Annotated in this window: 49 protein-coding genes, 2 tRNA genes and 1 pseudogene (1 of these 52 cut by a window edge); 32 read left to right on the top strand and 20 right to left on the bottom strand. The window is 73.7% G+C overall.

What is annotated here, in order from left to right:
- Both FB476_RS05025 and FB476_RS05020 read left to right on the top strand, forming a co-directional pair.
- A protein-coding gene (locus tag FB476_RS05025) for an ABC transporter ATP-binding protein (RefSeq protein WP_141817807.1) crosses the window boundary here: on the top strand, positions 1–221 show its final stretch. 514 nt of this gene lie to the left of the window's left edge; 221 of the gene's 735 nt are visible here — the last part of the coding sequence; its start codon lies beyond the left edge, outside the window; it ends in the stop codon at positions 219–221.
- 102 nt (positions 222–323) lie between these two features.
- Positions 324–764: a VOC family protein gene (locus tag FB476_RS05020; RefSeq protein WP_141817806.1), complete on the top strand. Its 441-nt coding sequence runs from the start codon at positions 324–326 to the stop codon at positions 762–764.
- Positions 765–770: 6 nt separating this feature from the next.
- On the opposite strand, the gene FB476_RS05015 is transcribed toward FB476_RS05020, so the two are convergent.
- Together FB476_RS05015 and ileS are read right to left on the bottom strand one after the other, a co-directional pair.
- Positions 771–2249, bottom strand: coding sequence for a bifunctional folylpolyglutamate synthase/dihydrofolate synthase (locus tag FB476_RS05015; protein WP_141817805.1), 1479 nt, complete (start codon positions 2247–2249; stop codon positions 771–773).
- Positions 2246–5611, bottom strand: a complete 3366-nt coding sequence (ileS, locus tag FB476_RS05010) for an isoleucine--tRNA ligase (RefSeq protein ID WP_141817804.1) — start codon at positions 5609–5611, stop codon at positions 2246–2248. Before ileS ends, FB476_RS05015 begins: the two co-directional genes overlap by 4 nt.
- Positions 5612–5984: 373 nt before the next feature.
- Between ileS and FB476_RS05005 the strand changes: the two genes are divergently transcribed.
- The 8 genes from FB476_RS05005 (at position 5985) to FB476_RS04970 (ending at position 15759) form a co-directional block, all read left to right on the top strand.
- Positions 5985–7352 (top strand): FAD-binding oxidoreductase, encoded by a 1368-nt coding sequence (locus FB476_RS05005; protein ID WP_141817803.1) that lies wholly within the window; start codon positions 5985–5987, stop codon positions 7350–7352.
- Between the two features lie 249 nt (positions 7353–7601).
- Positions 7602–8570, top strand: a complete 969-nt coding sequence (locus FB476_RS05000; protein ID WP_170233525.1) for a DUF559 domain-containing protein — start codon at positions 7602–7604, stop codon at positions 8568–8570.
- Between the two features lie 213 nt (positions 8571–8783).
- The gene (gene valS, locus FB476_RS04995; protein WP_141817801.1) at positions 8784–11486 is read left to right on the top strand and encodes a valine--tRNA ligase; all 2703 of its coding nucleotides are present in this window, start codon (positions 8784–8786) and stop codon (positions 11484–11486) included.
- A 10-nt stretch (positions 11487–11496) separates the two neighbouring features.
- Positions 11497–12273 (top strand): DUF4129 domain-containing protein, encoded by a 777-nt coding sequence (locus tag FB476_RS04990; RefSeq protein WP_141817800.1) that lies wholly within the window; start codon positions 11497–11499, stop codon positions 12271–12273.
- Positions 12270–12842, top strand: a complete 573-nt coding sequence (locus FB476_RS04985; RefSeq protein WP_141817799.1) for a hypothetical protein — start codon at positions 12270–12272, stop codon at positions 12840–12842. Before FB476_RS04990 ends, FB476_RS04985 begins: the two co-directional genes overlap by 4 nt.
- Positions 12839–13843: an AAA family ATPase gene (locus FB476_RS04980; RefSeq protein WP_141817798.1), complete on the top strand. Its 1005-nt coding sequence runs from the start codon at positions 12839–12841 to the stop codon at positions 13841–13843. Before FB476_RS04985 ends, FB476_RS04980 begins: the two co-directional genes overlap by 4 nt.
- A gap of 9 nt (positions 13844–13852) precedes the next feature.
- Complete coding sequence (locus tag FB476_RS04975) at positions 13853–15223, top strand: DUF58 domain-containing protein (RefSeq protein ID WP_141817797.1); 1371 nt, start codon at positions 13853–13855, stop codon at positions 15221–15223.
- Positions 15220–15759: a hypothetical protein gene (locus tag FB476_RS04970; protein ID WP_141817796.1), complete on the top strand. Its 540-nt coding sequence runs from the start codon at positions 15220–15222 to the stop codon at positions 15757–15759. Before FB476_RS04975 ends, FB476_RS04970 begins: the two co-directional genes overlap by 4 nt.
- Before the next feature lie 137 nt (positions 15760–15896).
- Here FB476_RS04970 and clpX read toward each other — a convergent pair whose 3' ends face one another.
- The 4 genes from clpX to FB476_RS04950 all read right to left on the bottom strand — a co-directional run bounded on the left by clpX (position 15897) and on the right by FB476_RS04950 (position 20262).
- Positions 15897–17171, bottom strand: a complete 1275-nt coding sequence (clpX, locus tag FB476_RS04965) for an ATP-dependent Clp protease ATP-binding subunit ClpX (RefSeq protein WP_141817795.1) — start codon at positions 17169–17171, stop codon at positions 15897–15899.
- Complete coding sequence (locus FB476_RS04960; RefSeq protein ID WP_141817794.1) at positions 17155–18825, bottom strand: hypothetical protein; 1671 nt, start codon at positions 18823–18825, stop codon at positions 17155–17157. The genes clpX and FB476_RS04960 overlap by 17 nt, the downstream gene beginning before the upstream one ends.
- Before the next feature lie 121 nt (positions 18826–18946).
- Positions 18947–19594 (bottom strand): ATP-dependent Clp protease proteolytic subunit, encoded by a 648-nt coding sequence (locus FB476_RS04955; protein ID WP_141819883.1) that lies wholly within the window; start codon positions 19592–19594, stop codon positions 18947–18949.
- A gap of 62 nt (positions 19595–19656) precedes the next feature.
- A complete protein-coding gene (locus tag FB476_RS04950) occupies positions 19657–20262 on the bottom strand; it encodes an ATP-dependent Clp protease proteolytic subunit (protein WP_141817793.1) in 606 nt (201 codons plus the stop codon).
- Positions 20263–20433: 171 nt separating this feature from the next.
- On the opposite strand from FB476_RS04950, the gene FB476_RS04945 reads away from it, so the two are divergent.
- A complete protein-coding gene (locus FB476_RS04945; RefSeq protein ID WP_238329554.1) occupies positions 20434–21366 on the top strand; it encodes a DMT family transporter in 933 nt (310 codons plus the stop codon).
- A 148-nt stretch (positions 21367–21514) separates the two neighbouring features.
- A complete protein-coding gene (locus FB476_RS04940; RefSeq protein ID WP_141817792.1) occupies positions 21515–21970 on the top strand; it encodes a hypothetical protein in 456 nt (151 codons plus the stop codon).
- Positions 21971–22043: 73 nt separating this feature from the next.
- Here the strand turns inward: FB476_RS04940 and tig are convergent, their stop codons facing one another.
- Positions 22044–23396 carry a trigger factor gene (tig, locus tag FB476_RS04935; RefSeq protein ID WP_141817791.1) on the bottom strand — a complete coding sequence of 451 codons (1353 nt, stop codon included), beginning with the start codon at positions 23394–23396 and terminating at the stop codon, positions 22044–22046.
- An 83-nt stretch (positions 23397–23479) separates the two neighbouring features.
- A tRNA-Pro gene (locus FB476_RS04930) sits at positions 23480–23556 on the bottom strand.
- Between the two features lie 93 nt (positions 23557–23649).
- Between FB476_RS04930 and FB476_RS04925 the strand changes: the two genes are divergently transcribed.
- The 3 genes from FB476_RS04925 (at position 23650) to FB476_RS04915 (ending at position 24751) form a co-directional block, all read left to right on the top strand.
- Positions 23650–23723: transfer RNA gene (locus FB476_RS04925), tRNA-Gly, on the top strand.
- 58 nt (positions 23724–23781) lie between these two features.
- Positions 23782–24414, top strand: coding sequence for an SIMPL domain-containing protein (locus FB476_RS04920; protein WP_141817790.1), 633 nt, complete (start codon positions 23782–23784; stop codon positions 24412–24414).
- A 97-nt stretch (positions 24415–24511) separates the two neighbouring features.
- Positions 24512–24751 carry an antitoxin gene (locus FB476_RS04915; protein ID WP_202876904.1) on the top strand — a complete coding sequence of 80 codons (240 nt, stop codon included), beginning with the start codon at positions 24512–24514 and terminating at the stop codon, positions 24749–24751.
- 60 nt (positions 24752–24811) lie between these two features.
- On the opposite strand, the gene mgtE is transcribed toward FB476_RS04915, so the two are convergent.
- From mgtE to FB476_RS04900, 3 genes are all read right to left on the bottom strand, one after another.
- Entirely contained in the window at positions 24812–26188 is a 1377-nt protein-coding gene (gene mgtE / locus FB476_RS04910) for a magnesium transporter (protein ID WP_141817789.1), read from the bottom strand.
- A complete protein-coding gene (locus FB476_RS04905; protein ID WP_141817788.1) occupies positions 26185–26652 on the bottom strand; it encodes a ribose-5-phosphate isomerase in 468 nt (155 codons plus the stop codon). The genes mgtE and FB476_RS04905 overlap by 4 nt, the downstream gene beginning before the upstream one ends.
- Positions 26653–26791: 139 nt before the next feature.
- Positions 26792–27433 (bottom strand): mycothiol-dependent nitroreductase Rv2466c family protein, encoded by a 642-nt coding sequence (locus tag FB476_RS04900; RefSeq protein ID WP_141817787.1) that lies wholly within the window; start codon positions 27431–27433, stop codon positions 26792–26794.
- Positions 27434–27522: 89 nt separating this feature from the next.
- On the opposite strand from FB476_RS04900, the gene pepN reads away from it, so the two are divergent.
- On the top strand, positions 27523–30093 hold the full coding sequence (pepN, locus tag FB476_RS04895; protein WP_141817786.1) for an aminopeptidase N: 2571 nt from the start codon (positions 27523–27525) through the stop codon (positions 30091–30093).
- A 626-nt stretch (positions 30094–30719) separates the two neighbouring features.
- Positions 30720–31382 carry a GNAT family N-acetyltransferase gene (locus FB476_RS04890; protein ID WP_141817785.1) on the top strand — a complete coding sequence of 221 codons (663 nt, stop codon included), beginning with the start codon at positions 30720–30722 and terminating at the stop codon, positions 31380–31382.
- Here FB476_RS04890 and malQ read toward each other — a convergent pair.
- On the bottom strand, positions 31366–33495 hold the full coding sequence (gene malQ / locus FB476_RS04885) for a 4-alpha-glucanotransferase (RefSeq protein WP_141817784.1): 2130 nt from the start codon (positions 33493–33495) through the stop codon (positions 31366–31368). The two genes, FB476_RS04890 and malQ, sit on opposite strands and share 17 nt — an antisense overlap.
- A gap of 133 nt (positions 33496–33628) precedes the next feature.
- On the opposite strand from malQ, the gene FB476_RS04880 reads away from it, so the two are divergent.
- From FB476_RS04880 to FB476_RS04845, 8 genes and pseudogenes are all read left to right on the top strand, one after another.
- Positions 33629–34528: a mechanosensitive ion channel family protein gene (locus tag FB476_RS04880; protein WP_141817783.1), complete on the top strand. Its 900-nt coding sequence runs from the start codon at positions 33629–33631 to the stop codon at positions 34526–34528.
- A 45-nt stretch (positions 34529–34573) separates the two neighbouring features.
- Positions 34574–34882, top strand: a complete 309-nt coding sequence (locus FB476_RS04875; protein ID WP_141817782.1) for a sigma factor — start codon at positions 34574–34576, stop codon at positions 34880–34882.
- A 12-nt stretch (positions 34883–34894) separates the two neighbouring features.
- Positions 34895–35080, top strand: a pseudogene (locus FB476_RS04870) (sigma factor-like helix-turn-helix DNA-binding protein); the annotation flags it as partial.
- Positions 35080–36639, top strand: a complete 1560-nt coding sequence (locus tag FB476_RS04865; RefSeq protein WP_141817780.1) for a hypothetical protein — start codon at positions 35080–35082, stop codon at positions 36637–36639. The pseudogene FB476_RS04870 and the gene FB476_RS04865, both read left to right, overlap by 1 nt.
- A gap of 52 nt (positions 36640–36691) precedes the next feature.
- Positions 36692–39034: a sigma-70 family RNA polymerase sigma factor gene (locus FB476_RS04860; RefSeq protein WP_141817779.1), complete on the top strand. Its 2343-nt coding sequence runs from the start codon at positions 36692–36694 to the stop codon at positions 39032–39034.
- Between the two features lie 74 nt (positions 39035–39108).
- Positions 39109–41526, top strand: coding sequence for a sigma-70 RNA polymerase sigma factor region 4 domain-containing protein (locus FB476_RS04855; protein ID WP_141817778.1), 2418 nt, complete (start codon positions 39109–39111; stop codon positions 41524–41526).
- Between the two features lie 12 nt (positions 41527–41538).
- Positions 41539–41964: a globin gene (locus FB476_RS04850; RefSeq protein WP_141817777.1), complete on the top strand. Its 426-nt coding sequence runs from the start codon at positions 41539–41541 to the stop codon at positions 41962–41964.
- Positions 41965–42012: 48 nt separating this feature from the next.
- Positions 42013–43743 carry a glycoside hydrolase family 13 protein gene (locus FB476_RS04845; RefSeq protein ID WP_141817776.1) on the top strand — a complete coding sequence of 577 codons (1731 nt, stop codon included), beginning with the start codon at positions 42013–42015 and terminating at the stop codon, positions 43741–43743.
- A gap of 3 nt (positions 43744–43746) precedes the next feature.
- Here FB476_RS04845 and FB476_RS04840 read toward each other — a convergent pair whose 3' ends face one another.
- Entirely contained in the window at positions 43747–45075 is a 1329-nt protein-coding gene (locus FB476_RS04840; protein ID WP_141817775.1) for a hemolysin family protein, read from the bottom strand.
- Positions 45076–45091: 16 nt separating this feature from the next.
- On the bottom strand, positions 45092–46420 hold the full coding sequence (locus FB476_RS04835; protein ID WP_141817774.1) for an MFS transporter: 1329 nt from the start codon (positions 46418–46420) through the stop codon (positions 45092–45094).
- A gap of 59 nt (positions 46421–46479) precedes the next feature.
- On the opposite strand from FB476_RS04835, the gene FB476_RS04830 reads away from it, so the two are divergent.
- On the top strand, positions 46480–47076 hold the full coding sequence (locus tag FB476_RS04830; RefSeq protein ID WP_141817773.1) for a winged helix-turn-helix domain-containing protein: 597 nt from the start codon (positions 46480–46482) through the stop codon (positions 47074–47076).
- A 15-nt stretch (positions 47077–47091) separates the two neighbouring features.
- Here the strand turns inward: FB476_RS04830 and FB476_RS04825 are convergent, their stop codons facing one another.
- Positions 47092–47757: a DUF8185 domain-containing protein gene (locus FB476_RS04825; protein ID WP_238329553.1), complete on the bottom strand. Its 666-nt coding sequence runs from the start codon at positions 47755–47757 to the stop codon at positions 47092–47094.
- The gene (locus FB476_RS04820) at positions 47754–48254 is read right to left on the bottom strand and encodes an acyl-CoA thioesterase (protein ID WP_141817772.1); all 501 of its coding nucleotides are present in this window, start codon (positions 48252–48254) and stop codon (positions 47754–47756) included. The genes FB476_RS04825 and FB476_RS04820 overlap by 4 nt, the downstream gene beginning before the upstream one ends.
- Before the next feature lie 63 nt (positions 48255–48317).
- Between FB476_RS04820 and FB476_RS04815 the strand changes: the two genes are divergently transcribed.
- Genes FB476_RS04815 through FB476_RS04800 form a run of 4 tightly spaced genes read left to right on the top strand, consistent with a single transcriptional unit; the run spans position 48318 to position 52134 of the window.
- A complete protein-coding gene (locus FB476_RS04815; protein WP_141817771.1) occupies positions 48318–49067 on the top strand; it encodes a (Fe-S)-binding protein in 750 nt (249 codons plus the stop codon).
- On the top strand, positions 49064–50530 hold the full coding sequence (locus FB476_RS04810; protein ID WP_141817770.1) for a LutB/LldF family L-lactate oxidation iron-sulfur protein: 1467 nt from the start codon (positions 49064–49066) through the stop codon (positions 50528–50530). Before FB476_RS04815 ends, FB476_RS04810 begins: the two co-directional genes overlap by 4 nt.
- Positions 50527–51171, top strand: coding sequence for a LutC/YkgG family protein (locus FB476_RS04805; protein WP_141817769.1), 645 nt, complete (start codon positions 50527–50529; stop codon positions 51169–51171). The genes FB476_RS04810 and FB476_RS04805 overlap by 4 nt, the downstream gene beginning before the upstream one ends.
- 9 nt (positions 51172–51180) lie before the next feature.
- A complete protein-coding gene (locus tag FB476_RS04800; RefSeq protein ID WP_141817768.1) occupies positions 51181–52134 on the top strand; it encodes an acyl-CoA thioesterase in 954 nt (317 codons plus the stop codon).
- Positions 52135–52146: 12 nt separating this feature from the next.
- On the opposite strand, the gene FB476_RS04795 is transcribed toward FB476_RS04800, so the two are convergent.
- The 3 genes from FB476_RS04795 to FB476_RS04785 form a co-directional block, all read right to left on the bottom strand.
- Positions 52147–52881 carry a VOC family protein gene (locus FB476_RS04795; protein WP_141817767.1) on the bottom strand — a complete coding sequence of 245 codons (735 nt, stop codon included), beginning with the start codon at positions 52879–52881 and terminating at the stop codon, positions 52147–52149.
- A 20-nt stretch (positions 52882–52901) separates the two neighbouring features.
- A complete protein-coding gene (locus tag FB476_RS04790) occupies positions 52902–53735 on the bottom strand; it encodes an MBL fold metallo-hydrolase (RefSeq protein ID WP_141817766.1) in 834 nt (277 codons plus the stop codon).
- An 86-nt stretch (positions 53736–53821) separates the two neighbouring features.
- Positions 53822–54394 carry a uracil-DNA glycosylase family protein gene (locus tag FB476_RS04785; RefSeq protein WP_238329552.1) on the bottom strand — a complete coding sequence of 191 codons (573 nt, stop codon included), beginning with the start codon at positions 54392–54394 and terminating at the stop codon, positions 53822–53824.
- 122 nt (positions 54395–54516) lie between these two features.
- On the opposite strand from FB476_RS04785, the gene FB476_RS04780 reads away from it, so the two are divergent.
- Positions 54517–54738 carry a hypothetical protein gene (locus FB476_RS04780; protein ID WP_141817765.1) on the top strand — a complete coding sequence of 74 codons (222 nt, stop codon included), beginning with the start codon at positions 54517–54519 and terminating at the stop codon, positions 54736–54738.
- Positions 54739–54766: 28 nt separating this feature from the next.
- Here FB476_RS04780 and FB476_RS04775 read toward each other — a convergent pair whose 3' ends face one another.
- Entirely contained in the window at positions 54767–56995 is a 2229-nt protein-coding gene (locus tag FB476_RS04775; protein WP_141817764.1) for a DEAD/DEAH box helicase, read from the bottom strand.
- Positions 56996–57259: 264 nt separating this feature from the next.
- Between FB476_RS04775 and FB476_RS04770 the strand changes: the two genes are divergently transcribed.
- On the top strand, positions 57260–57649 hold the full coding sequence (locus FB476_RS04770; RefSeq protein WP_141817763.1) for an OsmC family protein: 390 nt from the start codon (positions 57260–57262) through the stop codon (positions 57647–57649).
- Positions 57650–57671 lie beyond the last annotated feature (22 nt).

Raw genomic sequence — 57671 nt, 5'->3', positions numbered from 1 at the left:
TCGGCATCGCCCGCGGCCTGGCCAACCACCCGGGCCTGCTGCTCGTGGACGAGCCGACCGCGGCGCTCGACCGTCAGCGCAGCCAGGACATCGTGGCGCTGCTCGCCGCGCAGGCCAAGGAGCGCGGGGTCGCGACCGTCATGGTCACCCACGACCACGACGTCCTGCACCACGTCGACCGCGTCATGGAGATGGTCGACGGCCGGCTCGGCCCGGCCTGATCCGCCCACCTGGCACGACAGCCGCCCGGGCGCACCTCGCGGCCGGGCGGCTGTCCTGTTCTCGCGCACCCGCGGGTCCCCTCCCTTCGCTACGGTGGAGCGATGGCCATCCGCCTGGACAACGTCGGCATCGCGGTCGAGGACCTGGACGCGGCGATCGCCTTCTTCACCGACCTGGGGCTGAGCCTCGTCGCGCAGACCGAGGTCAGCGGGGAGTGGGCGGAGACCGCGGTGGGGCTCGACGGCAACCACGCCAGGGTGGCGATGCTCGAGACGCCGGGCGGGCAGGCGCGGGTGGAGATGTTCGAGTACCTCTCCCCCGACGCCATAGCCACGGCCCCGACGCTGCCGAACGAGATCGGCATGCACCGCATCGCCTTCCAGGTCGACGACCTCGAGGCCGCGCTGGAGATCGCCGCGCGGCACGGCTGCCACCCGCTCAGGGGGGTCGCCAACTACGAGGACGTCTACCTGCTGACCTACGTGCGGGGTCCGAGCGGCATCATCGTCATGCTCGCCGAGGACCTCACCCGGCGCGGCTGAGCGACGTCAGGTCGTGGTGACGCCGAGCAGCTGACGCACCTCGGCCGCCGTGGTGACCGACCCGGTCGCCAGCACACCACCGCCCACGCCGCCCTCGTCGGCCAGCCCGGCTGCCGTGTCGAGCGCGTCCGGCAGGGCGTCGACGACCGTGACGCGGTCCTCGCCGAAGTACTCCGCGACCAGCTCGCCCAGCCGCGCCGGGCGGATCGCCCGCGGCGAGGTCGTGCGGGTCACGACGACGTGGTCGAGCACCGGCTCCAGCGCCTGGATCATGTGCTCGGCGTCCTTGTCCTCGAGCACCGCGAGGACGCCGACCACCCGGGTGAAGGTGAACGACTCGCGCATGGCCTCGACCAGAGCCTGCACCCCGGCGGGGTTGTGCGCGGCGTCGACGAGCACGGTGGGCGAGCGCCGGACGATCTCCAGCCGCCCGGGCGAGGTCACACCCTCCAGGCCCGCGCGCAGCACCGCCTCGTCGATGGGCTGCTCGCCGCCGCCGACGAAGGCCTCCACGGCCGCGACGGCGAGGGCCGCGTTGTGCGCCTGGTGCTCTCCGAAGAGCGGCAGGAAGAGGTCCGGGTAGTCACCCGCCAGGCCGCGCAGCGAGACCTGCTGGCCGCCGACGCCCACCTCGCGCGCGAGCACACCGAAGCTGACGCCCTCGGAGTGCAGCGTGGCGCCGACCTCCTCGGCGCGGTCCGCGAGGATCTCCTGGACGCCGGGCTCCTGCACGCCGACGACCGCGATGGAGCCGGCCTTGACGATCCCGGCCTTCTCGGTGGCGATCTCCTCGACCGTGCCGCCGAGCAGGCGGGTGTGGTCGAGCGAGACCGGCGTGACGACCGCGACGCTGCCGTCGGCGACCGAGGTGGCGTCCCAGACGCCGCCCAGGCCCACCTCGACGACGGCCACGTCGACCGGCGCGTCCGCGAAGGCGGCGTAGGCCAGGCACACGACGACCTCGAAGTAGGTCATCCGCACACGACGCTGGGGGTCCTCGTCGGCCATGCTCTCCGTGTCGACCATCTGCACGAACGGCAGGACGTCCTCGTAAGCGGCGAGGAAGGACTCGATCGAGATCGGCTCGCCGTCCAGGCTGATGCGCTCGCGCATGTCGTGCAGGTGCGGGCTGGTGAACCGCCCGGTCCGCAGCCCCATCTCGCGCAGGATGCGCTCGACGATGCGGGTGGTCGAGGTCTTCCCGTTGGTGCCGGTCAGGTGGATCATCGGGAACGCCCGCTGCGGGTCGCCCATGAGCTCCATGACCCGGGCGACGCGGTGCAGCGTCGGCTCGGGCATGTGCTCGGGGGTGCGCGCGAGGATCTCCTCGACCACCTCGGCGTAGCGGGCCGCGAGCGCCGGGTCGACCGGCTCCGGGCCGCCGCGCCGGCCGGCACGCCCCGGGACCGCGGCCCCGGTCTCGACGGGCAGCTCCGGGCCGTCGTCCAGCGGCAGCTCGTTGCCGTCGAAGAACTGGTCGCTCACTTGGCCTCCACCTTGGTGATCAGCAGCTCCACCGTACGGCCGCCGTCCAGGGTCGCGCTCGTCGTGTAGGACGTGATGCGCGGCTGGGTGCCGCCGTCCGGGTCGGTGCCGCCGCCCAGGCCGTGGCGCGGGCCCTTCGGCAGCGGCACGCCGGCGCCCGCGGCGCCGAACTGCACGGCGAGGGTCTCGTCCATGACGAGCTTCTGGTGCTCGGTCGCGGCCTGCCAGACGTCGTCGTCACCGACGACCGTGAGGCTGATGCGGTCGGTGATGTCGAGGCCGGCGTCCTTGCGCGCGCCCTGGACGGCGCGCACGAGGTCGCGGGCCAGGCCCTCGCGGGCGAGGTCCTCGGTCACCTCGGTGTCGAGCACGACGAAACCGCCGCCCTGCCCGCGCAGCATCGCGGTGGCCCGCGAGCCCTCACCGGCGTCGGCGACGACGGTCTCGAGGGAGTACTCGCCCTCCTGGAGCACCAGGCCGCCGGAGGTCACGGTGCCGTCCTCGGCGACCGACCAGTCGCCGGTCTTGGAGCCCTTGATCGCGGTCTGCACGTCGCGGCCGAGACGCGGGCCGGCCGCCCGGGCGTTGACCGTGAGCTTCTGCTCGACCCCGAAGTCGGAGGCCGAGGCGTCGGCCAGGTCGAGCACGACGACCTCCCGGACGTTGACCTCGTCGCGGACGATCCCCGCGAGCGCCTCGAGACCCTGAGGGTGGGCCGTAGCGACGGTCAGCGACTGCAGCGGCAGGCGCACACGCAGCTGCTCGGCCTTGCGCAGGCCCAGCGTCGCGGAGCAGACCTCGCGGACGGCGTCCATCGCGGCCACCAGCTCGGCGTCCTCCGGCAGGTCGGAGACCTCCGGCCAGTCGGTGAGGTGCACGGACTCGCCGCCGGTGAGCCCACGCCATACCTCCTCGGTGGTGAGGGGCAGCAGCGGGGCGGCGACGCGGCAGAGGACCTCGAGCACGGTGTAGAGCGTGTCGAAGGCGTCGTGGTCCTCGGCCCAGAACCGGTCGCGGGAGCGGCGGATGTACCAGTTGGTCAGCACGTCGACGAAGGTGCGCACGCCGTCGCAGGCGCCCGCGATGTCGAAGCGGTCCTGCGCCTCCTGGACCTCGGTGACGAAGTCACGGGTCTTGGCCAGGATGTAGCGGTCCATCGGGTCCGTCGACGCGGTGGACCACTTCGCCTCGTAGCCGGAGGCGTTGGCGTAGAGGCCGAAGAAGTACCAGGCGTTCCACAGCGGGATGAGCACCTGGCGCACGCCGTCGCGGATGCCCTGCTCGGTGACGATGAGGTTGCCGCCGCGCAGGATCGGGCTCGACATGAGGAACCAGCGCATCGCGTCGGCGCCGTCACGGTCGAAGACCTCGCGCACGTCGGGGTAGTTGCGCAGCGACTTGGACATCTTCTGCCCGTCGTTGCCCAGCACGATGCCGTGGCTGATGCAGGTCTCGAACGCCGGCCGGTCGAAGAGCGCCGCCGCGAGGATGTGCATCGTGTAGAACCAGCCGCGGGTCTGCCCGATGTACTCGACGATGAAGTCGGCCGGGTAGTGCTGGTCGAACCACTCGGTGTTCTCGAACGGGTAGTGCCACTGCGCGAACGGCATCGAGCCGGAGTCGAACCACACGTCGAGGACGTCCTCGACGCGGCGCATCGTGCTCTTCCCGGTCGGGTCGTCGGGGTTCGGGCGGGTCAGCTCGTCGACGAACGGGCGGTGCAGGTCGATCTCGCCGTCGCGGTTGCGCGGCAGCGTGCCGAAGTCGCGCTCGATCTCCTCGAGGGAGCCGTAGACGTCGATGCGCGGGTGCTCGGGGTCGTCCGACTTCCACACCGGGATCGGGCTGCCCCAGAAGCGGTTGCGGGAGATCGACCAGTCGCGGGCGTTCTCCAGCCACTTGCCGAACTGGCCGTGCTTGACGTGCTCGGGCACCCAGGTGATGTCCTCGTTGGTGCGCAGCATCGTGTCCTTGAAGCGCGTCACCTCCACGAACCACGACGACACGCCCTTGTAGATCAGCGGCTGCCGGCAGCGCCAGCAGTGCGGGTAGGAGTGGTCGTAGGCCTCGCGGCGCAGCAGCACCGTGCCCTCGGTGACCGAGCCGGTGTCGAGGTCCTCGCCTGCGTGGTCCGGGTGCTGGGCGCGGGTCGCGGCCTTGAGGTGGTCGATGATCTGGAGGTTGGCGTCGAAGACGAGCTCGCCGGCGTACTCCTTGACGGGCGCGGTGAAGCGGCCGTCGGCGCCGACCGGCATGACCGGCTCGATGCCCTCGCGGTCGGTGACGACCTTGTCGTCCTCACCGAAGGCGCCGGCGGTGTGCACCAGGCCCGAACCATCGGTGGTCGTGACGAACTCGGCGACGACGAGGCGGTGCGCCCGCTCCCAGCCGACGTAGTAGGAGAACGGCGGCACGTAGGAGCGCCCGGCCAACTCGGCACCGGTGAAGCGTGCAAGGACCGTGGGGTCCTCCCCCAGCTCGTTCTTGTATGCCGCCACCCGCGCCTCGGCGAGGAGGTAGCGCTCGGGGCGCCCGGTGTAGTCGCTCTCGACCAGGACGTAGTCGATGTCCTCGCCGACCATGATCGCCAGGTTGGACGGGAGGGTCCACGGGGTCGTCGTCCAGACGAGGGCGAGGGCGCCGGCGAGGACGTCGTCCTCGGCGCCGTCCTGCTCGGGGAGGATGCGCAGGCCGACGGTCACGGCCGGGTCGCGGCGGACCTGGTAGACCTCCTCGTCCATGCGCAGCTCGTGGTTGGACAGCGGGGTCTGGTCGTTCCAGCAGTAGGGCAGGACGCGGAAGCCCTCGTAGGCCAGGCCCTTGTCGTAGAGCTGCTTGAAGGCCCACAGCACCGACTCCATGTAGCCGACGTTGAGGGTCTTGTAGTCGTTCTCGAAGTCGACCCAGCGCGCCTGGCGGGTGACGTAGTCCTGCCACTCGTGGGTGTACTTCAGGACCGAGGAGCGGCAGGCGTCGTTGAACTTCTCGATGCCCAGCTCGAGGATCTCGTCCTTGGTCTTGATACCGAGCTGGCTCATCGCCTCGAGCTCGGCGGGCAGGCCGTGGGTGTCCCAGCCGAAGCGACGCTCCACCCGGCGCCCGCGCATGGTCTGGTAGCGCGGCACGACGTCCTTGACGTAGCCGGTGAGCAGGTGGCCGTAGTGCGGCAGGCCGTTGGCGAAGGGCGGGCCGTCGTTGAAGACGAACTCGTTGGAGCCGTTCTCGCCCGCGTCGCGCTGCTCGACGCTCTTGACGAAGGTGCCGTGCTCGTCCCAGTAGGCCAGCACGGCGCGCTCGATCTCCGGGAAGACCGGGGACGGAGTCAGGCCGGACGTGCCGGTGGTCTGCTTGGGGTAGGCCATGGAGCGGGCTCCTCGTGGTGCGGGTGGTCTGCTGGGCTTCCTTGCCGAGGACGACACGACCCGGGCCTGCTGCCCGGGTGGCACCGCGGTACCACCTCGCTTGCGCACCTCCCGCCCGGGTCAGGTGCCCGGACGCGTGGACGCGCCACTCCATTCGCTCGGCTGTGACGGGCCGGCCCCGTCCGGGTCTAGTGGGCTCCCCGCCGGCGTGCGGGGGCCGTTCTTCCGGAAGCTCGCCGCTGATGACGGCTCGGACGCTCGTGCCTTCCATGGTAGCGGCTGGGAGCCGGGGCTCCGCGCGCGCGACGTGGTCGTCGCGGTGGTGGGCCGGGCTGCGTGCCGGCGCCGGGCGTCGCGGTCCTAGTGTCGGGGCATGAGCGTGACCTCCGACCTCGCCTCCCTGCTGCCCGGCCGCGTGGTCACCGACCCCGACGTCGCCGCCGGCTACGCCGTCGACGCCTACCCGCAGGCGGCTCCCCCGGCCTCCGACGACTACACGGTGGTCCGCGCCCGCAGCCGCACGGACGTGGAGGTGACGCTGCGGTATGCCGCGGAGCACGGCATACCCGTCGTCCCGCAGGGCTCGCGCACCTCGACGACGGGCTCGGCCGGCGCCCTGCCCGGCGCGATCGTGCTGTCGACCGAGCAGCTGACGTCGATCGAGATCGACCCGGTCGAGCGGATCGCGGTGGTCGGGCCCGGCGTCATCAACACCGACCTCAAGGCCGCGGCGGCCGAGCACGGGCTCGCCTACCCGCCCGACCCGGCGAGCGCGTCGATGTGCAGCATCGGCGGCAACGTCGCGACCAACGCAGGTGGGCTGTGCTGCGTGAAGTACGGCGTCACCGCCGACTACGTGCGCGGGCTGGAGGTCGTGCTGCCGGGCGGCGAGGTGATGCGGACCGGGCGGCGCACCGCCAAGGGGGTCGCGGGACTGGACCTCACCGGGGTCTTCGTCGGGTCGGAGGGGACGCTCGGGGTGGTGACCGAGGCGGTGCTGCGGCTGGTGCCGCTCGGCGACCCGCCGCTGACCGTGCTGGCGGTCTTCCCCACCCTGGACGCGACGATGGCCGGGGTCGCGGCGCTGCGCGGGGTGCGCTCGACGCCGAGCCTGGTCGAGCTGCTCGACGGGCCGAGCGTCGACGCGGTGCAGGCCTACGGCGACTACGGCTTCCCCTCCGGGAGCGGCGGGGTGCTGCTCGTGCAGTCCGACCGTCCGGGGCACGCCGCCGAGGACGTGCAGGAGTATGCCGCCGCCCTCACCGCGGCCGGTGCAACCGAGGTGGCGGTCGCGGAGGACCGCGCCGAGGCCGACCTGCTCCTCGAGGGCCGCCGGGTGCTCAACCCCGCGCTGGCCGCCCGCGGGCCGCGCTTCATCGAGGACGTCTGCGTGCCGGTCGGCCGCCTCGGCGAGCTCGTCGCGCAGGTGCACGCGATCGCCGCGCGCCACGGGCTGGAGGCGACCTGCGGCGGCCACGCCGGCGACGGCAACCTGCACCCCTGCTTCTTCTACGACGCCGAGGACCCCGAGAGCCTCGCCGCGGCGCAGCGCGCCTTCGACGACCTCGTCCGCGCGGCCTGGGCCCTCGGCGGCACGCTCACCGGCGAGCACGGCGTCGGCGCCCAGAAGGCCCCGTGGCTGCGCGAGGAGCTCGGCGAGGCCGAGCTCGCCCGCCAGCTCGCGGTCAAGGCGCTCTTCGACCCGCTCGGCATCATGAACCCCGGTCGCGTCTACGGGTGAGGGGCGGCGGGCAGGCACCCACCCGCCCTCCCGCACCGGGGCACCTACCCCACGGCACACCTGTGCCCACCCGGTCCCACCTCGTCCCTGCGACACGCCCGACCGCACCGGCTCCAGCGCGCACATGCTCGCTGGAGCCGCTCCAGCGGGGCGTGTCATCGGGACACATCCACTCCCCTGACGACCGTCGGGACGCGACCTGTGGACAACTTCTGCGCCGGGCGCGGCCCCTCGGTCACCGTCGTGGGCATGTCCGCCTCCCTACCAGCCGACTCACCTGCCCCGCGCGCGGCCAGCCCGTTCGCCCCCGACCGCCCGTTCCTGCGCCAGGACGGTCTTGAGCGCGGGATGACCAAGCACGCGCTGGACGGCCCGACGTTCTCCAAGCTGTTCGGCAGCGTGCGCGTGGCCGCTCACGTCGATCTGACGCCGCTGGTCCGGGCCAGGTCCGCGGTCCTGGTCGTGCCCGCCGGCGTCGTCAGCCACCACACGGCAGCGGCCCTGTGGGGCGGCGTCGTCCCCGACACGACGGTCACCCACGTCTCCGTCGGCAAGGCGTCGCAGCGCCGGGCCCGGGAGGCGCTGCACTGCCACGTCCGCCCGGCGCTGCGGCATACCCGGCTGCACGGGCTTGCCATCACCACCCCGGCCCAGACGTTCGTGGACATGGCAGCCTCCCTCGACCTCGTCGACCTGGTGGTGCTGGGTGACAGCCTGATCACCAAGGGCGTGGTCCGGCTCGACGAGCTCCTCGACGCGACTGAGGCCGCGACCGGGCGGGGAGCGGCCCTGGCACGGGAGGCCGCAGGGCTGGTCCGTGCGGGAGCGGAGTCGCCGATGGAGACGCGGGTCCGGCTGCTGCTGCACTTCGCAGGTCTGCCGGAGCCGGTCTGCCAGCTCGGCCTCGACGACGGGCGGATCCGCCTCGACCTCGCGTGGCCGGTGCTGCGCCTGGCGGTCGAGTACGACGGTCGCCAGCACGCCGAGGACGCCCGACAGTGGGGCCGCGACCTGGCCCGGCGGGAGTGGCTCGACGCCAACGGCTGGCGGCTCCTCGTGCTGCGGGCGCAGGACGTCTTCGACGATCCGTGGGCGACGGCGCGCCGCGTCGGCGAGGCCCTGGCCGCCCGCGGCTACGAGAAGGAGCTGCCCGCCGACCCTCCGGTGGCGTTCGCGACGCACTTCCCGGGACGGCCCTGGAAGCGGGCCAAGGTCTGACGGAAGGTGTGCGGTCGCCCGGGCACGATCCGTCCCGGTGACACGCCCGTCGGGACCGGCCCGAGCGAGCACGTGCTCGCCTGAGCCGATCGGGCCGGGCGTGTCGTCGGCACGGAGGTGGAGCGGGCCGGGCTCGGGGCTCGCGATGGGCGTCCCCCGCCCACCGGACAATCGGGTGTCGACCACTCCACCAGGTCTGGGAGAATGCCGGGCATGACGTCTTCTGCTCGCCCCCTTGACCCGCCGCGCCCGGCCACGCTGCCCGAGCGCCCGTCCGTCGACGGCCTGGAGGACAAGTGGGTCGCGGTATGGCGGGACACGAACGCCAACGCGTTCGACCGGGAGGCCGCGCTGGCCGCCGACCGCAGCCAGATCTTCGCGATCGACACCCCGCCGCCGACCGCGTCGGGCAGCCTGCACCTGGGGCACGTCTTCGGCTACACCCAGGCCGACTGCCTGGCGCGCTACCACCGGATGACGGGCAAGCACGTCTTCTACCCGATCGGGTGGGACGACAACGGCCTGCCGACCGAGCGCCGCGTCCAGAACTACTACGGCGTCCGCGGCGACGCGACGCTGCCGCACGACCCGACCTTCACGCCGCCGCAGCGCGGGGGCGACAACAAGAGCAGCAAGGCCGCCAACCAGGTGCCGATCAGCCGCGCCAACTTCATCGAGCTCTGCGAGGAGCTCACGGTGATCGACGAGCAGGCCTTCGAGGACACCTTCCGCCGGCTCGCGCTCTCGCTGGACTGGAACGTCCAGTACCGCACCATCGACGACCGCTCCCGCGCGGTCGCCCAGCAGGCCTTCCTGCGCAACCTGGCCCGCGGCGAGGCCTACTCCGCCGAGGCGCCGGGCCTGTGGGACATCACCTTCCAGACCGCGGTCGCCCAGGCCGAGCTCGAGGCCCGCGACTACCCGGGCGCCTATCACCGCGTCGCCTACCACCGCACCGACGGCTCCGGTCCGGTCTACATCGAGACCACCCGTCCCGAGCTGATCTGCTCGGTCGTCGCGCTCGTCGCGCACCCCGACGACGAGCGCTACCAGCACCTCTTCGGAACCACGGTCACCTCGCCGCTGTTCGGCGTCGAGGTCCCGGTCCTGGCCCACCCGCTGGCCGAGATGGACAAGGGCGCGGGCATCGCGATGTGCTGCACCTTCGGCGACATGACCGACGTGCAGTGGTGGCGCGAGCTGTCCCTGCCCACCCGGTCGGTCATCACCCGCTCCGGCCGCCTCCAGGCCGAGGTCCCCGAGTGGATCGCCGGCGGCCCGGGCGAGACCTTGTACGCCGAGCAGCTCGCCGGCAAGACGACCCACAGCGCCCGCGAGGCGGTCGTCGCCGCCCTTCGCGAGAGCGGCGACCTCGACGGCGAGCCGCAGAAGACCCAGCGCAAGGCCAACTTCTACGAGAAGGGCGACAAGCCCCTCGAGATCGTCACCAGCCGCCAGTGGTTCATCCGCAACGGTGGCAAGGACGACGAGCTGCGCGCCCGCCTGCTGGAGCGCGGCGAGGAGCTGGAGTTCCACCCCGCCTACATGCGGGCCCGCTACCGCAACTGGGTCGAGGGCCTCAACGGCGACTGGCTCATCAGCCGGCAGCGCTTCTTCGGCGTCCAGATCCCGGTCTGGTATGCCGTGACCGAGGACGGCGAGGTCGACTACGAGACGGTGCTCGTCCCCGACGAGTCCCGGCTGCCGATCGACCCGATGTCCGACGTCCCCGAGGGCTACACCGAGGACCAGCGCGACCAGCCGGGCGGCTTCACCGGCGACCCGGACATCATGGACACCTGGGCGACCTCCTCGCTGTCCCCGCAGATCGCGGCGGGCTGGCCGGTGGCCGGCGCCCCCGACGGCGAGCGCGGCAACGACAGCGAGCTGTTCGCCAAGATCTTCCCCTTCGACATGCGGCCGCAGGGGCACGACATCATCCGCACCTGGCTGTTCGCGACCGTCGTGCGCGCGCACCTCGAGCACGACTCTCTGCCCTGGACCGACGCCTACATCAACGGCTGGATCCTGGACCCCGACCGCAAGAAGATGTCGAAGTCCAAGGGCAACGCGACGACCCCGCTGGGGATGCTCGAGGAGCACGGCACCGACGCGGTCCGCTACTGGGCCGCCGCGGCCCGCCCGGGCGTGGACACCATCGACGACCCCAACCAGGTCAAGGTCGGCCGGCGCCTGGCGATCAAGCTGCTCAACGCGAGCAAGTTCGCGCTGAGCTTCGGCGAGCTGCCCGCTGGCGCCGACCCGGTCGGCCTCGTCACCGAGCCGATCGACCGCTCGATGCTGGCCCGCCTGGCCACCGTCGTCGAGCGCGCCACCGCCTCCTACGAGGGCTACGACTACTCGACCGCCCTGGACGTCACGGAGTCCTTCTTCTGGACCTTCTGCGACGACTACCTCGAGCTGGTCAAGGAGCGCGCCTACGGCTCGGCCGAGACCGAGCGGGGCGAGGAGGCCTCCGCCGCCACGCTGTCGGCGCGCGCCGCGCTGCAGCTCGCGCTGTCGGTCCAGCTGCGCCTGCTGGCGCCGGTGCTGACGTTCGCGACCGAGGAGGTCTGGTCGTGGTGGCACGAGGAGGGCTCCTCGGTCCACACCCAGCCCTGGCCGTCGGTCGAGGAGCTGGCCGGCGCCGTCGACGGTGCCGACCCGGCGCTGCTCGGCACGGTCGGCCAGGCCCTGGCGGGCCTGCGCCGCGCCAAGTCCGAGGCGAAGGTCAAGATGCGCACGGAGATCTCCGCCGCGACGGTGGCCGCGCCGGCCGAGGACGCCGAGCGCGTCCGCGCCGCGTTGGGCGACCTGCGCGCGGCGGGCAAGGTCACCGGCGAGGTGACCTTCGCCGAGGCCGACGAGCTGGCAGTCCACGACGTAGCGCTCGTGACGGAGCAGATCGACGCCTAGTGTGAGCCCCATGCGCAGGGGCACCCGGTCGACGGTCGTCGTGGCCGTCGTGACCACGGCGGTGCTCCTCGTGCTCCTCCTCTGGAGCGCCGGCAACGGCACGCCGCTCGTCAGCGCGCCCGAGGGCAGCTTCGGCGACCCGCGCGCCGAGACGCCGACGGCGAGCGTGACCCTGGAGCCGCAGGACGAGCCTCCCCCGCAGGAGGAGGGCGGCGACGAACGGGTCACCCAGTGGTCCTTCAACCTCGCCCTCGTGCTGTGGCTGATGGCGCTGGTCGCCACGCTGCTCATGGTGCTCAGGTGGCTGTCCCGGCAGCGCCTGGAGAGCCAGGAGCGCCGGGAGGTCGCCGAGGAGGAGGAGCTCGTCGCCCTCCTCGAGGCGACCAGCGACGAGGTCCGCTACCAGGCGCTCTCCGAGGGCGACCCGCGCAACGCGGTCGTCGCGTGCTGGGTCGCGCTGGAGGAGGCGGTCCGCCGCTCGGGCCTGCCCCCGGAGCGCTCGGAGACGGCCGTGGAGCTCACCTCCCGCGTGCTCGGGCGCTGGCAGGTCGACGAGGACGCGATCCGCACCCTCTGCGACGCCTACCGCGAGGCTCGCTTCTCCCGCCACCCGGTCACCGAGGAGCAGCGCACGCTCGCCGTCGACGCCCTCGAGCGCATCCACCTCGACCTGCGCCGCCGTGCGCGGGAGCAGGAGGAGGCCGGCGCGGGTGGCGCACAGACCGGCGAGGCCCACGGCATACCGGGCACCTCCGCCGAGGATCCCAGCCGGACGGAGCGCCGATGACCTTCCTGCGCGCCCGCCGCGCCTCCCGTCGCTCCGAGCTGTTGCGCGCAGGGCAGGCGAGCGGCCCGGGCAACCCCAGGAGCGCCTTCCTCCCGGTCGCCGGCGTCACCCTGCTCATGGGTGCGGTGCTCTTCTACGTCGGCTCGCTGCGCTACTCGATCCCCGAGGCGGTCCTCGCGGTGCTGCTGGGCGCGCTTGTGCTCGCTCTCGTGCCGTGGGCCATCTCGGGCACCGGGAGCCAGGCGCAGCGCGCGTTCTGGGTCTCGACGCCGCGCACCGAGGCCGCCCCGCCGTCGGCGCTCGACTACCGCCTCGTGCGGCTGCGCCGGGACCTGCGCGACGCCGTGGAGCGCGACGACCGCAGCGACGAGATCTACCCCGTGCTGCGCGACCTGGCGGCCGAGCGGCTGCGCTCCACCCACGGGATCGACCTCGACACCGAGCCCGAACGCGCCCGCGAGGTCGCCGACCCGCACCTGTGGCACTACCTGACCCACCCGCCCACGGACACCCGCAAGCGCAGCCGCAGTTCGCTGCACGCCGCCATCGAAGGGATCGAGAAACTGTGACCACCCCTCCTCCCCCCGGCCTCGACGTCGCCGAGGTCTCCCACCGCGCCGCCGAGGTGCTCGACCGCGTCGAGGAGGCCGTCGTCGGCAAGCGCGAGGCGCTCACGCTCGTGCTGGCCGCGGTGCTGGCCCGCGGGCACGTGCTGCTCGAGGACTTCCCCGGCCTGGGCAAGACGCTGGCGGCCCGCTCCTTCGCCCAGACCCTGGGCCTGGACTTCACCCGCGCGCAGTTCACGCCCGACCTGCTGCCGTCGGACCTGACGGGCTCCTTCGTCTTCGACCAGCGGCAGGGCGAGTTCGTCTTCCGCCCCGGCCCGCTCTTCACGGGGCTGCTGCTGGCCGACGAGATCAACCGGACCCCGCCCAAGACGCAGTCGGCGCTGCTCGAGGCGATGCAGGAGCACCAGGTCACGGTCGAGGGCCAGACCTTCGCGCTGCCGCAGCCCTTCCATGTGCTCGCGACCGCCAACCCGGTCGAGTACGAGGGCACCTACCCCCTTCCCGAGGCCCAGCTCGACCGCTTCCTGCTGCGGGTGTCCTTCGGCTACCCCACGGCCGAGGAGGAGTGGGACGTGCTGCGCCGCCGCGTCGCGCGGCAGCGGGAGGACCAGCACCTGGCCGCCGTCACCGACGCCGCCGGGCTGGCCGCGATGCAGGACGCGGTCGAGACGGTCCCGGTGGAGGACGACATCTCGCGCTACTGCGTCGAGCTCGCCGCGGCGACCCGCCGGCACCGCGCCGTGCTCGTGGGTGCCTCCCCGCGCGGGTCCCTCGCGCTCATGCTCACCTCGCGGGCATATGCCGTGATCGCCGGTCGCGACTACGTCACCCCCGAGGACGTCAAGCACGTCGCGCACGCCGTGCTCGACCACCGCATCTCGATCAAGCCCGAGCTGTGGATGTCCGACACCGGCGGGGCGGCGGTCGTGGACGCCGTCCTCGGCCAGGTGCCTGTGCCCGGTGCCCGCACCGGCGCCGCGACGGTCGTCGACGCCGGCTGACCTCTCCCCATGAGCCCCTACTCCGCCGACCGCTGGCGGCCGACGCCCGCCCTGGTGCGGTGCCTGACGGTGGTCGCGCTGACCGTGCCGGTGGCGCTGCTGTGGCGCCGGCCCGACCTGCTCGTCCTGGTCGCCCCGATCGCGGTGGTGCTGGGCTGGAGCCTGGTGACGCGCCCGAAGGACCTGCCCGAGCGCCGCTTCTCGCTCTCGCACCGGCAGGTCCGCGAGGGCGAGCAGGCGCTGGCCGTCGCCGAGGTGGCCGCGGTGCCGGGGGCCGACCTGGTGGCCGCGGCCCTCTCCCCCACACCCTGGGTCGAGGGCGTGCCGACCGAGAAGGTCCGCGCCGTCGACGACGCCGACGGGCTGCCGGTCACCCACGCCAGTGCCGTCGTGGACGTCGCGGGGCGACCGGCCGGGACCCCGCAGCGGGTCGTGCTCGGCATCCGGGCCACCCGCTGGGGCCTGCGCCGCGTCGGTCCCCTGCAGCTGGCCGCGGTCGGCGACTGGGGGTCCTACCGCTTCGGGCCGGTGACCGAGGACGCCCTCGCGCTGCGCACGCTGCCCCTGCCCACGGCCTTCGACTCCCGCGCCCCGGCCCCGCGGCCGCAGGGCCTGGTCGGCACGCACCGGTCGTCGCGACCCGGCGACGGCACGGAGTTCGCGACCCTGCGCCCCTTCCAGGTCGGCGACCGCCTGCGCCGGATCCACTGGGCCCGCTCCACCCGCGGCGAGGGGCTCTACGTCACCTCGACCTTCGCCGACCAGGACACGCACGTGGCCGTCCTCGTCGACGCCCACTACGACCTCGGTCGCTCCGAGGGCGTGCGCGGGCGCCCGAGCTCGCTGGACCGGTCCGTGCGGGCCGCGGCAGCGGTCGCGGAGCACTTCCTGCACCAGGGTGACCGGGTGAGCCTGCGGGTGCTGTCCGGCCGCACCCCGTTGACCGTGCCCGTCGGCACGGGCAAGCGGCACGGGGTCCGGATCCTCGACACCCTCTGCCGCATCGTGCCCTCGGTGGCCGAGGAGACCGACCCGCGCCGGGTCCACCTCGGGGTCGGCGACGGCACGCTCGTCGTCATGGTCTCCGCGCTCGTCTCCCCCGACGCGCTCACACAGGCCGCGACCCTCGCCCGACGCGGCCTGTCGGTCGTCGTCGTCGACGCGCTCGTCGACCCGACCGACGGGACGGTCGCCCCGAGCGCCGAGCGCGACGCCCTCGCCCGCGACGCCTGGCGCATCCGGATGCTCGAGCGCGACCGGGAGATCCGGGCCATCCAGGCCCAGGGCGTCCCGGTCGTCCCCTGGCTGGGCCCCGGCTCGCTCGACCTCGTGCTGCGCCGGTTGGGCCGACGCGGCCGGACCGCGGGGAGGACGGCGTGAGGGACCTCCTGGACCTGTGGGTCGACGTGCGCTCTGCCAGCCGAGGCCACCTCGTGGCCCGGGGAGCCAGCCTCGCGGGTGCGCTGCTCTTCACGCTGGCGCTGGCGCTGGCCGGAGGCGGCAACCCGCTGTCCTGGGCGGTGCTCGTGCTCTTCGGCGGCCTGGTCGTGCTGCAGCCGCACACCCTGATGCCCGGCCTCTTCCTCGTCTTCGGGGTGGCTTCCTGGTGGGCGGGGGTCGAGGCGACCTGGCACTGGGCGCTGCTCCCGGCGGCGGTCGGGCTGCTGCTCGTGCACGTCGGCGCGGCGCTGGCCGCCTCGGTCCCGGCGCAGGCCCCGCTACCGACCTCCGTGCTGCACCGCTGGGGGCTGCGGACGGCCGCCGTCGCCGGTGTCGGTGCCGTCGTGTGGGCCGTGGCCGGTCTGCTCGGGCTGGTCTCGACCGGCGCAGGCGGGGCGGTCCCCGGCATCGTCGGCCTGGCGCTGGCCGCGGGCTGCCTGGTGGTCTACGTGCGACTGCTCGACCGTCGGGCGTAGGTCGACGGTCGCCCGTCTCGGTCGGGCACGTCGCGGCGACGCGCACGTCGCCAGGAGACGAACGACGGCCCGGGAAGAAACCGGGTCGTCGACGTAGAAGCGTCAGGACGGCGGACCCGCCGCCCGACCGGCGACCGTCAGGCGCTCTCCTTGCGCTGCTGACGCTTGCGCGGGGGCACGTCGCGGCGGACGATCGTGGGGTTGACGTTCTCGAGGACGACCTCGCGGGTGATGACCACCTTGGCGATCTCGTCGTCGGAGGGGACGTCGAACATCACCGGCAGCAGCACCTCCTCGAGGATCGCGCGCAGGCCACGGGCACCCGTGCCGCGCAGCAGCGCCTGGTCGGCGATGGCCTCGAGCGCGTCGTCCTCGAACTCCAGCTCCACGCCGTCGATCTCGAACATCCGCTGGTACTGCTTGATGAGCGCGTTGCGCGGCTCGGTGAGGATGTTGACCAGGGCGTCGCGGTCGAGCGGGGCGACGGTGGTGATGACGGGCAGGCGACCGATGAACTCGGGGATGAGCCCGAACTTCATGAGGTCCTCGGGCAGCACGTCGCCGAACTGCTCGGCGGCGTCCTTGGCGGCCTTGAGCTCGGCGCCGAAGCCGAGGCCCTGCTTGCCGGCGCGGGCCTCGATGATCTTCTCCATGCCGGCGAAGGCGCCGCCGACGATGAAGAGCACGTTGCCGGTGTCGATCTGGATGAACTCCTGGTGCGGGTGCTTGCGGCCGCCCTGCGGCGGGACGCTGGCCACCGTGCCCTCGAGGATCTTCAGCAGCGCCTGCTGCACGCCCTCGCCGGAGACGTCGCGCGTGATCGAGGGGTTCTCGCTCTTGCGGGCGATCTTGTCGATCTCGTCGATGTAGATGATGCCGGTCTCGGCCTTCTTGACGTCGAAGTCGGCGGCCTGGATCAGCTTGAGGAGGATGTTCTCGACGTCCTCGCCGACGTAGCCGGCCTCGGTCAGCGCCGTCGCGTCGGCGATGGCGAAGGGGACGTTGAGCATCTTGGCCAGGGTCTGGGCGAGATAGGTCTTGCCGCAGCCGGTCGGGCCGATGAGCAGGATGTTGGACTTGGCGATCTCGACGGCGTCCTCGCCGACGCGGTTCTCGCCCGCCTGGATCCGCTTGTAGTGGTTGTAGACGGCGACGGCGAGCGCACGCTTGGCGGCGTCCTGGCCGACGACGTACTGCTGGAGGAAGTCGAAGATCTCGCGCGGCTTGGGCAGCTGGCCCAGCCCGAGGTCGGAGGACTCGGCGAGCTCCTCCTCGATGATCTCGTTACACAGATCGATGCACTCGTCGCAGATGTACACGCCGGGTCCGGCGATCAGCTTCTTGACCTGCTTCTGGCTCTTCCCGCAGAAGGAGCACTTGAGCAGGTCGCTGCTCTCACCCATACGTGCCACGCGGACTGTCCCTTCGATCTACGTCGGTGGACGACCGCTGCAGGCCCTGCCCGGGGTCGTCCGTCCTTGCCACGACGGTACCTCGCCCGGGGTCAGACTCCCAGCGCATTCCGCTCTGGGCCGAGGCGTGTTGCCGGGAGTCCGCTCTCAGCGCAACGACCCTCCCGGTCGTGAGCCCGGTCAGCAGCAGGAGGAGCGGGAGCAGGGCGACGAGGTAGCGCGGCCGGCTCTCGAACAGGGTCAGGTATGCCGTCAGCGTCACCAGGCCGAGCGCGCAGACGGGGACCCACGCCCGGTCCCGCGAGCGCCACGCACCGACCGCGGTCAGGAGCAGCGTGGCGACCCAGACGCCCTGGGTGACCGGTGCCGTCCACCGCTGGTAGGGCTCCCCCGAGCCCACGAACCAGCGCTGCGCGGACGACCACTCCGGACCGAGCGCTCCCACCGCGTCCTTGTCCGTCCCCTCGCCGAACGCCCAGAACGTGCCGTCGCCCCAGGTCCACGCCACCTTCCGCGCGAAGAAGCTCACGTTGCCCGCCACGCCGCGCTCGACGATCTGGTCCCGCACCATCCTGCGCAGCATCGCCTCCCGCGCCTGCGGGTCGAGCTCGCCGCCGGTGGCCCGGACGTACTTCTCCGACCAGCCCCCGTAGGTCCGCGTCGGCGACGGGTCGCCGGAGTCGTAGGTCCCCATGCCGAGGAAGTGCAGCGGCGGGTAGGCGGGCTCGGCCGTGGCGCGCGTCCCGGCGGTCAGGTCGACCGCCCGGGCCGCGACGCCGTGGAGGGTCATCACCCCGGCCACCAGCCCGGCGCCCGCCAGCAGGACCGTGCCGGTGGCGACCAGGACGCCCTTGCGACGCACCAGCCCCGGCACGAGGGCGAGCGCCCCGACGGCCAGCGCCACGGCATACGCCTTGAAGGCCACGGCCACGACGAGCGCCAGGAGGGCCGGCGCCCACCAGCGTCGGCCCGCCCCGGTCCCCGCCCGCACGGCGGCCCACAGGGCCACCGCCACCGCCGCGGCGGCCGGCACGTCGGAGTAGGGCATCGACAGGTTGGCGTTGAGGCCGAGCAGCATGGTCGTGAGCGCCTGCACCGGCCAGACCGCGCCAGGGCGCCCCAGCCGGACGAGGGTGCTGCCGAGGCACCACAGGATCACCAGCACGCACCCGAGCTGGGCCGCCAGCAGCGCCGAGGTGGAGGAGAGGCCCAGGCCCGCGCCGACCCGGAGCACGGTGCCCTCGTAGGCGAGGAGCGGGATGTTGTTGGGGAACTTGGCGAAGTACTCCAGCCCCGCAGCGGTCTGCTCGGTCCCCTGGACCCAGCGTTCGGCCGCCCAGTAGACGCTGCGGGCGTCCCACCCGAAGTCGACGAGCGCCAGCGGCAGGTGGAGCGCCGTCAGCGCACCACCGACCACCGTCCCGAGCGCGACGCAGGTCCCGGGGCGGCGGGCCACCAGCCCTGCGGCGGCGCGTGCCGGTCGGCGGCCCACGGCGACGAGGAGCAGCACGGCGGCGGTCGAGACCCAGACGACGACCGGGGGCAGGACGAACCAGGTGTTGCGCGGCGCGACGAGGGCGGTGAGCGCCACCGCGGCGAGCAGGAGGCCCAGGGCACGCGTCACCCATCCCAGCGGCGCTTCGAGGTTCCCCACCGAGCCATCTTGGACCACGCGCGTGCGACCGGCGTCACCGCCTCGCGGTGCACCACGGCATACCCGGGCATGCCAGGAGCCCGCCACCCACGCGGGGTGACGGGCTCCAGGGCGCGAGGGGTCAGTCCTCCAGGGAGGCCTTGCGCGAGGCGAGCACCTCGTCGACGAGGCCGTACTCCTTGGCCTGCGCGGCGGTGAGGATCTTGTCGCGCTCGATGTCCTTGCGGACCTGCTCGACGTCGCGGCCGGAGTGCTTGGCCCAGGTCTCCTCGAGCCACTCGCGCATGCGGAGCACCTCGTTGGCCTGGATCTCGATGTCGGACGCCTGGCCGTAGTCGCCGCCCATGAGCGCCGGCTGGTGGATGAGCACCCGGGCGTTGGGGAGCGCGAAGCGCTTGCCCTTGGCGCCGGCGGCCAGCAGCACGGCGGCCGCGGAGGCGGCCTGGCCGATGACGAACGTCTGCACGTCGGGCTTGATGTACTGCATGGTGTCGTAGATCGCGGTCAGCGCCGTGAAGGAGCCGCCCGGGCTGTTGATGTACATCAGGATGTCCCGGTCGGGGTCCTGGCTCTCCAGCACGATGAGCTGGGCGATGATGTCGTCCGCCGAGGCGTCGTCCACCTGCACGCCGAGGAAGATGATGCGGTCCTCGAAGAGCTTGGTGTAGGGGTCCTGGCGCTTCATGCCGTAGGAGGTGCGCTCCTCGAACTGCGGCAGGATGTAGCGGCTGGAGGGGCCGGCCGGGGCCTGGCCGCCGGGGCTGCCCATCCAGGCGCCGCCGGCGTAGGGGTTGACGGTCATGGTGTCTCTTTCCTTCTCGGGCGGGGCCGTCAGCGGCCGGTGGAGGCGTCGGCGGAGGACTCGAAGACGTGGTCGACGAAGCCGTACTCCTTGGCCTCCTGCGCGGTGAACCAGCGGTCGCGGTCGGAGTCCTTCTCGATCTGCTCCACGGTCTGCCCCGTGTGCTCGGCGATGAGCTCGGCCATCTGCTTCTTGATGTGCAGCATCTGCTCGGCCTGGATCTTGATGTCCGAGGCGGTGCCGCCGATGCCGCCGGAGGGCTGGTGCATCATGACGCGGGCGTGCGGGGTGGCGTAGCGCTTGCCCTGCGTGCCGGCCGAGAGCAGGAACTGCCCCATCGACGCGGCCAGGCCCATCGCCACGGTGCAGACGTCGTTGGGCACCCACTTCATGGTGTCGTAGATCGCCATGCCGGCGGTCACGGAGCCGCCCGGGGAGTTGATGTAGAGCCAGATGTCGCTCTCGGGGTCCTCGGCCGACAGCAGCAGCAGCTGGGCGCAGATCGCGTTGGCGTTGTCGTCGCGCACGTCGGAGCCGAGGAAGATGATCCGCTCCCGGAGGAGGCGGTTGTAGATCTGGTCGTCCAGGCCGGCGAGCGGCCGCTCGGCCATGGTGGGGCTCATCTCCTGCGTCATGTGTTCGTCCTCGTTCCTGGTCTGCCGCCCGCCCACCCGAACGTGGTGGGCGACGGTGGTTGGCGAAGCCTGTTATGGACCCTAACGCCCGGCCCCGACGTGACACTCCCCGACTCGGGCCGTGTTCGCCGTGAGCGCAGCACGTGCCCCGCCGCATGAGAAGGTGACGGCGTGAACGCCGCCCCCACCCGTGGCGACCGCACCTGGATGGTCGCCCTCGCCGCCTCGTTCTGGGGACTCTCGGCGCTCTGGCGCGACCCGCTGGCGCGCGAGCTGCCGTCCCTGACCATCGTGCTGTGGGAGCACCTGCTGCTCGTGCTCCTCGTCAGCCCCTGGCTGCCCGCCGCGGTGCGCCGGCTGCGGGCCTCCTCCGCCCGGACGATCGCCGCCGTGCTCGTCATCGGCGCCGGCTCCTCGGCCCTGGCCACCGTGCTCTTCACGGCCGCCTTCCGGCTCGGGGACCCGATCACGCCCCAGGTCCTGCAGAAGCTCCAGCCCCTCGTCGCGGTGGCGCTCGCCGCCGTGCTCCTCGGCGAGCGCCTGCGGCCGAGGTATGCCGTCTTCCTCCTCCCCGCGCTCGTCGGCGCCTGGCTGCTCGCCTTCCCCGACCCGCTCGGGATCTCCGTCAGCGGCGCCCGGGCGGCGCTGCTGGCGCTCGGCGCCGCGACCCTCTGGGCCGCGGGCACGGTGCTGGGCCGCGTGGCCAGCGCCGAGCTGCGCTTCGCCGACCTCGTGGCGCTGCGGTTCACCGTCGGCCTCGTCGCCCTGGCGGTCGTCGCGGCCGTGACCTCGACGCCCCTGGCCGTGCCGCTCTCGGCGCTCCCCTCGATCGCCCTGCTGGCCCTGCTGCCGGGCCTGGCCGCGATGGTCCTCTACTACCTGGCCCTGGGCCGCACCGCCGCCTCCCGGGCGACGCTGGCCGAGCTCGCCTTCCCGCTCACCGCGGCCGTCGTCGGCGTCGTCGCCTTCGGCGCCCGTCCCGAGCCCACGCAGTGGCTCGGCATGGTCGTCGTGCTCGCGAGCGTCCTGGCCCTCGCGCTGCACGAGCAGCGCTCGGCCACGCCGGCGGTCGTCGTGCCGACGGCCGAGGCCGCCCGGCGCTGAGCGGGCCCCGGCACCGCCGCGGGCACGACATACCCGCGCCGCGCCGCACGGGTGCGTGACGCAGACCTGCAGGTCCAGCAGGATGTCGCCACGGGCGGGGCGCCCGCATCGGTCGCAGGTCTGTGCAGGAAGGACCTCCCCCATGGTCATGGGTCTCCCTCTCCACCCCCTCGCGGTGCACTTCGCCGTGGCCGTCGGGATGGTCGCGCCCGTCGCTGCGCTGGTGGCCGTGCTGCTGCCGCGCTTCCGCACCTGGCTCGGCTGGGGCCTGCCGGCGCTGGCGGTCCTCGGCGCGATCGTCCTGCGACTGACGGTCAGCTTCGGCGACATGCTCGAGGACTCCGACCCGGCCTATGACACCCCCGCGGTCGACACGCACTCCGACTGGGGCGAGCTGGCCGGCAACGCGGGGACGGTCCTGGCGGTGGCCGCAGTCCTCCTGTGGCTGACGACCTCGCCGACGGCCCGCCGCCGCTGGACCTCGAGGTGGCCCTCCTGGCTCACGCTCCTCGCGCAGGTCGCCACGGCCCTCGCCGCGATCGCCACGCTGGTCCTCACCGTGCTCGCCGGGCACACCGGCGCCTCCGCCGTCTGGGGCGGCTGAGCCTGACAACGGCCGCGGCCCCCGCTCCCGGGTCGGGAGCAGGGGCCGCAGCAGGTATGCCGTGTGGCTGGCGTCAGGCCTTGTCGTCCTCGACGACCTCGGCCTCGTCGACGATGTCCTCGAGGTCCTCGTCCTCGTCGTCCTCGTCGTCACCCTCGCCGGAGGGGTCGATCTCGTTGAGGTCGACGACGTTGCCGTCGGTGTCGGTGACCGTCGCGGCCTCGAGCACCGCGGCGAGCGCCTTGCGGCGGCCGACCTCGGCGACGACGGCCGGGACCTGGCCGCCCTGCTCGAGCTGGGAGGCGAACTCCTGCGGGGACATGCCGTACTGCGAGGCGGTCATCATGATGTACTCGATGAGCTCGCCCTGGTCGACCTGGATCTCGTCGCGCTCGACGAGCGCGTCGAGCAGGAACTGGGTCTTCATGGCCTTGGTGGTCGACTCGGTGACCTCGGCGCGGTGGGTGTCGTCGTCGAGGCGGTTCTCGCCCTCGAGGTGACGGTGGACCTCGGCCTCGACCAGGTTCTCCGGGACCGGGATGTCGACCATCTCGAGCATCGTGTCGAGGACCTTGTCGCGGGCGGCGATGCCCTGCTCGAACTTCGCGGCCTGCTCGGCCTGCTTGGCCAGGTCGGCGCGCAGCTCCTCGAGGGTGTCGTGCTCGCTCGCCAGCTGGGCGAAGTCGTCGTCGAGGGCCGGCAGCTCGCGGGCCTTGACGGACTGGACGACCACGGTGACGTCGGCCTCCTCGCCGGCGCGGTCGCCACCGGCCAGCGGAGCGGTGAACTCGACGGTCTCGCCGGCCTTGGTGCCGCGCAGCGCCTTGTCGAGGCCGTCGAGCATGTTGCCCGAGCCGATCTCGTAGGAGACACCGGTGACGGCGTCGATCTCCTCGTCGCCGATCTTGGCCGACAGGTCGATCGTGGTGTGGTCGCCGGTCTTGGCCTTGCGGTTGATCGGCTTGAGGGTCGCGAAGCGGCCGCGCAGGGCCTCGAGGCGGGTCTCGACGTCCTCGTCGGACGCGGACACCGGCTCGACCTCGACGGCGATGCCGGAGAAGTCGGGCAGGTCGAAGGCGGGGACCACGTCGATCTCGGCCTCGAAGGTCAGGTCCTGGCCGTCCTCCATGGGCAGCTGGGTGAGGTTGACCTCGGGCTGGCCGAGCGGGCGGAGCTCGTTCTCGGCGATGGCCTGGGTGTAGTACTCCGGCAGGGCCTCGTTGACGGCCTCCTGCACGACGGTGCCACGGCCGAAGCGCTGGTCGATGATGCGGGCGGGGACCTTGCCCTTCCGGAAGCCGGGGACCTGCACCTGCGCGCCGATGGTGCGGTAGGCCGCGTCCAGGCGGGGCTTGAGGTCGGCGGCAGGGACCTCGACGGTCAGCTTGACCCGGGTGGGGGTCAGGGTCTCGACAGCGCTCTTCACTGCTGGTGCTCCAGAGGGTCTTGGGGGTGTGCCGTGCAGGGCGTGGACAGGGCACGGCTCGATTGTCGGTTCACCATGGTAGGTGGTCGGGGTAGCCGGATTCGAACCGGCGGCCTTCCGCTCCCAAAGCGGACGCGCTACCAAGCTGCGCCATACCCCGTCGCGCACCGGTGCGTGGGGCACGGTCCGCAGAGGGCTAGACTATCGGCTCGGTCGCGCGCTCCGAGCCACGGACGGCGCGATCGCAGCATCTGCGGGTGTAGCTCAATGGTAGAGCCCCAGTCTTCCAAACTGGCTACGCGGGTTCGATTCCCGTCACCCGCTCCATCTCCTCCCCCCGCGACCCGTGGTGCGCCCGGGTCGCGGGCGGATAGGGTCGGCGCCCATGAGCTCCGATCCCAGGGGCAGTGCCCCCGACACCGTCACCGTCGTGGGCACCGGCCGCGCCGGCGCGGCCCCCGACACCGTCGTGCTCGACCTTCAGCTGGAGGGGCGCGGCGCCACCGTCGCGGAGGCTCTCCAGGCGCTCTCGGACGCCTCCGCGGCCTGCCACGACGCGCTGCCCGACACCCACCTGCGGACCTCGGACCTGGGCGTGCACGCCCGCCACGACCACACCGGCAGCGGCGGGATCGTGGGCTACACCGCCACCCAGTCGCTCACGCTGCGCAACCCCGACCCCACCGCGGCGGGCGACCTCGTGCGCCGGCTGAGCGAGGTCGTCGGCGACGCCCTCGGGGTCAACGGGCTGCGCGCCGAGCTCTCCGACACCACCGAGCTCGAGCGGCGGGCGCGCGAGCTCGCCTTCGAGGAAGCCCGGGCCAGGGCCGAGCAGTATGCCGCGCTGGCAGGTCGGGCGGTCACCGGCGTCCTGCGGGTGCGCGAGACCGGCGACGGTCCGGTCTCCCCCTTCCCCCGGGCCGACGTCAGGCTGGCGATGGCCTCCGGCCCGGTCGTCCGCGCCGCCGACCACGAGGTGACGGCGACGGTCGAGGTGACCTGGGAGCTGGGCGACTGATCTCCCTTCGCCTCGGCTCGACAGGCCCTGCGTGGCGTGCTGTGGTGAAGGGGCACGGGTCGTCTCGCGCGACCGTTCCGATCGGAAGGACCGCCTCATGGGATTCATGGACAAGGCCAAGGACGCCTTCGGCAAGCACGAGGACAAGGCGGCCGATGCCGTCGACCAGCACTCGGACCGCATCGACGACGGGATCCAGCGCGGCACCGACCTCGCCGACGAGCGCACCGGCGGCAAGCACGGCGAGCACCTCGACCGTGGCGCCGACCAGGTCCGCGACCGCCTCGACGGGCTCGACGGCAAGGACGACGACTTCCCCTCCGTCGACCGGCCCTGAGCTCTCTCGCGAGGTCCCCTGCACCGCCGCGGTGCGGGGGACCTCCGTCGTCGTGGGGACCTAGATCCCCAGGACCAGCCCGGCGATGAGGAAGTAGACGAGCAGGCCGGTGGCGTCGACGACCGTGGTGATGAGCGGCGCGCTCATGACAGCCGGGTCGACGCCGGCCCGCTCGGCGAGGATCGGGATCAGCGCCCCGACCGAGGCCGCGAGCGCGCACACCACCAGGACCGAGAGGCTGAGCACGAGCGCGACCGAGCTGTCGGCGAACCAGGTGGCCGGCAGGTAGGCGACGAGCCCGAGGGTGGCGCCGAGCGTCACGCCGGTGGCGAGCTCCTTGCCCACGACCGCGAGCAGGTCGGAGGCTCTGATCTCCTCGACGGCCAGGGCGCGGATGACGGTGCTGGCCGACTGCGCGCCGACGTTGCCGCCGGTGCCGATGAGCAGCGGGATGAAGAGGGCGAGCGTGACGACCTGCTCCAGCGTCGCCTCGAAGCGGTCGAGGACCGTGACGGTCAGGCCCGCGGCGAGCACGAGGGCGAGCAGCCAGAGCACGCGACCGCGGGCCAGCTGCAGCACCGAGGTCCCGAGGTAGGGGCGGTCCAGGCGGGCGCGGCTGGCCGACCGGGCGGTGTCCTCGTCCTCCTCCAGCTCCAGCACGTGCATCGCGTCGTCCACGGTGAGGATGCCGACGAGGCGGTCCTCGTCGTCGACGACCGGGACACCGACGGCGCCGTGGTCGCGGACCAGCCGGGCACCGACCTCCTGGTCCTCGTCGGCGCGCAGCAGGATCGGCTCGCGCATGACGGCGCTGAGCGGGGTGGCCTGGTCGGCGGTGATGAGACGGCGCAGCGAGACGACCCCGACGACACGGGACAGCTCGTCGAGCACGGGCACGACGTAGACGGTCTCGGCGGCGGACCCGGTCGTGCGCACCAGCTCGAGGGCGTCGCCCACGGTGCGGTCCGCGGGCACGCTGACAACCGCGGGCGTGGTCCAGCGACCGACGCTCTCGGCCGGGTGGCGCAGGATCAGCTCGGTCTCGCGGCGGGCCTCCTCCGACAGACCCTCCAGCAGGACGGCGGCCTGCTCGTCCGGCAGCCCGTCGAGGGTGCGGGCCCGGTCGTCGGGGTCCAGGTCGGCGACGAGCCGGATGGCCTCGTCGTGGCCCAGCTGCTCGAGGACCTCCGCCTGCAGGGCGGGGCCGAGGGCGATGAAGGCACGCAGCCCTGTGTCGCGCGGCAGGATTCGGAAGGCGGCCGCCCGCGGGGCGGGTGCCATCCGCTCCAGCTCGTCGATGACGAGCCGGAGGTCGGCGCCGCGCAGCAGGGCGCGCAGCCCGGCGACCTGCCCGGCGCGCGCCCGGCGGCGCGCGTCCTCCCAGGACCGCTCGGCCTCCCGCCGCGCGGCCCGCGCGCGGCGGGAGCGCCAGCTCACGCCAGCGGCGGCAGGGTGCCGTCGGCCTCGTAGGCGCTGATCATGTCGATCCGGCGCTGGTGGCGCTCGTCGCCCGAGAAGGGGGTCGAGAGGAAGGCCTCGACGATGGCGCGGGCCTCCTCGACGGTGTGCATGCGGGCGCCGACGGAGACGATGCGCGCGTCGTTGTGCTCGCGGGCCAGCTGGGCCAGCTCGGGCTTCCAGGCCAGGGCGGCGCGGACGCCGGCGACCTTGTTGGAGGCGATCTGCTCGCCGTTGCCGGAGCCGCCGAGCACGACGCCCAGGCTCTCGGGGTCGGCGGCGACGGCCTCGGCCGCGCGGAGCACGAAGACGGGGTAGTCGTCGGCCGGGTCGAGCTCGAGGGGACCGTGGTCCACGACCTCGTGGCCCTGCTCGGCGAGCCAGCTCACGAGGTCGCGCTGCAGCTCGTAGGACGCGTGGTCGCCACCGATGTGGACGCGCATGGGTCTCTCCTGGATCTCGGGGAAGGGTGCTGGGGAGGATCCCAGCCTAGGGGCGCCGCGGAGACAGCAGCAGGGCCGGGGGCGCGCCGGCCGGGACCCGCCCGACCGGTCGCTCCCGGCCCTGCCGCCGAGCCTGACCTCAGCTGAAGTCGGGCGAGGCGTTGCGGGTGCGCTTGAGCTCGTAGAAGCCGGGGGTGCCGGCCACGAGGACGCAGCCGTCCCAGAGCTGGCCGGCGGCCTCTCCCTTGGGCGCCGGGGTCACCACGGGGCCGAAGAAGGCGATGTCGTTGACCGACACGACGGGGGTGCCCACGTCGTCGCCGACGAGGTCCATGGCCCGCTGGTGGCTGGCCCGCAGCGCGTCGTCGACGTCGTCGCGGCCGGCGACCTCCTTGAGGGAGGCGTCCAGGCCGAGCTCGTCGACGACCTCGGAGATGATCGCGTCGAGGTCCTCCGAGCCGCGGCCGTCGAGGTGGATGCGCTGGCCGAAGGCGTCGTACATCTTCTTGCGCAGGACGTTGGCCTCGTCCTCGGGCAGGTCCTTGGTGGCCGCGACGATGACGCGCACCGGGCCCCACGAGCGGTCGAGCATGGCGCGGTAGCCCTCCGGCAGGTCGCGGCCCTCGTTGAGCACCGACAGGCTCATGACCGACCAGGTCACGTCGATGTTGCGCACCTTCTCGACCTCCATCATCCAGCGGGAGGTCATCCAGGCCCAGGGGCACACGGGGTCGAAGAACATCTCGGCGCGGTCGCGGCTAGGTGCGGCAGTCTGAGTCATGGCACCATCGTGTCACCCTGGCCGAGGCCTGCCGACCCGGCCTGCTGCATACCTCCGCACCACCCATTCACCTGCGAGGAGAACCACGCATGCCCGGCACCAACCTGACCCGCGACGAGGCGACCAGGCGTTCGCAGCTCGTCGCCACCGACTCCTACGCGGTGGCGCTCGACCTGACGACCGGCCCGGAGACCTTCCGGACCACCTCGACGGTCCGGTTCTCCTGCGCCGAGCCGGGCGCGGAGACGTGGATCGACTTCGTCGGTGCCTCCGTCGAGCGGGTCGTGCTCAACGGGCGCGAGCTGGACCCTGCGCAGGTATGGGCCGACGGCCGCATCACGCTGCCGGACCTGCAGGCCGGCAACGAGCTGACCGTCGACGCGACCGGTCGCTACATGAACACCGGCGAGGGCCTGCACCGCTTCGTCGACCCGGCCGACGGCGAGGTCTACCTCTACACGCAGTTCGAGGTGCCGGACAGCCGCCGGATGTACGCCGTCTTCGAGCAGCCCGACCTCAAGGCCACCTTCGCCTTCACGGTCACCGCGCCGGCGCACTGGCAGGTCATCTCCAACGAGCCCACGCCCGAGCCGGTCGCCGCCCCGGACGCCGCGAACGTCGACGGCGGCGAGGTCGCGCGCTGGGAGTTCGCCGCGACGCCGCGCATCTCCTCCTACATCACCGCGCTCGTGGCGGGCCCCTACGACGTCGTCCGCGACTCGGTGCCGACCCGCGCCGGCGAGATCCCGCTGGGCGTCTTCTGCCGCAAGAGCCTGCGCCCCTACCTCGACGCCGACAACATCATCGACGTCACCAAGAAGGGCTTCGCCTTCTTCGAGGAGGAGTTCGACCAGCCCTACCCGTTCACCAAGTACGACCAGATCTTCACGCCGGAATACAACATGGGCGCGATGGAGAACGCGGGCTGCGTGACCATCGTCGAGAGCTACGTCTTCCGCTCCAAGGTCACCGAGGCGCTGGTCGAGCGCCGGGCGCTGACGATCCTGCACGAGCTGGCCCACATGTGGTTCGGCGACCTCGTGACGATGAAGTGGTGGGACGACCTCTGGCTCAACGAGAGCTTCGCGGAGTGGGCCTCCACCACCTGCCAGGCCGAGGCCACCGAGTGGAAGGACGCCTGGACCACCTTCGGCACCGCCGAGAAGGCGTGGGCCTACAAGCAGGACCAGCTCTCCTCCACCCACCCGGTCGCGGCCGACATGGTCGACCTCGCCGCGGTCGAGGTGAACTTCGACGGCATCACCTACGCCAAGGGCGCCTCGGTGCTCAAGCAGCTCGTCGCCTACGTGGGCCGCGAGCCCTTCCGCGACGGGCTGCGCGCCTACTTCGCCAAGCACGCGTGGGGCAACACCACGCTGGCCGACCTGCTCGTCGAGCTGGAGAGGACCAGCGGCCGCGACCTCAGCTCCTGGAGCCGCGTCTGGCTGGAGACCGCCGGCGTCAACACCCTGACCCCCGAGGTCGAGGTCGCCGAGGACGGCACGATCACCTCGCTCGCGATCCTCCAGACCACCCCGGAGGAGCACCCGACCCAGCGCCCGCACCGTCTCGCGGTCGGCTGCTACGACCTCGTGGACGGCGCCCTCGTGCGCACCGCCCGCGAGGAGCTCGACGTCGACGGCGAGCGCACCGAGGTGCCGCAGCTCGTCGGCCGCCCGATGCCCGACCTGCTGCTGGTCAACGACGACGACCTGGCCTACGCCAAGATCCGTCTCGACCAGCGCTCGCTGCAGACCGCGCTGCAGCACGTCCGCGCGTTCACCGACTCGCTCCCCCGCGCCCTCGTGCTCGGCGCCGCGTGGGACATGACCCGCGACGGCGAGATGGCGGCGACCGACTACGTGCGGCTCGTGCTCCAGGCACTGCCGGGCGAGAGCGACTCGACGCTGCTGCGCGTCCTCATCCAGCAGGTGACGACCGCGGCGCTGACCTACACCGCGCCGACGCACCGCTCCGACGTCGTGGCCGAGCTCACCGCCGGCCTGCGCGCCGTCGCCGAGCAGGCCGCGCCGGGCAGCGACGCGCAGCTGCAGCTCGTCACCGCGTGGGCCTCGCTCGCCCGCTCCGAGGACGACGTCGCCCGTGTCCGCGGCCTGCTGTCCGGCGAGCAGGAGCTCCCCGGCCTGGAGGTCGACCAGGACATGCGCTGGGCGCTGCTCACCTCGCTCGTCGCGGCCGGTGCCGCCGGCGAGGCGGAGATCGCCGCCGAGCAGGAGCGCGACAACACCGCGACCGGCCGCGAGAAGGCCGCCCGCGCCCGCGCCTCGCAGCCCACCCCCGAGGCCAAGCAGGCCGCGTGGGAGGCCGCCGTCGAGCAGGACGGGCTCTCCAACGCGGTCCTCGCCGCGATGGCCCTCGGCTTCGGCTGGGTGCACGACACCTCGCTGCTCGAGCCCTACGTGGCCCGCTACCACGAGGTCATCGAGTCGGTCTGGCAGCAGCGCACGCACCACATCGCCGAGTCGCTGGCCGTCGGCTTCTACCCGATGGCGCTGGCCTCGCCGGAGCTGCGCGACGCGACCCAGGCCTGGCTCGACAGCCACCCGGACGTGTCCAACTCGCTGCGTCGCACGATCGCGGAGAACCGCGACGCCGTGGCCCGCGCGCTCCAGGCCCAGGCGGCCGACGCCCGCGCCTGACGTCTGACGCCTCGAGCCCGGTCGCCCTTCGGGGCGGCCGGGCTCGTGCGTCGTCCAGGGGCGCGCTCGGCTCGACACCGGATGCGCGACATCCGCGCATGCTCGAGCAGGCGCGGATGGTGCAGATCGCGTGTCGAGCCTCCGGCCCGCGGGGGGTATGCCGTGCGCCGAGGCAAGGTTGTGCCGCCCAGGCGACCTCCACCTCCGCCGAGGCAACGTCCTGCCGCGGAGGCAAGCCCGACGACGTTACCCGCGCGGCACAACCTTGCCTGCCCCGCCTGACCCTCGACCTCGACACCGGATGTGCGACATCTGCGCCTGCCCGAGCAGGCGCGGATGGTGCAGGTCGCGTGTCGAGCGCCCGCACAGGTATGCCGTGCGTCGGGCAAGGTTGTGCCGCCCAGGCGACCTCCACCTCCACCCAGGCAACGTCCTGCCGCAGAAGCAAGCCCCACGACGTTGCCCGCGCGGCACAACCTTGTCTGACGCCGGAGGTCCCGCCGGGCCACGACCTGGCATGCCGCCGCAGGCGCGCGGGCCCAGCCCCCTCCCGCCTTCCGCCGACGCTCCTCCCGCCGACGCCCCGCCCGTGGGACGCTGGCTCCGACCGGGAGCGGGTGAGAGCCATGACGAGCGAGGACACCACCACGTCCGAGCAACCGCTGCGCATCGTGCCGGCCAACGAGGCCGGCTGCGACGACCTGCTCGGGCTCCTGGGCCGCCGCGGACCGGCCAGCCGCTGCTTCTGCCAGCGCTACAAGCTCGGCAGGGGTGAGTCGTTCGGCGGCTTCCCGGCCGAGGAGCGCGCGGCCCGGCTGCAGGACCAGACCTCCTGCGACGACCCGGACGCCCCGGCCACGAGCGGGCTCGTCGCCTACGTCGGCGACGTGGCCGTCGGGTGGTGCGCGGTCGAGCCGCGCACGGCATACCCCGGGCTGGTGCGGGTCTTCACGGTGCCGTGGAAGGACCGTGACGAGGACCGCGCCGACGACACGGTCTGGGCCGTGACCTGCCTCTTCGTGCGTGCAGGCCACCGCCGCCAGGGCATCAGCCGCGCCCTGGCCCGGGCCGCCATCGAGCACGCCCGCCGGCGCGGGGCACGAGCCCTGGAGGCCTACCCGATGGTCACGACCGCGGCGATCGAGGAGGAGCTCCACGTCGGCACGGTGCCGACCTTCGAGGCCGCGGGCCTGCGCGTCGTCTCGCGCCCCACACCGCGGCGGGCGGTCGTCCGCATCGACTTCCGAGCGGACGGCCGCCAGCGGGAGACGCTCAGTCCCCCTGGTTGACCGTCCGCGCGAGCCGCCGGGCCGAGCGCCAGGTGAAGAGCTCCTCGAGCAGCACGCGGCTGCCGTCGGGGCCGGCGAGCGGGACGCGCCAGTTGGGATACTCCTCGTCGGTGCCCGGCTGGTTGATGACACGGGTGTCGCCGGCGAGGTCGCTGACGCTGACCCCGAGCAGCTTGGCCGGGGTGCGGGTGAGGAAGGCGTGCAGCGCCTCCACCTGCTGCGGCACCGCCGCGCCGGGGCGGAGCAGGCCGCGGCGGCGCAGGTCGGCCAGCACCTCCTCGCGGGAGCGGGCGTCCTCGGCGAGCTCCTCCTCCAGCGGGCGCTCCAGCAGCCCGAGGCGCGAGCGCAGCTCGACGTGCACGCCCTGCAGGTAGCCGGCGCTCGGCGGCAGGTCGTGGGTGGTGACGGTGGCCAGGCACAGCTCGCGCCACTGCTCGGGGTCGAGCAGGCCGCCGTCGCCGTCCCAGTCGCGCTCGAACCACAGGATCGAGGTGCCCATGACGCCGCGGTCGCGGAGGTACTCGCGCACGCCGGGCTCGACCGTGCCGAGGTCCTCGCCGATGACGACGGCACCCGTCCGGTGCGCCTCCAGCAGCAGGATGCCGATCATCGCGTCGTGGTCGTAGCGCACGTAGGTGCCGTGCAGGGGGCTCATGCCCTGCGGGATCCACCAGAGCCGGAAGAGCCCGAGGACGTGGTCGACGCGCAGGCCCCCGCTGTGGCGCAGCGCGGCCCGGATCATGTCGCGATAGGGCGCGTAGGCCAGCTCCTCGAGCTGGTCGGGCCGCCACGGCGGCTGGCTCCAGTCCTGGCCCATCTGGTTGTACTGGTCCGGCGGGGCGCCGACCGTGACGCCGCGGGCGAGCGCCTCGCCCAGCGACCAGGCGTCGGCCCCGTCGGGGTGCACGCCGACGGCGAGGTCGGCGACGACGCCGAGCGACATCCCCGTGTCGAGCAGGTCGCGCTGCACGCGACCGAGCTGCTCGTCGAGGATCCACTGCAGCCACAGGTGGAACTCGACCTCCTCGGCGTGCTTCTCGCGGAAGCTCTCGACCGCGGTCGAGCGCGGGTCCTGCAGCTCGGCGGGCCACTGCCGCCACCAGGTGCCGTGCACCTGGACGATCGCGCACCAGGTCGCGAAGTCGACCAGGCCCTGGCCCTCGCGCTCGACGAAGGCGTTGAAGGCGCGGGCGCGGCGCAGCGAGCGGCGCTGGCGGAAGATCATCCGCAGCGCGGCCTCCTTGGCCATCCACACGGCGTCGCGCTCGATGAAGTCGAGGTCGAGGTAGCGGCGCGCGTCGTCGGCGTGCCACTCCACCAGCTGCCGCTCGGCGGCCGACAGGTAGCCGACCTCCGGCACGTCCTCGACGCGGATGTAGAGGGGGCTGACGAAGCGGCGGCTCGTCGGGAGGTAGGGCGAGGGCTCGATCGGCGGCACCGGCTCGGCGGCGTGCAGCGGGTTGACGAGCACGAAGTCGGCACCGAGGCCGGCTGCCCAGGCGCCGGCGTCGCCGAGGTCGGCCAGGTCGCCGATGCCCCACGAGTCGGCCGAGCGCATGGCGTAGAGCTGGGTCATCAGGCCCCAGCTCTGGCTGCCCGGGCGCTCCAGCGGCTCCGGCAGCGAGATGGCTGCGGGCGTGACCACGAGCGAGGTGCGGGCGCGGCGGTCGCCGGCGCGGACCTCCAGGGTGTGCCAGCCCAGGGGCAGCGACTCGTCGAGGGCGAGCACGCGGCGCTCGACGGGGGCGCCGTCGACCTCGCGGGCGGGCGCGTCCTCCGCGGACAGCACCGCGACGTCGCGCGAGGAGCCGTCCTCGAGCAGGAGCGTGGCGGTGGCCTCGTCCTCGGGCGAGACGTGGACCGGCACCGCGGGCACCCGGCCCTCGACGGTCACGACCACCGGCGGCACCAGGCGGCGCCAGGGGGCGAGCTCGACGTCGAGCAGCGCGGCCTCGACGGCCTCCTCGCTGCCGGCCTCCACGCCGAGCGCGGACAGGACCGCCAGGATCGTCTCCTCGCTCACCTGCGTGTGCCGTCCCTGCCAGTCCCAGAACTCGGTGGCCACGCCGTAGGCGCGGGCCAGCTCGGCGAGGCGGGGGCTCAGCTCGGTCACAGGTCGACCTCTCAGGGGGTGTGCGGGGTGGGCGAGCCCCTAGTCTCTCAGGCTCGGCGGGCTGCGTCGTCCGCACCACGCGGGACGCGCCGCGTCCGGCTCCCGTCCAGGGTGAACCCTGTTGAATGGGGGTATGCCGATGCTCCCCTCGCCCTTCGACTCCTGGGACAGCACGCTGGACTGGCTCGCAGGTGCGCCGCTGCGCATCCTGCTCATCCTGCTGGGCGCCCTGGTGCTCCGCTGGCTGGTGAACCGCTCGATCCGCACGCTGGTCTCGCGCGCCGTGCACCGGGCCGACGAGCACGAGCGGAGCAGCATCGAGCGCGTCCTCGACCGCGCGACCGGCGCCAACCTCGAGCGCCGTCGCCAGCGGGCCCTGACCATGGGCTCGCTGCTGCGCAGCATCTCGACCTTCGTCATCGCGAGCATCACCGTGCTCACCGTAATGGCCGAGCTCGGCCTGCCGCTCGCGCCCCTGCTGACCTCCGCCGGCATCGGCGGCATCGCCCTCGGCTTCGGTGCGCAGTCGCTCGTCAAGGACTTCGTCAGCGGCATCATGATGATCATCGAGGACCAGTACGGCGTCGGCGACGTCATCGACACCGGCGAGGCGACCGGCACGGTCGAGGAGGTCAGCCTGCGGGTGACCCGCCTGCGCGACGCCAGCGGGGTCGTCTGGTTCATCCGCAACGGCGAGATCGTGCGCATCGGCAACAAGAGCCAGGGCTGGGCGGTCGCCACCGTCGACCTGCAGGTCTCCTACGCCGAGGACCCGCGCCGGGTGCTGCCGCTGCTGCAGCAGGTCGTCGACGAGATCGCCGCCGAGCCGCAGTGGGCCGACAAGCTCATCGAGCCGCCCACCGTCGCCGGGGTGGAGTCGGTCTCCAACGGCGCCATGACGCTGCGCGTCTTCGTCAAGACCCGCCCGGGCGAGCAGTACGCCATACCCCGCGAGATCCGGGAGCGGGCCAAGGAGGCCTTCGACCGCGAGGGGGTGAAGGGGCCGGTCGTGCTGCCCTTCGGCGGCGCGTGACAACCCTCTGCTCGGCCCGTGTCGTCCTAGGGGTAGGAGGTCACGATGAGAGCAGGCAGAAGCCCTGGGTTCGAGGAGTTCGTCCTCGCCCACAGCGCGACGCTGCACCACACCGCGGTGCTGCTGACCGGCGACTCGCACACCGCCCGCGACCTGCTCCAGGAGGCGCTGCTGAGCGTCTGGGGCGCGTGGTCGCGGATCCAGGACAACCACCTCGCCTACGCCCGGACCACCGTGGTCCGCGCGTACCTCACCGATCGCCGCCGTCGGTGGCACGGCGAGATGCCGACCGCCGAGCTGCCCGAGCCTCCGGAGCGTCCCGGACCCGACGTCGCGACCCGTCTCACGCTCTAGCAGGCGGTCCGCGCCCTGCCGGCGCAGCAGCGGGCCGTGGTCGTCCTGCGCTACTTCTCCGACCTCACCGAGGCCGAGACGGCCCGCACCCTGGGTGTCGCGGTCGGCACGGTGAAGTCGCACCACTCGCGGGCGCTGTCCGCGCTGCGCGTCAGCGACCATCTCGACGACGTCGTCGCCGAGGAGAGGGGGCGGTGATGGCACCCACGACCGAGGACCTGCGCTCCGTCCTGCGGGGCATGGCCGACGACCAGCCTGCTCCGGCTCCCCGTGACCTGCTCGCCGACCTGCGCGCCGAGCGCTCCCGTCGGCGCCGGCACCGTGCCGCTCTTGCGGGCGCGGCGGCCGTCGCCGCGGTCGTCGTCGGAGTCTCGGGTATGCAGCTGCTCGGCGGCGACGAGGCACCCCCGCCCGCCGACGGGACCGGCTCGACCACCGACGTCACCCCGGTGCCGCTGCCGCCCGGCGAGGACGTCTCGCTCGAGGCGACCTGGACCGGAGACGTGCCCGCCCGGGGCGAGGCCGTCCTGGGCGTCTACCGCGAGGCCTCCTGGGCGGAGTACGACTCCCCCGGCTGGCCCGACCCGCCCCTGAACCCGCCCGGGCACGGCGAGGACGCGGTCGTGCTCGACCCCACCAGCGCGGCCGGCCCCGCCCCGGGCGGGACCGCCCGGTCGGCGACCGTCACGCTCACGAGCGACAGCGAGCTGGAGCTGTGGCGCGGCATCCCCGGCGGGCTGGAGGTCGAGGTCGACGGCGTCCGGATCACGGCCGACGGCGACGCCTGGCAGGACGCCGACGCCGAGCTGCGCGACGGCGTCTGGACGGCCTTCGCCCCGGGTCAGCGGCGCACCCTCGCCCTGCCGGGGGACGTCCTGCCCGGGCCGGGCGAGACCCGCACGGTCACGGTCACCGTCGTCCCCCGCGCGGGCGACTCGCACTGGCAGGTGGCCGTGCTGGCGACCGCCGGTGTGCCCGCGGCCCTGGAGCCCGTGGACCGCACGGACCTGCCCGCGTTCGCGGCCGACCTGCCGGAGTGGCACGCCGGCCACCGGCTCGCCGCGGCCTGGACCGTCCCGAGCACGGGCGTGGGCACCCGGCTCGCGCTCCCGGACGACCTGACGGAGGGGAACCCGACCACCTGGGTGCTGGTCTGCCCCTCGCCCGGGAGCACCGGGATGGTCGCCACGGCACGGGTCGTGGTGGACGGTGCGGAGGTCGAGCGCACCTGCGTCCCGGACCCGGCCGTCGCGCTCACGGCGCTGCTCGAGCCGACAGCCTTCGCCAGCCTGCCCGACCTCGGTCCTGGCAGCAGCGTGCAGGTGGCGGTCCTGGCGGTGGAGGGCGAGGAGGCGGTCGTCGCCACCTACGTGCCCGTGCCCTACGAGGACTTCGACCTCGCTGCGGCCCGGGCTCCTCTGGCGGGCGACCCGATGGCGGCGGTGCGGGGCGAGGTCGTCGTCGACCGGGTCCTCGACCCGTCCGGCCTGAGCGACGGCGCCGTCCAGGACGTGCCGCTCGACGAGGGCACCGTCGGCGTGCAGGTCACGACCGAGGGCGCCGGGCGGCTGCGACTGCTCGTCGACGGGGCGCCGGCGGAGGGCTGGGGCGTCGACCAGGAGGGCTGGTGGACCTCGTGGACCGAGGACCGGGCACGGTCGTGCCCGTGGCCTGGGTGCAGGGACTCGACCGGGCCGCGGAGCTGCGGATCGAGGTCGAGGGCTACTCCCCCGGCAGCGTCGAGATCGAGGTGCTGACCGTCCGGGAATGACCCCCGGCCGTGCCCCTCCCGCATGCGACGATGACGTCATGACGACGGTGTCCGACGGGGGTCGGGAGGTGCTCGCGCGCGCCCACGGCGCGGACCTGCACCGGCTCGCTGCCCTGCTCACGGGCGACTCCCAGGACGCCACCCGTCTCACCGCCGAGGTCCTCGCCGGGGCGCCCGACGTCCTGGAGGGCCCGGAGACGGGCGACCGCCTCGAGCGCGACCTCGTCCGACGGTTCGTCCGCACCTCCCGACGCCGCCGCGACGCGCTGCTCCCACCGGGCGGTGACGCGGGCGACGTGCTGCGTCGGCTCTCCCCGCGGGCCCGCGCCGCCGTGGCCCTGCTGCGCGTGGAGCACTGGGACCCCGAGCGGGCCGCCGACGCCGTCGGCGTCTCCCGCGGTCGGCTCGAGCGCCTGGTGCCCGCCGTGCCCGGGCTGGAGCTGGCGCTCTCCGCGCAGGGCGACCAGCACGCCCTCGCCGGGTCCGACCTGCAGGCGGCCCTGGCTGCCGAGCTCGAGACCCGGACGGCCGCTCCCGTCCGGCGACGTCCTCGTCTCCTGCAGGTGGCCGCGATCGCGCTCCCGCTCGCCCTGCTCCTGGGGTATGCCGTGCAGGCCGGGCAGGACGATCAGCCACCGGGCGAGCCCGCCACCAGCCTGCCGGTCGCGTCGGGCGTCGACCTGACGGCCGCCGGCTGGCGCCTCGACGACGAGGGCGACCCACCGCGCACCGTCATGGGTCTGGCGCTCAGCGACACGGTGCCGCTCGAGCCCGGGCGCCGGAGCGCGGTCGTCTCGGTGCCCACGAACGGCGGCGCGCCCTACGGCATCGCCACCTACGGCGTGCTCTGGTGCGACATGCCCCCCGCCGAGGACGACCACCTGCAGGTGCCGGTGGGCCGGATCACGCTCGACGGCACGGAGATCGAGCTGCCGTGCGCGGGCCAGGACGGCTCCCCGCCCGTGTCCCGGGTGACTCCTCTTCCGGCCGGCAGCACCGGGACGTTCCGGATGGAGGGGGACCTGCCCGGCGACGGGACCGCCCTGCTGGCGCTCTACACGGAGTCCGACCCCTACGCGGCGCGCCTGCCCTCGGGCGTCACCAGCGACGCACCCGCCGTGCCGGACGGCGCCGCGGTCATCGACGTGGCGGACGCGCTGGGGAGCAGCTACGGCGGGCTGCGGACCGCGCACCCGGTCTCCGTCGGCGCCGACAGCGTCATCCGGGTCTGGGCCGGGCGGGCCGGCCAAGTCGGGGTCACGGTCGACGGCATCCCCGCGACGGACGACGGCGACGTGGCCGGGATCGTCGCGATGTTCGCCGACCTGACCCCCGGGCAGCTCGACGGCAGCGAGGCCGTCTTCACCGACCCTCGCGACTACCAGGACTGGTCGACCCAGCAGCCCGACCTCCGCGACGGGATGTGGCTGGTGCCCGCCCCGGGGTCGCTGCGCACCTTCCAGATCCCGGAGCAGGCCAGACCCGCGGCCGGCGAGCGCCGCACCGTGGTCGTCGAGGTGACCACCGACCTCACCGACGTCCCGCTGCAGGTCGCGGTGCTCGACGCCGACGTCCCCGCTCTCGCCCTCGACCCGGTGACCGCGAGCACCACCCCCACGGCGCCCGCTCTGGTGCTGGGGCACCAGCTCCTGGGCCAGTGGGAGGTGCCCGCGGACGGGCTGCTGCGCGAGCTCGCGCTGCCGGACGGTCAGGAGATCCCCGACGGCTCGTGGGTGCTGCTCGTCCGCGATCTCGAGGCGGCCCTGGGCTGGGTCTCCTGGGGCGAGGGCCGGGCCGTGCGCGGCGAGGAGACGGCGTCGCTGTGGCCCGAGACCACGCTCGAGGACGCGGTCCGCGCCCTGCGCCATCCGTGGTCGGTGCCCGTGCCGAACGGCCCCGGGCCGGTGTCGGTGGCCGCTCCCCCGGCGCTGGGACATCCGCCCACGACCGTCCTGGCCTACGCGCCCGTGCCCTACGAGGACTTCGACTTCGCGGCCGCCGCCCGGCCTCCCGACGTCCGCCCCGCGGGCGAGCCCGCGCCCGTCGCCGACGAGTGGCCGGGCTTCGGTCGCGTGACGGTGCAGGACGGGGCCACCCAGGAGGACCTCGACGACGGTCGTGTGACCCTCACCGCCGCGGGGGCGCCCTGGCTCGGCGCCCGGGTCACCACCGAGGGTCGGGGCCGGATGCGCTTCCTCGTCGACGGGGAGCCCGCGGAGGCGCTGTGGGGCACCGACGGCTGGTGGTCCAGCTGGACCCTGGAGGCCGTGACCGGCGAGCTGGAGCTGGCCTGGCCCGGCGGGGGTCTCGGCCGCGAGATCGAGGTCACGGTCGAGGTCGAGGACTACGAGGACTTCAGCATCGAGCTCCTCACGCAGTGACCACGGGGGTCCCACCACCTGCCCGCCCCCCTCGACCCCTCGCCCACCACACCGCACGCTGGCAGACTGGAGAGGTGGCCGGGCCCCAGCCTCCCGGAACGACTCCGGACCCCGCCGCCACCGTGCGGCGGCACGCGCCCGGGCTGCACCGGACCGCGGTGATGCTGGCCGGCGCCCGGGCGGCCGACGACCTGCTCGCCGCCACCTTCCGCGGCGCCCCCTCGGCGGCCGGGCACGACGAGCTGGTGCTGCGGATGGTGCGGACCTTCGTGCGCTCCGCCCCCGCCCGGCGGCGGGAGGACCCGACCGGGCCGCTGGTCGTGCTCGACGATCCCGGCGACGTCCTGACCAACCTGCGGCCCCGCGAGCGCGCCGCCACGGTGCTCCGCCGCGTCGAGCGCTGGTCGGCGACGCGGGTGGCCGAGGCGATCGGCGTGCCCCGCACCAGCGTCGCCCGCCTGGTCCCGCCCGGTGACGGGCTGGAGCAGGCGCTGCGGGCGCTCGCCGACCAGCACACCAGGCCGGCGGCCGACACGGTCCGGGCCGTGCTGGACCGGCTGCCCGACCCGGGCCGGCAGCACCACGACGAGGACCGCCTCCGCCGGCGCGCCGCAGCCCTCGCCGACCGGCCCTGGACCTGGCGGATCCTCGCGGCCGCCGTCGTCCTCGGCCTGCTCGTCTGGGCCCGGGCGGCGGGTGAGGCACCCCCGCCGGCGGCGACCGAGGACCCTGCCGAGACCGTCCCCGTCGTTCACCTCGTCGACGGCGCCGTCCTGCCCGCCCTCGAGACCGACCTGACCTGGCGCGGCTGGCGCCTCGGCCCCGACGGCGAGGTGCCCGACGACCTCGAGGGCCTGCGCCTCGTCGAGACCGTCGACATCGACCTCGCCCGCGCCGACGACATCCTGCTGCTCGACACCCGACCCCGCGCCGGGGCCGCGGTCTTCGCCGCGCTCTGGTGCGAGCTGCCCGCCCTCGACGCGCAGCTCGTCGCCCCCACCGCCCACCTGGTGGTGCGGGGGCGCACCGTCGACCTCCCGTGCGCCGGGACGTCCGGCGAGCCGCCCGTGAGCCGGCTGGTCCCCCTGCCCCCGGCGGCGGACCGCGAGCGCACGGCCGCGACCGTCACCTGGTCGGGCGACGTGCCCCGCAAGGGCCGGGCACTGCTGGCGACCTGGACCGAGGTCGGCGGGGACCCGCGCCGGGCACCGGCCACCGGCCTCGGGGAGCCGGTCGTCCCCGCGACCGCCGCCGTGGTCGACGGCGACAGCCCCGCCTACACGGTCGGCGACCGGACCGTGCACCACCAGCGGGTCCGCATCGGCGACGGCTCGACCGTCACCGTCTGGGCGGGCGCGCCGGGCGAGGTGTCGGTGCAGGTGGACGACACGCTCCTCACCGACGACGGCGAGCCGCCCACGGCTGCGGCGGCGCCCGGTGCCGGCGACTGGCGCACCGCGGACCCCGAGCTGCGCGGGGGTCGCTGGCTGGTCTACGCCCCCGGGCGGGCGCGGGTCTTCGACCTCCCGGCCGGGGCCGTCCCCGGCCCGGGCGGGCGCCGCGAGGTCACGGTCTCCGTCTCGACCACGCTCGACCCCGGGCAGTGGCAGGTGCAGGTCGGCAACGCCCGGGTCGTCCCCGTCGACGAGGCCCCGCTCCCGCTGGAGGCCCTGGGCGACGTGGACGCCCCGGAGTGGATCGGCGGGTTCCGGCTGGTGGCAGCCTGGCGGGTGCCGAACGACGGCATACCCCACCCCCTGGTCGACCCCGACCTGCCGCCGGGCCGCCGGTTCTTCCTTGTCGGGACCCCGCCCGGCACGGGGCGCGACGACCGGGGCGTCGTCCGGCCGCACGTCGCGACGACCCGCGGTCCGGCGCCGGTCACCGTCGTTCCGGACGTCGCCGACGCCTTCGACGAGCGCGTCTGGCGCGCCGGCGACCAGCTGGTGCAGGCGGGCGCCAGCATCGGCGACCTGCGCACCGGCAAGGGCACCGGCGTCGTCGCCGTCACCGCGCCCGCCGTGCCCGGCCCCACGGCCGGGGCGACGCTCCTCGCCTACGTGCCCGTCGATCACGAGGACTTCGACTTCGCGGCCGCTCCGCCCATGGCCGTGTCGACCCCGGTCGGCGTCGTGCGCGCCGACCCGCTGGCGGGCAGCACCGTGAGCGTGGCCCGCTACGGCCGCGACGACCTGGACGCCGACGGACGGCTGCGGGTCGACGCCGGGACGGGTGACCGCGTCTGGCTGCGCCTCACCACCGAGGGCGCCGGGCGCGTGCGGGTGCTCGAGTCGGGGCGGCCGGCCGTGTGGCTGCCCGACGGCTGGTGGACCTCGTGGACCGCCCGCCGGGTGGTGACCGACCTGCCCCTCCAGGGCACCGGATTCTCCCGCTCCTCCGGCCGGCCGCTCGAGCTGGTCGTCGAGGGCTACGAGGAGCACTTCACGGTCGAGGTGCTCGTGCGCGGGGACGGGGCACCCGGGTCCACCTGAGACACTGGATCGGTGACCCAGCCCGACTCCACCGCCCGGACGACCCCCGACCAGGTCCCGACGTTCTACGAGCGCGTCGGCGGCCACGAGACCTTCCGCCTGCTGGTCCAGGAGTTCTACCGCGGCGTGGCGCAGGACGAGCCGCTCAAGGCCCTCTACCCCGAGGCCGACCTCGGTCCGGCCGAAGAGCGCCTGCTCCTCTTCCTCGAGCAGTACTGGGGCGGCCCCACCACCTACCAGCAGCGTCGCGGCCACCCGCGCCTGCGGATGCGCCACATGCCCTACCGGGTGACCCCGGCCCAGCGCGACCGCTGGCTGACCCACATGCACGCGGCGATCGACAGCATCCGCGACCGGCTCGGCGCGATGGACGAGCAGCTCATGCGCGACTACATGAACCGCGCCGCCGACGCGATGGTCAACGCCCTGGAGGACTGACCCGCGCGGGTTCGGTCTGAGGCTCGCGAGCGCCTAGCCTGGGTCCTCGTGACCGCTCGCACCACCTCCCCGGCCCCCGCCGCCCCCGACGCCCCGTCCGCCGGCGCCCCCGCGCCCTGGTGGCGCTCCGCGGTGATCTACCAGGTCTACCCGCGCAGCTTCGCCGACAGCGACGGCGACGGCGTGGGCGACCTGCCGGGGATCACCTCGCGGCTGCCCTACCTGCGCGAGCTCGGGGTCGACGCGCTGTGGATCAGCCCGTTCTACCGCTCCCCGATGGCCGACGCGGGGTATGACGTGGCCGACTACCGCGACATCGACCCGGTCTTCGGCACCCTCGACGACGCCGACGCCCTGCTCGCCCGCGCCCACGAGCTCGGACTGCGCGTCATCATCGACCTGGTCCCCAACCACACCAGCGACGAGCACGTGTGGTTCCGCGAGGCCCTGGCCGCCGCGCCCGGGTCGCCGGCCCGCGAGCGCTACGTCTTCCGCGACGGGAAGGGTCCCGACGGCGCCGAGCCGCCCAACAACTGGCGGTCGGTCTTCGGCGGCCCGGCCTGGACCCGCACGACCGACCCGGACGGCCGACCCGGCCAGTGGTACCTCCACCTCTTCGACAGCCGCCAGCCCGACCTCAACTGGCGCAACCCCGAGGTCGTCGAGGAGTTCGAGTCGATCCTGCGGTTCTGGCTCGACCGCGGCGTCGACGGCTTCCGGGTCGACGTGGCCCACTCGCTCATCAAGGTCGCCGACCTGCCCGACTGGGACGAGCGGGCGGTCATGGCCGGCGGCGCCGACGACGAGTCCGCGCACACCAACCTCGGCCCGATGTGGGACCAGGAGGAGGTCCACGAGATCTACCGCGGCTGGCGGCAGGTGCTCGACTCCTACAACCCCGGCGGCGACCCCGCCGACGACCGCATCCTGTGCGCCGAGGCGTGGCTGCCGAGCATCTCCCGCACGATGCGCTTCGTGCGGTCCGACGAGATGCACCAGGCCTTCAACTTCCACTTCCTCGACACCGCCTGGCGGGCTGAGGACCTGCGCGCCGTCGTCGACGAGTCGCTCGGGGAGGCGGCCAAGGTCGGGGCCCCGACGACGTGGGTGCTGTCCAACCACGACGTCGTCCGCCACGCCTCGCGCCTGGGCCTGCCGCCCGGCACCCGCCGCCCCAACGGCATCGCCGCCGAGGACCCGCAGCCCAACCCGGTGCTCGGCCTGCACCGCGCCCGGGCCGCGACCGCGCTCATGCTCGCCCTGCCCGGCAGCGCCTACCTCTACAACGGCGAGGAGCTCGGGCTCCCCGACCACACCGCGCTGCCGCACTCGGTGCGCCAGGACCCGGCGTTCGCCCGCACCCGCGGCGAGGAGACCGGGCGGGACGGCTGCCGGGTGCCCCTGCCCTGGGTCGCCGGCGCCCCCGCCTACGGCTTCTCCGACGCCGACCTCAGCTGGCTGCCGCAGCCGCAGGTCTACGGCCCGCTCGCGGCCGACCGGCAGCTCGGCGTGCCCGGCTCGACGCTCGAGCTCTACCGCACGCTCCTCCGCCTGCGGCGCGAGCTCGGCCTCGGCACCGGCACGCTCAGCTGGCTGGACGGCTACGACCCCTCGGTGCTGGCCCTCACGATCACGCCCGCGGAGGGCCGCCCGGTCACGGTGCTCGCCAACCTCGGGGACGACCCGGTCGCGCTGCCCGAGGGCCTCGAGGTGCTCGTGAGCAGCGGCCGCCTCGAGGACGGCGCCGTGCCCTCCGACGTCACCGTCTGGCTGGCCTGAGCCTCAGCCGTTGGTCTCGGCGGGCCCCTCCGGGTCGTCCGCCGGGACCGCACGGCGCACCCCGACGAGCACGACGCGGTAGCCGTCGACCTCCTCGACCGTGAGCACCAGCCCGGAGACCTCGACCGTGTCCCCCACCTCGGCCACCCGGCCCAGACGGGCCATGACCAGCCCGCCGACCGTCTCGAAGGGACCGGTCTCGATCTCGACCTTCAGCATGTCGGCGAGCTCGTCGACGTTGAGGCCGCCCGAGACCTCCAGCCCCTCGGCCGAGCGGACCGTGACGTCCTCGGGGTTGCGGGTGATGTCGTACTCGTCGTAGATCTCGCCCACGAGCTCCTCGACGAGGTCCTCGATGGTGACGATCCCGTCGGTGCCGCCGTGCTCGTCGACGACGATCGCCAGGTGCTGCTGCGCCTCGCGCATCTCGGCCAGGGTGGCGAGCACCGGCTTGGTCGGGGGGTATGCCGTGACCGGCCGGGTCACGTCGGCGACCCGCAGGCCCCCGCGCTCCTCGTGCGGCACGGCGAGCAGGTCGCGCACGTGCACGACGCCGAGGACGTCGTCGGCCGAGCGGCCGATGACCGGGAAGCGGGAGAAGGACGACTCGCGCACCGTCCGTTCGACCTCGAGCAGCGGGGTGTCGGCGGAGAGGAACTGCACGTCGGTGCGCGGCGTAAGGACGTCCTGCAGCCGGTGCTCGCCGGCCCGGATGACGTCGCGCAGGATCTGGCGCGGGTAGGGCCGCAGCTCGCGGTTGTCCTCGATGATGCGGCGCACCTCCTCCAGCGACATCTCCTCGCCGGCCGCCTCGGGGTCGCCGCCCAGGGCTCGCACCACGAGGTTGGTCGAGGCCGACAGCAGCCAGATGACCGGCTTGAGCACGACCGAGAGCACCCCCAGCGGCGGCGCCAGGACCGAGGTGAAGGCCTTGGCCCGCTGCATGGCCAGCCGCTTGGGCACCAGCTCGCCGAGCACCAGGGAGAGGTAGGCGATGACGAGGGTCATCAGGACCAGCGCCAGGCTGTCGGCCAGCCCCGACCCGAGCCCCCACGACTGCAGCAGCCGGGAGACGTAGGGCGCCAGCGTCGCGCCGCCGAAGGCGGAGGAGAAGAAGCCGGCGACCGTGACGCCGACCTGGACGGCCGAGAGGAAGCGGTTGGGGTCGCGCACCAGCGCCGCGATGCGCTGCCCCCGGGGGCCGGCCCGGTCGAAGTCGTCGACCTGCGACTGGCGCAGCGAGACGATCGCCATCTCGGTCGCGGCGAAGACCCCGCCGACCAGCACGAAGACGAGGACGAGGCCGGCGTTGATCAGGAGCGAGGTGTCCACCCGCCGAGGCTAGCGGTCAACCCGCGTCGACCTCGGTCTCGCCGGTCTCGGCGAGCGCGTCGAGGGAGCGCGGTAGCTCGCGCATCCCGACCAGCGGGGAGAGCAGCACGGGCAGCGCGGCCGCGAGGGCCAGCCCGGAGAAGACCCACAGCGTCGGGACCACCCCGATGGCGGCCCAGGACAGCGTGCCCGCCTCGTCGGGCGAGCGGCCCAGGAAGCCGCCGAGGAAGGCACCGACCGGCATCGGGCCCCACACGAGGAAGCGGATCGAGGCGTTCATGCGGCCCAGCAGCGGCTTGGGGCACAGACGCTGGCGGAAGCTCACCTGGGCGATGTTGTAGGTCACGACGCCCCACCAGGCGACGACCTGCCCCACGAGCAGGGTGGGCACGGGCGGCAGGACCGAGGCCAGCGGGATCGCGAAGATGGCCAGCCCGCCGACGACGGCCGAGACCGGGATCGCACGGCCCTCACCGACGAGGCGCGAGAACCGGTCGGAGGTGACCGCGCCCACGAGCCCGCCGACGGCCGCCGCCGACATGACCAGGCCCAGCGTGGCCTCCGAGAAGCCCAGGACCCGGATCGCGTAGAGGACGAAGAGCGCGAAGATCGCCGAGGTCGCCAGGTTGGACAGGCCCGTGCACGCGACGATCCGGCGCAGCAGCGGATGTCCTAGGACGAACGCCATACCCTCCTTGATCTCCGCCAGGAGCGGACGGCGCGCGGCCGGGTCGGGCCGCTCCTCGCGGTGCCGGATGCGGCTGACGAAGAGCGACGAGAGCGCCATGCAGACCGAGGTCACCGCGATCGTCAGGGGCGAGCCGACCAGGCGCACGAGGGCACCGGCCGCGGCGGGCCCCGCGACGCTGGCGACCTGCTGGCTGGCCTGCAGCTTGCCGTTGCCCTCGGCGATCTGCTCCCCCTCCACGATCTCGGGCAGGTACGACTGGTTGGCGACGTCGAAGAAGACGGTGATGCAGCCGACCGTGAAGGCCACGACGAAGAGCTGCTCCATCGTGAGCACGTCGAGCAGCCAGGCGAGCGGGATCGTCAGCAGCAGGGCCGCGCGCAGCAGGTCGCCGGCCACGATGACGCGCTTCTTGCGCCAGCGGTCGACCCAGGCCCCCGCGGGCAGGCTGATGAGGAGGAAGGCGAGCGACTCGAGCATCGCCAGCAGGCCCATCTCGAAGGCGTCGGCGTGCAGCACCTGGACGGCCAGCAGCGGCAGCGCAAGACCGACGAACTGCATGCCGAGGACCGACACCGTGTCGCCCATCCACAGCTGGCGGAAGTCGTGGTGCCGAAAGAGGCTGCGGCGCGGCGCGGTGGCGGTCCCCTGGGTCATCCCGGCATCCTGCGCGACTGATTGGGATTTGTCAATCACTGATGTGCCACACTGCGCGTATGCCGTCCACCCTCCCCGACGCGGACGCTCCGGAACCCGTCTCCCGCAGGCAGCTGCCCCCGGGCATCGCCCCCGGTCCCGACGGCCGCCCGGAGCGCCGCCAGGCGACCGACGCCGAGGCGCGGGCGCTGGCCTCGGGGCTGCGGCTGCGCATCCTGCGCCTCGCGCTGGACCAGCCTCTCACCAACCGGGAGATCGCCGAGACTCTCGGTCTCAACCCGGCCACCGTGCTGCACCACGTGCGCACGCTCGTCGACACCGGCTTCCTCGAGGCGCTCGAGGCCCGGCGGGGCCGGCGGGGCGCCCGCGAGATCCCCTACCGCTCGACCGGCAAGTCCTGGTACGTCCACACCCCCGTCGGCTCCACCCCGCTCCTGGAGGCCTTCCTCTCCGAGCTCGCCGCGGTGCCGCCGGAGCAGCACGACATGGTCCGGCTCGGGCTGCGGCTGCCGCGGGAGGAGCTCGAGGAGTTCCGCTCCCGCCTCGACGCGCTCATCCAGGAGTTCCACGACCGACCGCGGGACCCCGAGGCCGAGCCGTGGTCGCTCTTCGTCGCGCTGCACCCCGACACCAGCCGGCCGCGGCCGCGCGACTGACCCGACGGGCCGGGCTCAGCGGCAGACGACGTGCCCGGCCGGCAGGCTGACCCGCGTCCACGAGCCGCTGCGGTGCACGGTCGCGGTCAGGCCGGAGCCCTCGCGAGCGAAGCCCAGAGCGAGCACCGCCAGGCCGGCGCCGGCAGGCACGCCGTGCTCCAGGGTGCGTCCCCAGACCCGGGCCCGGAGCGCCGCCACCGCCGGGGCACCGGCCGTGGCCGGGGCGCCCTGGGCGACCTCCGCGATGCCCTCGCGGGCGGCGGCCAGCAGGGCGTCCGAGCCGATCTCGCCGACCGGCTCCCACCCGCCGCGCGGCGGGGTCACGCCTCCCCACGGCGGGGAGACGGTGGTCGGGGGGACGGGCAGCAGGGTGCCGGTGTCACCGGTGGTGCCCCGACGGGCGAACCGGTCGGCGAGCGCCGCGAGCGGCACGGTCGTGTCGAGACGGTGCTCCCCCTCCAACGGCATCGTCCGCAGACCGAGCACGGTGCCGGAGCCGAGCAGGTCGCGGCCGGGCAGGATGCACACCCAGGCGGCGAGCACGCGACCCACGGCCTGCAGCCGCACCGCCCCGTCGGCGTCGTGCGCACGCGCGCGGCCGACGTAGGTGGACAGGTCGACGAGCGACTCGACGTCGGCGAAGGTCAGGGTGTCGTGACGGTCCTCCAGCGGCGGGGTCACGCGGTCGTCCCCGTCCGGCGCGCGGCCGTCCGGTCCACGCGCAGCACCGGCGCCGGGCCGGTCACGCGGGCCAGCGCCTCCCGCTCCGCCGGACCCAGCCGGCGCGGCCGCTTCGCCGCGAGGTCGTAGGCCACGAGCGTGACCCGGCCCCGCGCGTAGACGGTGTCGTCCCCCTCCGGCCCGGCCACGGCATACCCGAGGTCGAAGGAGGCCCCGGCGGCGCCCGTGCACCACACCGCGACCCGCGCGGGGGCGTAGGCGAAGTCCATCTGCACGAGGTAGTCGACGGCCTGGCCGACCACGAGCATGCCCTCGTCGATGAGGTCCCGGTCCTGGCCGAACCAGTCCTTGAACGCGTAGACGCGGGCCTCCTCGAAGAACCGGAGGTACTGCACGTTGTTGACGTGGGCGTAGGCGTCCATGTCCGACCACCGCACCGTCACCGGGTAGACGGACGCGCAGGTGGGGACCTCGGGCAGGTCGGGAGGGGAAGCCATGCGCCCATTCTTCCCACGTCGTAGGGTGGCACGCACCTGCGGGTCCCGGGGAGGAGCTCGAGGATGACCGGACCGACGGTCGCGCTGTTCGCGACCTGCTTCAACGACACGATGTGGCCGGACGCGCCACGGGCCACCGTGACGCTGCTCGAACGGCTGGGGTGCCGCGTGGTCTTCCCGCGCGAGCAGACCTGCTGCGGGCAGATGTTCACCAACACCGGGTATGCCGACGAGGCCGTCCCCCTGGTGCGCCGCTTCGTCGACGTGCTGGGGGGCTACGACCACGTGGTCGCGCCGTCCGGCTCCTGCGTGGGGTCGGTGCGCGAGCAGCACGCGATGCTGGCGCGGCGCGCCGGCGACCCCGGCCTGGAGCGGGCGGTCGAGGAGACCGCGCCCCGGGTGCGCGAGCTCTCGGAGTTCCTCGTCGACGTGCTCGGCGTGACCGACGTCGGGGCCTACTTCCCGCACCGGGTGACCTACCACCCGACCTGCCACTCGCTGCGCATGCTGCACATCGGCGACCGGCCGCTGCAGCTGCTGCGGGCGGTGCGCGGCATCGACCTGGTCGAGCTGCCGGCCGCCACCGAGTGCTGCGGCTTCGGCGGCACCTTCGCGATCAAGAACGCCGACACCTCGATCGCCATGGGCTCGGACAAGGCGCGGCACGTCCGCGAGACCGGTGCGGAGGTGCTCGTCGCGGGCGACAACTCGTGCCTGGCCCACATCGGCGGCCTGCTCGACCGTCAGCGTTCCGGGGTGCGCACCCTGCACCTCGCCCAGGTGCTCGCCTCGACCGAGGAGGACCCGGCATGACCACGCCCCCGCTCCAGCGCACCTCCGCCACCTTCCTGGGCATGCCGGCCTTCCCGAAGGCCGCGCGGGCCGCCCTCGCCGACACCCAGCAGCGCCGCAACCTGGCCCACGCCACCGCGACGATCCGGGCCAAGCGCGCCGCGGTCGTCGGCGAGGTCGAGGACTGGGAGGGCCTGCGCGTGGCGGGCGCCGCCGCCAAGGACGACGCCCTGCACCACCTCGCCGAGCGGCTCGAGCAGCTCGAGGCCAACCTCACCGCCCGCGGCGCGACCGTGCACTGGGCCCGCGACGCCGAGGAGGCCAACCGCATCGTCGTCGACCTGGTCCGCGACCGCGGCGCCGAGGAGGTCGTCAAGGTCAAGTCGATGGTGACCCAGGAGATCGAGCTCAACGAGGCGCTCGAGGAGGCCGGGGTCTCCGCCTGGGAGACCGACCTGGCCGAGCTCATCGTGCAGCTGGGGCACGACCGGCCCAGCCACATCCTCGTGCCGGCGATCCACCGCAACCGGGCCGAGATCCGCGAGATCTTCCTGCGCGAGATGGCGGCCGTCGGCCGGCCCGCCCCGGCCGACCTCACCGACGAGCCGGCCCGGCTGGCGGAGGCGGCCCGGCTGCACCTGCGCGAGAAGTTCCTGCGTGCCAAGGTGGCGATCTCCGGGGCCAACTTCGCGGTCGCCGACACCGGCACGCTCGTCGTCGTGGAGTCCGAGGGCAACGGACGGATGTGCCTGACGCTGCCCGAGACGCTCATCTCGGTCGTCGGCATCGAGAAGGTCGTGCCGACCTTCGACGACCTGGCGACCTTCCTCCAGCTGCTGCCCCGCTCCAGCACCGGCGAGCGCATGAACCCCTACACCTCGATGTGGACCGGGGTGGCCGAGGGCGACGGGCCGCAGGACGTGCACGTCGTGCTCCTCGACAACGGCCGCACCGCGGCGCTGGCCGACCCGGACGGGCGCGAGGCGCTGCGCTGCATCCGCTGCTCGGCGTGCCTCAACGTCTGCCCGGTCTACGAGCGGACGGGCGGCCACGCCTACGGCTCGGTCTACCCCGGGCCCATCGGGGCGATCCTCAACCCGCTGCTGCGCGGCACCGGGAGCGACGTCGACGCCTCGCTGCCCTACGCCTCGTCGCTGTGCGGGGCGTGCTTCGAGGCGTGCCCGGTGCGCATCGACATCCCGTCGCTGCTCGTCAGGCTCCGCTCGCGCGTGGTGGACCAGTCCTCGCGCCGCTCCCCCGAGGCGCTGGCCATGCGGGCCGCGGCCTGGACCTTCGCCGACCACCGGCGGTTCGAGGCCGCGCAGCGCGCCGCGACGACCGGGGGCCGGCTGCTCGGCGGGCGGACGGTGCGCACCGTGCCCGGGCTCGGCGCCTGGGCCCAGGCCCGGGACGTGCCCACCCCACCGCGCGAGACCTTCCGGCAGTGGTGGGCCCGGACCCACGACGACGAGGAGACGACATGACCGACCGCCACGCCGCCCGCGAGGAGATCCTCGCCCGGATCGACGCGGCGACGGCCGACATCGCGGCGGGGGTGCCGCGCGAGATCCCGCCCCAGCCCCGGACCGTGTCCACGGCGGACCTCGACCCCGAGCTGATGCTCGAGTTCGTCGGGGCGCTCGTGGACTACCGCGCCCGGGTCGTGGTCCGGCCGCCCGAGGAGGTGGCCGAGGCCGTGGCGGAGGTGCTCGCGGAGGCGAGGTCGGTCGTGGTGCCGGCCGGGCTCGACCGCTCCTGGCTCTCCCTGCTGGAGCACGTCGAGATCCGCGAGGACGAGGCGCTCTCCCCCGCCGAGCTCGACACCGTCGACGCGGTCGTCACCGCGGCGCGGGTGGGCATCGCCTCGACCGGCACGATCGTGCTCGACCACGCCCCCGACCAGGGCCGCCGGGCCATCACCCTCGTGCCCGACCACCACGTGTGCGTGATCCGGGTCGAGCAGGTGGTCGCCGACGTCCCCGACGCCGTCTCCCTCCTCGACCCGACCCGACCGCTGACGTGGATCAGCGGCCCGAGCGCGACGAGCGACATCGAGCTCAACCGGGTCGAGGGCGTCCACGGGCCCCGCACCCTGGACGTCGTGATCGTCGCCGACGAGGACTAGGCTCGCGCCGTGACCGACGGATCCCTGACCGACCCGATCGACGACCTCCTCGACGTCCTGGACCTGACCTGGGAGGGCTCCACGACCATCCGGGCCGTCGTCCCCGACGGCTCGTCGGCCGACCTGGGTGCCTCCGAGGGCGACGTCTTCCTCGGGCGCAGCCAGCCGCAGCCCCACGGGCGCGTCTTCGGCGGCCAGGTGCTCGCGCAGGCCGTGATGGCGGCGGGCCGCACCGTCAGCCCCGTCGAGGACGGCACGGACGCCGAGCCGCAGCCCCGGTTCATCCACTCGATGCACGCCTACTTCCTGCGGCCGGGCGACGACAAGAAGCCGATCCGCTTCGTCGTCGAGCGCATGCGCGACGGCCGCAGCTTCTCGGCCCGCCGCGTCCACGCCCTCCAGGAGGGCCGCATCCTGCTCTCCCTGACCGCCTCCTTCCAGGAGCCGGCCGAGGGGCTCGAGCACGACCTGCCGATGCCCGAGGCGCCGGACCCCGAGACGCTGCGCCCCGACCGCGAGATCCTCGCCAAGATCGACCACCCGGCCGCCCGGCACCGCGCCCACCGCAACGCCATCGAGCTGCGGCACACCGCACCGCTCCTGCTGGGCCCGTCCGAGCCTGGCCGGGCCGAGCAGTCGGTCTGGCTGCGGGTCGAGCGCCAGCTGCCCGACGACGACCTGCTCCACGCCGCGGTCCTGGCCTACGCCTCGGACTATGTGCTGCTCGAGCCGATCCTGCGCCACCACGGCATCGGCTGGGGCGACCCGCGGCTGCGACCGGCCAGCCTCGACCACGCGATGTGGTTCCACCGCCCGGTCCGTGCCGACCAGTGGCTGCTCTACACCCAGTCCTCGCCGTCGGCCCGCTCCGGGCGCGGCCTGGGGCTGGGCCACATGTTCGCCTCCGACGGCTCGCTCGCGGCCACCGTCGCCCAGGAGGGCATGGTCCGGCTCAAGGGCTGAGCCCGCCCCCGCTCAGGCGGGCGGCTGCCCGTCGGCCAGCACGCAGAACTCGTTGCCCGAGACGTCGCGCATCACGACCCACGGGTGGCCCTGCGCCCACGGCTCGTCGGCCGGCGTGGCTCCCATCGTCAGCGCCAGCTCGACCAGCTCCTGCTGGCCGGGGCCGCCGGCCTCCGGGCGCACGTCGAGGTGGGTGCGGTTCTGCCGGATCTTCGGCTCCGGCTCGGGGCAGAGCTCGAGCAGCGGGCCGCGCAGGCTGGGGTGTCGCAGGGTGACCGGCGCCAGACCGGTCACGGGCACCCAGCCGGTGAGTGCGGCATACAGGACCCCGTCCCGCTCGGGGTCGGCGCTGTCCAGCGGCAGCGCCGCGATCGGCCCGGTGCCGACGTAGACCGACCGCTCCTCCATCACGCAGAACGGGTTGCCGTCGGGGTCGGCCATCACCTCCCACGGCGGGTTGCCCTGGCCGATGTCGATCGTCGTCGCGCCCAGCCCGAGCAGCCGCTCGACGAGCCCCTCGTGGTCGCCCTCGGCGGAGAGGTCGAGGTGGAGCCGCCAGCCGGGCGGCGGCGGGTCGGGGACCGGCTCGATGCACAGGTCGATCCAGAAGCCGTCCTCGAGGACGAGCCGGCCCTCGTAGTCGCCCTCCGTGGCGGGCCGCCCGTCGACGAGTCCCAGTGCGGCCGACCAGAACCGGCCCGTCGCGATCGGGTCCCGGGCCTGCATGACGATGTTCTCCAGCCGCATGCCCCGACGCTATCGCCGCGTCAGGTGAGGGAGTCGAAGTCACCTCTCACCCAGGCGACGTAGCGCTCGGTCGAGCGGACCACCGCCTCGCGCGCACCGCTCGGGACCTGCAGGCCGAAGTTGTCGTAGAGCCGGTCGAAGGACAGCGCGGTGATCGCGCCCGAGACCCGCTCCACCACCGCCGGCGACAGGGGTATGAGGTTGGGGAAGGACCGCATGAAGCTCACCCAGCCGGTGTCGGGCACGGCCTTGCAGGTGTCGCCGGAGAGCAGCACCCCCCGCCCCTCGGCGCCGGCCTCCCACAGCGCGACCGTGCTGCCCGGGAAGTGGCCGCCGGTCTGGACGGCGCGGATCCCCGGCAGCACCTCGAAGGGCTCGGTCCAGGCGGAGATCTCCGGACCCTCGCGACGCACCCACCGCCGGTCCGCCTCGGCGACGTGGACCACGGCACCGAAGGCCCGGGCCCACTCCAGCTGGAGGCCGTACATGTGGGGGTGGCTGGCCATGATCGCCGCGACCCCGCCGAGCTCGGCGACGGCCTCGACCCCGGCGTCGTCGAGATGGCCCGGCACCTCCCAGAGCAGGTTGCCGCCGGGCGTGCGCACGAGCAACGCGGTCTGCCCGATGTCGGCCTTGGGGCTGGCGTGCAGCGCGTAGAGGTCGGGCTCCAGCTCGGTGATCTCGACGTGGCAGCCCTCGGCGGCCCGTCCGGCGAGGCTGGTCCAGCGCTGGCCGCCGGGCGGGAGGTACTGCCGGTCGTCGTCGCAGATCGCGCAGGTCTGCTCGTCGGTGTCGTTCTCCACGCCGCAGGTGGCGCAGATCCGCCACCCGTCCTCCTCGCCCTGGATCGTCATGCGTGCCAATCTAGTGGCGGGCGAGGCCGGCGAGCAGGGAGACGACGTGATGTGGTGGCAGGACCTCCTCCTGCGCTGACGGCGGCCTAGCGACGCTGCGCGCCGAGCTCGTCGCTCAGCTCCTCCATGACGAGCCGTGCCTCGGGCGCGGAGGCGAAGGGTCCGGGCATGCGGAAGAGGCGGGCGCCCCAGGACGTCGTACGTTCCTGCAGGCCGGGCCGCCCGGGGTCGCCGAGCAGGATCTCGACCGGTCGTCTGAAGAGGCAGACCAGGAGCGGCACGTCCCGGGCCTCGAGCTCGGCGAGCAGGGCGGCGCGGCCGTGGTCGAGCTCGCGGCGTGACAGGTGCTTCTCGTGGCAGGTCGGGCGTCGGACGAGATCGACCAGCCCGACGCCGGCGGCGAGCGCTGCCTCCTCGTGGTCTGTCCGTCCCGGTGCGGGCGGGTCGAGGAGCCCTGCCTCGGCGAGGCGGGCGAGCTGGCGCCGGGCGAGCCCACCCTGGTGGTGGTGCCCCGCCTCGACGCTCCGGTCGGTCGGGTGCAGCCCGACGACGGCGGCCCGGGGTCGGCCGGCCGGCCAGACGTGCGCGAGCGTGAGGACGGGCTCCCCCAGCCAGTCCACCGTGGTCCGGTGCGTGCCCTCCGGCACGTCGTCGCTCATGTCGTCTCCGTCGGTCGTGGGCGGTCCGCGCCTCCCCGGAAGTCTCCGTCGCCGGCGGCCCCAGGGCCACTCCGACCTGCGCGGCTACGGGACCGGCCCGGGCACAGCGCATACTGGCCCTGATGACTACCTCGTCCAGACCCCAGCGACGTCACCTCGCGTCGAGTCCCTTCGCCCGGCCCGCCGAGGTCGAGATCGTGGACTACCAGCTCAACGACCGCGTCTCCCACCAGACCTACGGCCTCGGCCGGGTGGTCAACAAGGAGCGCGAAGCGGTGACCGTCGACTTCGGTGGCCAGAAGGCCCGCATCGTCAGCCCGTTCTCCAAGCTCGAGAAGCTCTAGACCGGCCCGGCCGGGAGCCGGCGTCCTGTCAGGACGCCGCGGCTCCCACCCGCTCCTCCAGCGCCTGCTCGAGGAGAGTGACGAGCGCCTCGAGCTGCACGTCCTCGGCCTCGGTCTCCTCCGGCTCCGCCCCGTCGAGCGCCCGCGCCGCCAGCCCGGCCTTGCTGCCGATGAGCTCGGCGATGCGGGTGTCGAGCGTCTGCGCCGCGATGATGCGCCAGGCCGTGACCGGCTGGTCCTGGCCGATGCGGTGGACGCGGTCGATCGCCTGGGTCTGCTCGGCGTCGGTCCACGACAGCTCGGCGAGCACCAGGTTGGAGGCGACCTGGAGGTTGACCCCGACCCCGGCGGCCGTCAGCGAGCAGACGATCACGGCGACGTCGGGGTCGTTGGTGAAGGCGTCGATCTGCTTCTGGCGCGCCGTGGCGGTCTGGTCGCCGCGGATCGAGGCGTAGCGCAGGCCGCGCTTGGCGAAGGTCTCCTCGGCGGCGTCCATGACGTCGATGTGCTTGGCGAAGAAGACGACCTTGCCGGCGTTGCGCGCCAGCTGGGCGGCGTAGTCGGCCGCCAGCCCGGCCTTGGCCTGGCCGATGTGCCGCATCATCGTGAAGACGTTCTCGTCGGACTTGGTGGCCTTGGCCGACCGCTCCGCCGCGGCCACCTGGCGCACGACGTCGTGGTCGATGCCGAACGGCAGGCCGCCCGGGTGACGGGCCTCCAGGGCCGCGTCGTAGCGGGCCAGCAGCCGGCGCGCGAGCCGCTGCTCGGCGGCCCGGACGGAGCGTCCCGCCTCGCCGTCGAGCTCGACGGGCACGTCGGCGACGCGACGCGCGGGCAGGTCGGCCGCCACGTCGACCTTGCGGCGCCGGACGATGCCCTGGTCGATGACGGCCTCACGGGCCGCCGAGGCGAAGCCGCGGTCGGCCGGGGTCAGGCCGATGTCCTCCAGCGCCTCCATGAGGTCGCCGAGCGGCCGGGTCTCGTCGATCCAGCCGAGGAACTGCCAGATCGCGGTGAAGTCCTCGATGTCGTTGATGAGCGGCGTGCCGGTGAGGGCCATGAGCAGCGGGTCGGCCCGGCGCTCGCGGACCCGCCGCGAAAGCTCCAGGACGTTCTGGGAGCGCTGCGAGCGCGGGTTCTTGATGTAGTGCGCCTCGTCGACGACGATGCCGCGCAGCCCGAGCTGGCCGAGCCAGCCGACGTGCCGGTCCAGCACCTCGTAATTGACGACGATGATGTCGGCGAAGCCGTCGATGGTGTCGCCGTCGCCGTGGACCACCGTCACCGGGTGGCTCGGGGTCCACAGCTCGGCCTCGCGGGCCCAGTTCATCTTCACGACGTTGGGCACCACCACGAGCAGGGGGTAGGCGTCGGCCGCCTCGGCGGCGAGCAGCGCCTGCGCGGTCTTGCCCAGGCCGGGCTCGTCGGCGAGCAGGAAGGTGCGGTGGCCCTCCGCCGCGGCGGCGATGAGGCTGGCCTGGTGGGGCATGAGCTCGCGGCCGCCCAGGAAGCGGGCGACGCCGGGCTCGGGCAGGTCCATGCACGCCATACCCCCGCCGCTCTCGAAGGAGCGCAGCAACGGCTCGATGAGCTCCCAGCCGGCGAGGCGGCGGGGCTTGGCCTTCTTCTTGGGCACGGCGGAGAAGTCCGGCGGCAGGAAGGGGTTGGCCAGCTGGCGGGAGATCACCGACTGGGGCACGACGCGGCGGGCGGCCGCGGCCAGCTCGGCCGGCTCCGGCTCCTCGACCGGGGCCTCGGGCTCCTCGGGCACCTCCAGACCGGCCTGCTCGAGCAGCTCGCGGCGCATCTCGCGCGCCCGGTCGGTGACCACGGCCTCGTCGGCCAGCAGGGCGAGCAGCCCGCTCTCGCGGACGGCGGTGGTGGCCAGGATGGTGGCGATGCCGTCGAGGCGCTTGAGCTCCTCGGCCCGCTTGGCCTCGGACGTGCCGGCGTCGCCCTTGATGCGGGCGCGCTCCTCGCGCACGAGCAGCGCCACGGCCTGGAACTTCGCCTTCGTCGACGAGGTGACCTTGCCGCGCTGCACGGCCGACTCGAGCTCGCGGGTGACCCGGGCCAGCACCGGGATGACGCCCTCGTTGTCGTGGCGCGGTCGGCGCGAGGTGCGCGAGGCACCGTTCTGGCGCGCGCGGTTGCCGCCGCTCTTCTGGCGGGTGCCGGCGCCGTTCTGGCGCGGGGATGCGTCGTTGTGACGCGGGGCTCGTCGAGCCACGTACTCCTCCTCGGAGCGATCGGTCATGCGTGTGCGCCGAGGTCGAGCGGGCGACGCCCGGAGAGACGGGCGACAGCCGGTCAGCAGCCCCGAGGGCTGGTGCCCTGCTCGAACGACGCAGGCTGGTCGAGCGGATCTTGCGCAGATCGAACGCTCGGACGTGCTCAGCCGCAGTGTCCCGTCCAGCGTACCTCCTCGGGCCCCGTGCGTGGGTGTCGACGGCGGCGCGTCCGCCGACCACGCGCTCCGGAGGGTATGTACGTGCTGCCGCGCCGGGCGTAGATTCGCACGATGGACGGGTCGGTCTTCGCCGTGACCGCCACGGCCGGCACGCTGCGGGCCGCGGAGGGAGTCCTGCTGCGGCATACCTGGACCGAGGAGGGGGTCGTCGCGGGGCCGGCGACCAACGGCGCGCAGCTGCTGCACCTGTCCGTGGCCCTGTGCCTGCTCAACGACGCCTACCGCGAGTCCGAGCGGCTGGGCTTCCACCTGGACGGGGTCGAGGTGGCGGTGGACGGCGGCTTCGACGCCGAGTGGCGCTCGACCGGCATCCGCTACCGGATCACGCTCGACTCCGACGCCACGCCCGAGGAGCACGCCCGCCTGCTCGCCGTGCTCCACGAGGTCGCCGAGATCCCGAGGGCGCTCCGCGCGGGGACCACCGTGACGAGGATGGGCTGAGGCTTCCGCGCGAGAGGATGCC

Source organism: Ornithinimicrobium humiphilum, assembly GCF_006716885.1.
Lineage (GTDB): Bacteria > Actinomycetota > Actinomycetes > Actinomycetales > Dermatophilaceae > Ornithinicoccus > Ornithinicoccus humiphilus.
This window is presented reverse-complemented; position numbering and strand designations above follow the sequence as displayed.

Bases quoted from the DNA above. Each gene is read 5' to 3' on its own strand.
- pepN (WP_141817786.1), top strand. From the start codon at position 27,523: ATGCCCGGCACCAACCTGACCCGCGACGAGGCGACCAGGCGTTCGCAG.
- FB476_RS04795 (WP_141817767.1), bottom strand. From the start codon at position 52,881: ATGCGGCTGGAGAACATCGTCATGCAGGCCCGGGACCCGATCGCGACG.
- FB476_RS04820 (WP_141817772.1), bottom strand. From the start codon at position 48,254: ATGGCTTCCCCTCCCGACCTGCCCGAGGTCCCCACCTGCGCGTCCGTC.
- FB476_RS04785 (WP_238329552.1), bottom strand. From the start codon at position 54,394: ATGAGCGACGACGTGCCGGAGGGCACGCACCGGACCACGGTGGACTGG.
- FB476_RS04810 (WP_141817770.1), top strand. From the start codon at position 49,064: ATGACCACGCCCCCGCTCCAGCGCACCTCCGCCACCTTCCTGGGCATG.
- FB476_RS04905 (WP_141817788.1), bottom strand. From the start codon at position 26,652: ATGCGCGTCCACATCGGTGGCGACCACGCGTCCTACGAGCTGCAGCGC.
- FB476_RS04780 (WP_141817765.1), top strand. From the start codon at position 54,517: ATGACTACCTCGTCCAGACCCCAGCGACGTCACCTCGCGTCGAGTCCC.
- FB476_RS04975 (WP_141817797.1), top strand. From the start codon at position 13,853: ATGAGCCCCTACTCCGCCGACCGCTGGCGGCCGACGCCCGCCCTGGTG.
- FB476_RS04990 (WP_141817800.1), top strand. From the start codon at position 11,497: ATGCGCAGGGGCACCCGGTCGACGGTCGTCGTGGCCGTCGTGACCACG.
- FB476_RS04950 (WP_141817793.1), bottom strand. From the start codon at position 20,262: ATGACGCAGGAGATGAGCCCCACCATGGCCGAGCGGCCGCTCGCCGGC.
- FB476_RS04880 (WP_141817783.1), top strand. From the start codon at position 33,629: ATGCCGATGCTCCCCTCGCCCTTCGACTCCTGGGACAGCACGCTGGAC.
- FB476_RS04955 (WP_141819883.1), bottom strand. From the start codon at position 19,594: ATGGGCAGCCCCGGCGGCCAGGCCCCGGCCGGCCCCTCCAGCCGCTAC.
- FB476_RS04835 (WP_141817774.1), bottom strand. From the start codon at position 46,420: ATGACCCAGGGGACCGCCACCGCGCCGCGCCGCAGCCTCTTTCGGCAC.
- FB476_RS04875 (WP_141817782.1), top strand. From the start codon at position 34,574: ATGAGAGCAGGCAGAAGCCCTGGGTTCGAGGAGTTCGTCCTCGCCCAC.
- FB476_RS04815 (WP_141817771.1), top strand. From the start codon at position 48,318: ATGACCGGACCGACGGTCGCGCTGTTCGCGACCTGCTTCAACGACACG.
- FB476_RS05000 (WP_170233525.1), top strand. From the start codon at position 7,602: ATGTCCGCCTCCCTACCAGCCGACTCACCTGCCCCGCGCGCGGCCAGC.
- FB476_RS04890 (WP_141817785.1), top strand. From the start codon at position 30,720: ATGACGAGCGAGGACACCACCACGTCCGAGCAACCGCTGCGCATCGTG.
- FB476_RS04830 (WP_141817773.1), top strand. From the start codon at position 46,480: ATGCCGTCCACCCTCCCCGACGCGGACGCTCCGGAACCCGTCTCCCGC.
- FB476_RS04860 (WP_141817779.1), top strand. From the start codon at position 36,692: ATGACGACGGTGTCCGACGGGGGTCGGGAGGTGCTCGCGCGCGCCCAC.
- FB476_RS04985 (WP_141817799.1), top strand. From the start codon at position 12,270: ATGACCTTCCTGCGCGCCCGCCGCGCCTCCCGTCGCTCCGAGCTGTTG.
- FB476_RS04920 (WP_141817790.1), top strand. From the start codon at position 23,782: ATGAGCTCCGATCCCAGGGGCAGTGCCCCCGACACCGTCACCGTCGTG.
- FB476_RS05020 (WP_141817806.1), top strand. From the start codon at position 324: ATGGCCATCCGCCTGGACAACGTCGGCATCGCGGTCGAGGACCTGGAC.
- FB476_RS04915 (WP_202876904.1), top strand. From the start codon at position 24,512: ATGGGATTCATGGACAAGGCCAAGGACGCCTTCGGCAAGCACGAGGAC.
- FB476_RS04865 (WP_141817780.1), top strand. From the start codon at position 35,080: ATGGCACCCACGACCGAGGACCTGCGCTCCGTCCTGCGGGGCATGGCC.
- FB476_RS04790 (WP_141817766.1), bottom strand. From the start codon at position 53,735: ATGACGATCCAGGGCGAGGAGGACGGGTGGCGGATCTGCGCCACCTGC.
- valS (WP_141817801.1), top strand. From the start codon at position 8,784: ATGACGTCTTCTGCTCGCCCCCTTGACCCGCCGCGCCCGGCCACGCTG.
- ileS (WP_141817804.1), bottom strand. From the start codon at position 5,611: ATGGCCTACCCCAAGCAGACCACCGGCACGTCCGGCCTGACTCCGTCC.
- FB476_RS04775 (WP_141817764.1), bottom strand. From the start codon at position 56,995: ATGACCGATCGCTCCGAGGAGGAGTACGTGGCTCGACGAGCCCCGCGT.
- FB476_RS04805 (WP_141817769.1), top strand. From the start codon at position 50,527: ATGACCGACCGCCACGCCGCCCGCGAGGAGATCCTCGCCCGGATCGAC.
- FB476_RS05005 (WP_141817803.1), top strand. From the start codon at position 5,985: ATGAGCGTGACCTCCGACCTCGCCTCCCTGCTGCCCGGCCGCGTGGTC.
- FB476_RS04770 (WP_141817763.1), top strand. From the start codon at position 57,260: ATGGACGGGTCGGTCTTCGCCGTGACCGCCACGGCCGGCACGCTGCGG.
- FB476_RS04940 (WP_141817792.1), top strand. From the start codon at position 21,515: ATGGGTCTCCCTCTCCACCCCCTCGCGGTGCACTTCGCCGTGGCCGTC.
- FB476_RS04900 (WP_141817787.1), bottom strand. From the start codon at position 27,433: ATGACTCAGACTGCCGCACCTAGCCGCGACCGCGCCGAGATGTTCTTC.